55 protein-coding genes (1 of these 55 cut by a window edge) are annotated in these 57,671 nt (G+C 73.0%); 14 read left to right on the top strand and 41 right to left on the bottom strand.

The features are described 5' to 3' along the window. Positions 1-156: 156 nt before the first annotated feature. Entirely contained in the window at positions 157-426 is a 270-nt protein-coding gene (locus LX83_RS02600; RefSeq protein WP_253766524.1) for a hypothetical protein, read from the bottom strand. Between LX83_RS02600 and LX83_RS02605 the strand changes: the two genes are divergently transcribed. Then, positions 425-826 carry a hypothetical protein gene (locus LX83_RS02605; RefSeq protein ID WP_253766526.1) on the top strand — a complete coding sequence of 134 codons (402 nt, stop codon included), beginning with the start codon at positions 425-427 and terminating at the stop codon, positions 824-826. The two genes, LX83_RS02600 and LX83_RS02605, sit on opposite strands and share 2 nt — an antisense overlap. Before the next feature lies 1 nt (position 827). Then, complete coding sequence (locus tag LX83_RS38625; RefSeq protein WP_407649456.1) at positions 828-1,421, top strand: peptidase inhibitor family I36 protein; 594 nt, start codon at positions 828-830, stop codon at positions 1,419-1,421. A gap of 278 nt (positions 1,422-1,699) precedes the next feature. Here the strand turns inward: LX83_RS38625 and LX83_RS02610 are convergent, their stop codons facing one another. The 8 genes from LX83_RS02610 to LX83_RS02645 form a co-directional block, all read right to left on the bottom strand. After that, positions 1,700-2,272 carry a hypothetical protein gene (locus tag LX83_RS02610; RefSeq protein WP_253766528.1) on the bottom strand — a complete coding sequence of 191 codons (573 nt, stop codon included), beginning with the start codon at positions 2,270-2,272 and terminating at the stop codon, positions 1,700-1,702. A 47-nt stretch (positions 2,273-2,319) separates the two neighbouring features. Further along, the gene (locus LX83_RS02615) at positions 2,320-2,811 is read right to left on the bottom strand and encodes a hypothetical protein (protein ID WP_253766531.1); all 492 of its coding nucleotides are present in this window, start codon (positions 2,809-2,811) and stop codon (positions 2,320-2,322) included. A 647-nt stretch (positions 2,812-3,458) separates the two neighbouring features. Then, positions 3,459-4,082 carry a response regulator transcription factor gene (locus LX83_RS02620; protein WP_308203896.1) on the bottom strand — a complete coding sequence of 208 codons (624 nt, stop codon included), beginning with the start codon at positions 4,080-4,082 and terminating at the stop codon, positions 3,459-3,461. Between the two features lie 14 nt (positions 4,083-4,096). Next, positions 4,097-5,236: a hypothetical protein gene (locus tag LX83_RS02625; protein ID WP_253766535.1), complete on the bottom strand. Its 1,140-nt coding sequence runs from the start codon at positions 5,234-5,236 to the stop codon at positions 4,097-4,099. Continuing rightward, positions 5,223-6,440 carry a sensor histidine kinase gene (locus LX83_RS38290; protein WP_253766537.1) on the bottom strand — a complete coding sequence of 406 codons (1,218 nt, stop codon included), beginning with the start codon at positions 6,438-6,440 and terminating at the stop codon, positions 5,223-5,225. The genes LX83_RS02625 and LX83_RS38290 overlap by 14 nt, the downstream gene beginning before the upstream one ends. Before the next feature lie 117 nt (positions 6,441-6,557). Beyond that, a complete protein-coding gene (locus LX83_RS02635; protein ID WP_253766539.1) occupies positions 6,558-7,076 on the bottom strand; it encodes a methylated-DNA--[protein]-cysteine S-methyltransferase in 519 nt (172 codons plus the stop codon). A gap of 113 nt (positions 7,077-7,189) precedes the next feature. After that, entirely contained in the window at positions 7,190-7,846 is a 657-nt protein-coding gene (locus tag LX83_RS02640; RefSeq protein ID WP_253766541.1) for a hypothetical protein, read from the bottom strand. Continuing rightward, positions 7,843-8,727, bottom strand: coding sequence for an ATP-binding cassette domain-containing protein (locus LX83_RS02645; RefSeq protein ID WP_253766542.1), 885 nt, complete (start codon positions 8,725-8,727; stop codon positions 7,843-7,845). Before LX83_RS02645 ends, LX83_RS02640 begins: the two co-directional genes overlap by 4 nt. 265 nt (positions 8,728-8,992) lie before the next feature. Between LX83_RS02645 and LX83_RS02650 the strand changes: the two genes are divergently transcribed. After that, a complete protein-coding gene (locus LX83_RS02650) occupies positions 8,993-9,745 on the top strand; it encodes a MerR family transcriptional regulator (protein ID WP_253766544.1) in 753 nt (250 codons plus the stop codon). 76 nt (positions 9,746-9,821) lie between these two features. Here the strand turns inward: LX83_RS02650 and LX83_RS02655 are convergent, their stop codons facing one another. From LX83_RS02655 to pafA, 9 genes are all read right to left on the bottom strand, one after another. After that, positions 9,822-11,021, bottom strand: a complete 1,200-nt coding sequence (locus tag LX83_RS02655) for a GNAT family N-acetyltransferase (protein WP_253766546.1) — start codon at positions 11,019-11,021, stop codon at positions 9,822-9,824. Positions 11,022-11,073: 52 nt separating this feature from the next. Then, positions 11,074-11,784, bottom strand: a complete 711-nt coding sequence (locus LX83_RS02660; protein WP_253766548.1) for a DUF4333 domain-containing protein — start codon at positions 11,782-11,784, stop codon at positions 11,074-11,076. A 150-nt stretch (positions 11,785-11,934) separates the two neighbouring features. After that, positions 11,935-14,757 carry a DEAD/DEAH box helicase gene (locus LX83_RS02665; protein ID WP_253766550.1) on the bottom strand — a complete coding sequence of 941 codons (2,823 nt, stop codon included), beginning with the start codon at positions 14,755-14,757 and terminating at the stop codon, positions 11,935-11,937. A gap of 170 nt (positions 14,758-14,927) precedes the next feature. Beyond that, complete coding sequence (tatC, locus tag LX83_RS02670; protein ID WP_253766551.1) at positions 14,928-15,815, bottom strand: twin-arginine translocase subunit TatC; 888 nt, start codon at positions 15,813-15,815, stop codon at positions 14,928-14,930. Positions 15,816-15,928: 113 nt separating this feature from the next. After that, entirely contained in the window at positions 15,929-16,225 is a 297-nt protein-coding gene (gene tatA / locus LX83_RS02675; RefSeq protein WP_253766553.1) for a Sec-independent protein translocase subunit TatA, read from the bottom strand. A gap of 52 nt (positions 16,226-16,277) precedes the next feature. Then, positions 16,278-16,502: a bacteriophage holin gene (locus LX83_RS02680; RefSeq protein WP_253766555.1), complete on the bottom strand. Its 225-nt coding sequence runs from the start codon at positions 16,500-16,502 to the stop codon at positions 16,278-16,280. A 19-nt stretch (positions 16,503-16,521) separates the two neighbouring features. After that, entirely contained in the window at positions 16,522-17,493 is a 972-nt protein-coding gene (locus LX83_RS02685; protein WP_253766557.1) for a helix-turn-helix transcriptional regulator, read from the bottom strand. Next, on the bottom strand, positions 17,490-18,527 hold the full coding sequence (locus LX83_RS02690) for a helix-turn-helix transcriptional regulator (protein ID WP_253766559.1): 1,038 nt from the start codon (positions 18,525-18,527) through the stop codon (positions 17,490-17,492). Before LX83_RS02690 ends, LX83_RS02685 begins: the two co-directional genes overlap by 4 nt. Before the next feature lie 101 nt (positions 18,528-18,628). Further along, complete coding sequence (gene pafA / locus LX83_RS02695) at positions 18,629-19,987, bottom strand: Pup--protein ligase (RefSeq protein WP_253766561.1); 1,359 nt, start codon at positions 19,985-19,987, stop codon at positions 18,629-18,631. Positions 19,988-20,064: 77 nt separating this feature from the next. Between pafA and LX83_RS02700 the strand changes: the two genes are divergently transcribed. Continuing rightward, complete coding sequence (locus tag LX83_RS02700; protein WP_253766563.1) at positions 20,065-21,582, top strand: bifunctional phosphatase PAP2/diacylglycerol kinase family protein; 1,518 nt, start codon at positions 20,065-20,067, stop codon at positions 21,580-21,582. A gap of 71 nt (positions 21,583-21,653) precedes the next feature. On the opposite strand, the gene prcB (LX83_RS02705) is transcribed toward LX83_RS02700, so the two are convergent. The 11 genes from prcB (LX83_RS02705) to arc form a co-directional block, all read right to left on the bottom strand. Next, positions 21,654-22,499: a proteasome subunit beta gene (prcB, locus tag LX83_RS02705; protein ID WP_253766565.1), complete on the bottom strand. Its 846-nt coding sequence runs from the start codon at positions 22,497-22,499 to the stop codon at positions 21,654-21,656. A 238-nt stretch (positions 22,500-22,737) separates the two neighbouring features. Further along, positions 22,738-23,625, bottom strand: a complete 888-nt coding sequence (gene prcA, locus LX83_RS02710; protein ID WP_253766567.1) for a proteasome subunit alpha — start codon at positions 23,623-23,625, stop codon at positions 22,738-22,740. 56 nt (positions 23,626-23,681) lie between these two features. Further along, a complete protein-coding gene (prcB, locus tag LX83_RS02715) occupies positions 23,682-24,542 on the bottom strand; it encodes a proteasome subunit beta (protein WP_253766569.1) in 861 nt (286 codons plus the stop codon). A 246-nt stretch (positions 24,543-24,788) separates the two neighbouring features. After that, positions 24,789-24,983: a ubiquitin-like protein Pup gene (locus LX83_RS02720; RefSeq protein ID WP_253766571.1), complete on the bottom strand. Its 195-nt coding sequence runs from the start codon at positions 24,981-24,983 to the stop codon at positions 24,789-24,791. Positions 24,984-25,150: 167 nt separating this feature from the next. Further along, entirely contained in the window at positions 25,151-26,650 is a 1,500-nt protein-coding gene (dop, locus tag LX83_RS02725; RefSeq protein WP_253766573.1) for a depupylase/deamidase Dop, read from the bottom strand. A gap of 83 nt (positions 26,651-26,733) precedes the next feature. Then, entirely contained in the window at positions 26,734-29,271 is a 2,538-nt protein-coding gene (locus tag LX83_RS02730; protein ID WP_407649458.1) for an FtsX-like permease family protein, read from the bottom strand. Positions 29,272-29,444: 173 nt separating this feature from the next. After that, entirely contained in the window at positions 29,445-30,134 is a 690-nt protein-coding gene (locus tag LX83_RS02735; protein ID WP_253766577.1) for a hypothetical protein, read from the bottom strand. 86 nt (positions 30,135-30,220) lie between these two features. Continuing rightward, complete coding sequence (locus LX83_RS02740) at positions 30,221-30,802, bottom strand: HXXEE domain-containing protein (RefSeq protein WP_253766579.1); 582 nt, start codon at positions 30,800-30,802, stop codon at positions 30,221-30,223. A 142-nt stretch (positions 30,803-30,944) separates the two neighbouring features. After that, a complete protein-coding gene (locus LX83_RS02745; RefSeq protein ID WP_253766580.1) occupies positions 30,945-31,901 on the bottom strand; it encodes an aldo/keto reductase in 957 nt (318 codons plus the stop codon). A 108-nt stretch (positions 31,902-32,009) separates the two neighbouring features. Further along, positions 32,010-33,116 carry a glycoside hydrolase family 5 protein gene (locus LX83_RS02750; protein WP_253766582.1) on the bottom strand — a complete coding sequence of 369 codons (1,107 nt, stop codon included), beginning with the start codon at positions 33,114-33,116 and terminating at the stop codon, positions 32,010-32,012. Positions 33,117-33,401: 285 nt separating this feature from the next. Beyond that, positions 33,402-35,210, bottom strand: coding sequence for a proteasome ATPase (gene arc / locus LX83_RS02755; RefSeq protein ID WP_253766584.1), 1,809 nt, complete (start codon positions 35,208-35,210; stop codon positions 33,402-33,404). Positions 35,211-35,449: 239 nt separating this feature from the next. On the opposite strand from arc, the gene LX83_RS02760 reads away from it, so the two are divergent. The 3 genes from LX83_RS02760 to LX83_RS02770 all read left to right on the top strand — a co-directional run bounded on the left by LX83_RS02760 (position 35,450) and on the right by LX83_RS02770 (position 37,981). Next, complete coding sequence (locus LX83_RS02760) at positions 35,450-36,421, top strand: Rv0361 family membrane protein (protein ID WP_253766586.1); 972 nt, start codon at positions 35,450-35,452, stop codon at positions 36,419-36,421. Between the two features lie 181 nt (positions 36,422-36,602). Further along, entirely contained in the window at positions 36,603-37,157 is a 555-nt protein-coding gene (locus tag LX83_RS02765) for an Rv0361 family membrane protein (RefSeq protein WP_253766588.1), read from the top strand. Between the two features lie 77 nt (positions 37,158-37,234). Then, the gene (locus tag LX83_RS02770) at positions 37,235-37,981 is read left to right on the top strand and encodes an Rv0361 family membrane protein (protein WP_253766590.1); all 747 of its coding nucleotides are present in this window, start codon (positions 37,235-37,237) and stop codon (positions 37,979-37,981) included. Between the two features lie 21 nt (positions 37,982-38,002). On the opposite strand, the gene LX83_RS02775 is transcribed toward LX83_RS02770, so the two are convergent. Then, on the bottom strand, positions 38,003-38,830 hold the full coding sequence (locus LX83_RS02775) for a tRNA (adenine-N1)-methyltransferase (RefSeq protein WP_253766592.1): 828 nt from the start codon (positions 38,828-38,830) through the stop codon (positions 38,003-38,005). A 182-nt stretch (positions 38,831-39,012) separates the two neighbouring features. After that, positions 39,013-40,149, bottom strand: coding sequence for a site-2 protease family protein (locus LX83_RS02780; protein ID WP_253766594.1), 1,137 nt, complete (start codon positions 40,147-40,149; stop codon positions 39,013-39,015). A gap of 168 nt (positions 40,150-40,317) precedes the next feature. Here LX83_RS02780 and LX83_RS02785 point away from each other — a divergent pair, with 168 nt between their 5' ends. Then, positions 40,318-41,274 (top strand): RecB family exonuclease, encoded by a 957-nt coding sequence (locus LX83_RS02785; RefSeq protein WP_253766596.1) that lies wholly within the window; start codon positions 40,318-40,320, stop codon positions 41,272-41,274. A gap of 95 nt (positions 41,275-41,369) precedes the next feature. Further along, positions 41,370-42,182: a thioesterase family protein gene (locus tag LX83_RS02790; RefSeq protein WP_253766598.1), complete on the top strand. Its 813-nt coding sequence runs from the start codon at positions 41,370-41,372 to the stop codon at positions 42,180-42,182. Between the two features lie 98 nt (positions 42,183-42,280). On the opposite strand, the gene hisG is transcribed toward LX83_RS02790, so the two are convergent. From hisG to LX83_RS02805, 3 genes are read right to left on the bottom strand one after another with little or no spacing between them, the layout of a single operon-like run. Further along, positions 42,281-43,126: an ATP phosphoribosyltransferase gene (gene hisG, locus LX83_RS02795; protein WP_253766600.1), complete on the bottom strand. Its 846-nt coding sequence runs from the start codon at positions 43,124-43,126 to the stop codon at positions 42,281-42,283. Between the two features lie 20 nt (positions 43,127-43,146). Next, a complete protein-coding gene (locus LX83_RS02800; RefSeq protein WP_253766603.1) occupies positions 43,147-43,410 on the bottom strand; it encodes a phosphoribosyl-ATP diphosphatase in 264 nt (87 codons plus the stop codon). Positions 43,411-43,469: 59 nt separating this feature from the next. Then, on the bottom strand, positions 43,470-44,174 hold the full coding sequence (locus tag LX83_RS02805; RefSeq protein ID WP_308203897.1) for an HAD family hydrolase: 705 nt from the start codon (positions 44,172-44,174) through the stop codon (positions 43,470-43,472). 546 nt (positions 44,175-44,720) lie between these two features. Here LX83_RS02805 and LX83_RS02810 point away from each other — a divergent pair. Together LX83_RS02810 and LX83_RS02815 are read left to right on the top strand one after the other, a co-directional pair. Next, positions 44,721-45,620: a PAC2 family protein gene (locus LX83_RS02810; RefSeq protein WP_407649459.1), complete on the top strand. Its 900-nt coding sequence runs from the start codon at positions 44,721-44,723 to the stop codon at positions 45,618-45,620. 238 nt (positions 45,621-45,858) lie between these two features. Further along, positions 45,859-46,713, top strand: a complete 855-nt coding sequence (locus LX83_RS02815; protein WP_253766605.1) for an SDR family oxidoreductase — start codon at positions 45,859-45,861, stop codon at positions 46,711-46,713. 13 nt (positions 46,714-46,726) lie between these two features. On the opposite strand, the gene LX83_RS02820 is transcribed toward LX83_RS02815, so the two are convergent. The 3 genes from LX83_RS02820 to LX83_RS02830 form a co-directional block, all read right to left on the bottom strand. Then, positions 46,727-49,144, bottom strand: a complete 2,418-nt coding sequence (locus LX83_RS02820; protein ID WP_253766607.1) for a glycoside hydrolase family 95 protein — start codon at positions 49,142-49,144, stop codon at positions 46,727-46,729. A 233-nt stretch (positions 49,145-49,377) separates the two neighbouring features. Then, a complete protein-coding gene (locus LX83_RS02825) occupies positions 49,378-50,745 on the bottom strand; it encodes an MFS transporter (RefSeq protein ID WP_253766609.1) in 1,368 nt (455 codons plus the stop codon). Between the two features lie 197 nt (positions 50,746-50,942). Then, positions 50,943-52,112, bottom strand: coding sequence for a fumarylacetoacetate hydrolase family protein (locus LX83_RS02830; RefSeq protein ID WP_253766611.1), 1,170 nt, complete (start codon positions 52,110-52,112; stop codon positions 50,943-50,945). A 149-nt stretch (positions 52,113-52,261) separates the two neighbouring features. Here LX83_RS02830 and LX83_RS02835 point away from each other — a divergent pair, with 149 nt between their 5' ends. The 3 genes from LX83_RS02835 (at position 52,262) to LX83_RS37635 (ending at position 54,927) form a co-directional block, all read left to right on the top strand. Then, complete coding sequence (locus LX83_RS02835) at positions 52,262-52,516, top strand: hypothetical protein (protein WP_253766613.1); 255 nt, start codon at positions 52,262-52,264, stop codon at positions 52,514-52,516. A 234-nt stretch (positions 52,517-52,750) separates the two neighbouring features. After that, complete coding sequence (locus LX83_RS02840) at positions 52,751-53,959, top strand: FUSC family protein (RefSeq protein ID WP_253766615.1); 1,209 nt, start codon at positions 52,751-52,753, stop codon at positions 53,957-53,959. A gap of 386 nt (positions 53,960-54,345) precedes the next feature. Continuing rightward, positions 54,346-54,927: an ANTAR domain-containing protein gene (locus LX83_RS37635; RefSeq protein ID WP_301327413.1), complete on the top strand. Its 582-nt coding sequence runs from the start codon at positions 54,346-54,348 to the stop codon at positions 54,925-54,927. A 40-nt stretch (positions 54,928-54,967) separates the two neighbouring features. On the opposite strand, the gene LX83_RS02850 is transcribed toward LX83_RS37635, so the two are convergent. From LX83_RS02850 to LX83_RS02865, 4 genes are all read right to left on the bottom strand, one after another. Next, the gene (locus LX83_RS02850) at positions 54,968-55,666 is read right to left on the bottom strand and encodes a UdgX family uracil-DNA binding protein (protein ID WP_253766617.1); all 699 of its coding nucleotides are present in this window, start codon (positions 55,664-55,666) and stop codon (positions 54,968-54,970) included. A 39-nt stretch (positions 55,667-55,705) separates the two neighbouring features. After that, the gene (locus LX83_RS02855) at positions 55,706-56,176 is read right to left on the bottom strand and encodes a hypothetical protein (protein ID WP_253766619.1); all 471 of its coding nucleotides are present in this window, start codon (positions 56,174-56,176) and stop codon (positions 55,706-55,708) included. A 344-nt stretch (positions 56,177-56,520) separates the two neighbouring features. Beyond that, entirely contained in the window at positions 56,521-57,006 is a 486-nt protein-coding gene (locus tag LX83_RS02860; protein WP_253766621.1) for a hypothetical protein, read from the bottom strand. Beyond that, positions 57,003-57,671 carry the 3' portion of an LLM class F420-dependent oxidoreductase gene (locus LX83_RS02865; protein ID WP_253766623.1) on the bottom strand. Its footprint extends 321 nt past the window's final position, so the window shows 669 of its 990 coding nt (coding positions 322-990); the start codon falls outside the window, past its right edge; the stop codon is at positions 57,003-57,005. The genes LX83_RS02860 and LX83_RS02865 overlap by 4 nt, the downstream gene beginning before the upstream one ends.

Here is a 57,671-nt window from a genome sequence, read left to right on the forward strand (position 1 = left end):
AGGGGCGGCACCGCCTGCGTGGGGCGCGGCCAGGGCGTCGGGCGAACACCAGGGTGGGATGCCCTGGCACGGCCGCGCCCCTGTCCACATCGGACGGTCATCGGCGGTGCTCGTCCACGGCCGGACACAGCCGGGCCGGACGAGCGCATCGGTTGGTCAGGGCGTGGGAACCTGCACCCAGTAGACGCATTCCTTGTGCACGAAGCCGATCGGCACCCTGACCCAAAGGTTGTGCGCCGCCGAGCCGCACACCGCGATGTTCTCCCCGGGAACCAGGTCGCAGTACGCCGCCCACACATCCCCGTACCGCATCACGCTCACCACCTGCGACTTGGTGGTCGGCTCCTTGCGGACGTTGATGTTCGGCGACTTGGCCACAATGGAGCACGGATACGTCGACGAGGCAACGCCGGGGGCCTCCGACATGGACGTGGACGTGGATGCCGATGCCGACGGCGACACGGAGAACGCCAGGGAGAGCACCGCCGTTCCGATGGCGGCGAGAACGCTGCGCTTCTTCACTCTACTCACCCGATTCTCTTGCGGAGCGGTTCTGGTGAAGCAGGTCCAGACGCTAGTGCCGCCGTTCGGGACCGGTCCTGAACCCGTGCCGGTAAACGCCGCGCGGAGCGGCGTGCGGTCGACAGACGGGGTCCTCGCCGACGCGGGCGTGCCCACCAGCGCGTGCTCACCAGCGCGTGCTCACCAGCGCGTGCCCAGCCGCGCCAGCGAAAAGAATATCGACATTGCCGTTATTTGCGGGATTCTGATTCACCAAGAACAGGAATATGCGCGCGCGACGGGAATGATTCGTCCGCACGGGTAGCATGCCGCACAGCGCAACAACGGCGTCTTGCGGGCGGTTTGCCGACTGGTTAACCTTCGACGTGGTGGGACTCCGAGGGGATGTCAACACTCTTCCGCACGCACTGGACCGAACCGCGCGGGGGTGTGCGGAAAGCGCGGAAAGTTCCACCCATTTCGCAGCTGAGCGAATTCAGCCAGAGGGGGCTGTGGTGTCGAGAGTTCGAATTCTGCTTCTGCGCGCGTTGGCGGTGGCACTGCTCGTCATCGGGGTGGGGGTGCCGAGTTCGGCGCTGGCAGCGCCGGTACCGGGGTGGAGTGACTGCCCCTCGCAGCACGTGTGCTTCTGGACGGGCGACAACGGGTCCGGGGAGATGTGCCACTGGCCGGGTGACGATCCCGACTGGCGGAGTGGCGACCTCAAGTGTTCCTGGTCGGCCAGCAAGAGGGCGCAGTCGGTCTACAACAACGGGACCTCCGGGGCCTCGGTGTCCTACTACACGGGGGCCAACTACGGCGGTTCGCGCGCGGGGTGCACCGCGAAGGGCGGCAAGGGGAACTTCGTCGGGAACAACGGAACCGGTTATTTCCTCCGATCACATCGGTGGTCCTGCTGACCGTTGTCCGCGGCTGATGTCGGACAGCGGGTGACCGCACGCGCCAGCGGCCGAGGCGGGTCACCGTGATCCGGTGGCCCGCCGCCGGGCACGTGCTCCAGGTAGAGCCGGTCGCCCATCAGGTGCACACTCCCACCGGCACCGGCCCAGCCGGTGCCGTGCCCGTCGCCGGTCCGGGCGTCGCCGGTCCACACTGGCCGGCCGGTGCCGCGAACGCCAGCGGCCGCACCGCCGTTGCTGGGCGGTGCGGCCGCGAGAGCCCCGGGGGCGGGTGCCGGCTACTGGCAGTGGTCGAACATCCGGTCCAGTGCCGCCTGGTACTCGGGCGTGCCCTGGGTGCCGTTCAGCCATTCCTTGGCCGCGTCAACGCACATGGTCAGCTTGCTGTTCTGGCTCTCCAGGTCGCTCTTGCTCTGCTCGGCCGACTGCAGTGACGACTTCACCGAGTCCAGCTCGCCGCTGGACTCGCCGGCCTGCTTCTCCTTGACCGCGATCTGCTCGACCACGTCGCGGTGGTGGCCGTTCTCCACCACGAACAGCGTGGTGAACAGGCCCGTGGCGATCAGCAGCACGCCAGCGACCACCGCCAGCGCGACCATCGTGGACCGCTTGGCCAGCCGGGGTCCTGGCTGGCCCCCGGGCATCGCGGGAGGTACGGGCAGTCCGCCGCCGGGCGTGGCGGTCGGGTTCGGCGGGTAGCCGGGTGCCGGCGGCTGCCCGCCGGCCTGACCGGGGTAGGCCGCCTGCGGATAGGCGTTGGCCTGGTTGGGGTACGGGTCGGTGGGGTGCGGCTGGTTGGCCGCGGGGTACGCGGACGGCTGGGGCAGCCCGTCCGGCCTTGGCTCGGTCACGATGTCCTCCGGGGCGCGCGTACGGCGTGGCTGATGGGCGTGGTCGGCTATCCGCAGTTGTCGTACATGCGCCCGACCTGGGTTTGCACCGCCGCCTGGTCCGCGCCCTGGGCCGCCAGGATGGCCGCCTTGGCCGAGTCCGCGCACCGGTGCAGCGTGCTGTTCTGGCTCTCCAGGTCGTCGTGCGCCCGCTCGACGTCGTCCAGACTGGACTTCGCGCTCTGGATCTGCCCGTTGGTGTCCTCGATGCTCTTCTCCACCGCGGCGAGCCGCTCGCTCGCCTCGTTGTGGTTGCCCCTGGCCACCAGGAACAGCGTGGTGAACAGCCCGGTGGTCAGCACGAGCACGCCGACCAGCACCGCGAGCACCACCACCGGGGTCCGCTTCACCATCCTGGGCGCCGGCGCGCCGCCCGGCTGGCCGACCGGCGTGCCGCCGGCCGGTGTGGTGGGCTGGAAGTAGCCGCTGGGAAACTGCGCTTCACCGGTGTTGGCCGGCTGAGCGGACGGCTGCTGCCAGTCCGGTCCGGACTGGGTCATGACTCCTCCAAGTTCGTGAACACCGCTCGCCTGATCCTCGGAGGAACCGCGGCGCACCCCCTGCGGTCCCCGCTGACGCGGTTCTCGGCGGTGCTCGACCGAGAACGCGCGATGGCGTGGCCGAGGCCGGTGACGCCGGCAGGCCGGCCCTCGCCTGACCCGGCCTGGGCGGCGACCGCACCCGGCACCCCCCGGTGTCCGCGTCGCACCGGCTGCCCGGTGCTGGCCGCGACCACGCTCATCGCGCTCGACAGGAACCCCGGCCGGGCCCGGTGCCTGGCGGTCAGCGTCTCCAGGACCGCCACCTCCAGCAGCACCCCGACCCGGTCAACGTCCTGCCAGCCACTGGGCGACTCCCCCGAACCGAACCCGCCTCGGGTGCCGGTTCCCGCGCACGGAAACCGGGTAGCACCCGCCACTCCCCTGGCGTGCATCAGACGCGTCATCCCCTTCGCCGGCCGCCGGCACACCACGTGCTCGGTGTGGTGGGCGGCGGTGCGCCCCTCCTGACTGTCTTGTCCTGTGCGCAGGATAGGAACGGGTTCGTCCGGAACATGTCGGTCATTCACCCCTCATTTGCCGGCCGCCGGAACACCTACGCTGCCGGTGTGCCCCACCGTCGCGCAGCGGCCCCGGTCAGGTCCGGCTCACAGCTCGTCCACCCCGATGAGCCCGTCCTGGATGGCCCTGGCGACCAGGGAGGCCTTGGTCGGCGCCTCCCGGCCGATGCTGGCGTACTTGACGCGCACCCGGTCCAGGTAGGTGTTCACCGTGCGCACCGACAGCTTCAGCTTCTTCGCGACCATCTCCTTGGACTCGCAGTGGAACCACTCCAGCAGCACGTCGATCTCGCGGGGCGCCAGGCGCGGCCGGTTCGACCGGGTGTCGGTGCCGATCGCCCCGGACAGCGCGGGCGGCGTGTAGGGGGTGTTGTTGGCGGCGGCCCGGATCGCGGCGACCAGGTGCGCCTCCCCCTCGGCCTTGGTCAGGTAGGTGAACGCGCCGATGTCCAAACAGGTCAGTGCGGTGTCCCGGTCGTCGCGCATGGTGTAGACCACGACCTGGCGGCCGGCGTCCACCAGCCGCTTGAGGTCACCGTAGGCCGGCCCGGTGATGTCGAGTTGCAGGTCGAGCACGACCACGTCGGCGCGGTCGCCGGGATCCAGCCACGCCACCGCCACGCTCGGCCCGGCGTCGACCACCTCGATCGGCGGGCTCGCCGCCGCGCACCACGCCTTCACCCCGGCCACGACCACGGGGTGGTCGTCCACCAGGACCACCGTAGTCACGTCCGCGCCCGCCATGTCACCTTGACCCAAATCCGCTCCTCCGAGACCACTGTGGACGTGGTCAGCTCCGTGGTTTCGACCGCTGGCACGGCCTCGGGCGGCGCGTCCGCCACGACGCTGACGGTCACCGTCCCGCCGGTGCCCACGACGGTGACCCGGGCCGTGCTCCTGGCCGTGGCCAGTGCCGCCACCGCCGGCTCGGTCAGCAGCCGGCGGACCGCGCCGGGCACGGGCGGGCGCTCCCCGCGCTGGGCGAACTGCACCGACACACCGTTGCGCTCGGCCAGGTCGATGCAGGCGCGCAGTTCGTGCAGCAGCGGGTCGGGCGCCTCGGCGCCCTCCGCGAACAGGCGGCGCATCCGGGCCGCCTCCACCGCGCACGCGCGGCGCACCTCCTCGTGCGCCGGGTCGAGCGCGCCCGAGGCCAGCCCGGCCAGCAGCGGCGCCGTGGTGCTGGCCAGCTCCGCGTACCTGGCCCTGCGGTCGGCGTGCAGCTGCGCGGCGACCGCCTCGGCGGTGTGCACCCGTTCCTCCTCCCTGGCGGCCCGCACCGCGGCCGAGGCGATGCGCCGCTGCACCGTGGCGAACACCCCGATGGCCACCTGGAAACTGGCGGTGACCACGGTCTCGCCGACCACCCCGGCCAGGGTGGCCGTGCTCTGCCCGGCCACCGCCGCCTGGATCGCGGTGGCCGCGTAGTGGGTGCCGAGCAGCCCGGCCAGCGGGCCGATGCCGCGCTCCAGCGTCAGCAGCGCCAGGGGCCAGCCCACCGTCCCGTACGACCAGTGCGGCGGGCCGAAGTGGTGCCCGGGCAGCACGGTCGCGGTGGCCAGCACCGAGACCAGCAGCACCAGCGCCAGCATCGGCCAGCGCCACCACCCCACCGGGCGGCCCCTGCGGACCGCGACCACCACCACGAGCGTGACCGCGGTGAACACGCCGATGGCCAGGAACTGGGCCGCGACCGAGGAGTAGCCGTCCCGGTGGCCGAGCACCACGGGCACCTGGAGTCCGAAGAGGACACCCAGGGTGGTGGCCGCGGTGGCCCAGTGCAGCCCCTGCAGGAACTTCGCCACGATGAGATCGGCGTCGACACCGGCCGAGGCGTCCGGATCGGCCGGGTCAGTCAGGCTCATCCGGCCACTCCATCCGCACCACCGTGCCCTGCCCCGGCCGGCTGGTCACCACCGCGCGCCCGCCGGCCCTGGCCAGCCGGTCGACCAGGGACCGCCGCACCCCGTAGCGGTGCTCGGGCACCCGCTCCGGGTCGAACCCCCGACCCTGGTCGGCGACCTCCACCAGCACCTGGCCGCCCGCCCGGCGCACGGACACCGAGGCGTGGTCGGTGCGGGCGTGGCGCACCACGTTGGTGAGCGCCTCCCTGGTGCCGTACGACAGGGCGACGGCCACCACCGCGGGCACCCGCGGCGCGCTGTCCGCGTGCCAGCTGACCCGCAGCGGGACGTGCTCGACCACGCCCCGCACCAGCTCCACCAGGTCGACCTCGCCGTCGGGCACCCGGCCCTGGCCGCGGATCACCGCCAGGTCGCGCGCGGCCTGCTCGGCCAGCCACGGTGCCCGGCCGCGGACCACCCCGGTGCCGACCATCAGCAGCGTGGCCGAGGCGGTGTCGTGCAGCGCGGCCAGGTACTCGCGCTCGTCGTCGCGCCGGGCCGCGGCCACCGCCGCGTCCCTGCGGGCCCGCTCGCCCCGGGCGACCAGCTCGTCAGCGCTGCGCGCGCCGGCGCGCACCAGGACGAGGACAGCGCGCGACAGCACGGCCTCGGCGCCCAGCCACAGCCCCAGTGGGGCCGCGGCGCCCCAGTCGCCCGGTTCGGTGAGCGCGGCCCCGACCAGGTAGGCGGCCACCACCGCGGAGCAGGCGCCGGCCGCGACCGGGGCTCGGGTGTGCCACGGGTAGGCGACCACCGCGATCGAGGCCGAGGCCAGCACCCAGGTCGTCCTGGCGAACGGCGCCTGCGGGGACGCCGTCCAGACCTGGGCCAGGCACACCGCGCAGACCACCGCCACGTCCACGGGCACCAGCCAGCGCCCGCCCCTGGCCCGGTCGCGGGCCACGGCGTAGCCCAGGTTCCACAGGTTGAAGCCGATCACCACGAGCGCGGCCGGCACCGGCTGCCTGGCCGGCTCGACGGCCAGGGACACCAGGCTGGTGATGGCCGCGACCAGGACGCGCACGATCAACGAGAAACGCCGCACCAGGCGGGTGAGTTCACGTTCGGCCGAGCCCATCGCACCGCCCGCGCCGCGCCGGGGGCCCCGCCCCGGCCTCGCTGCTCGCACGAGAACCCCCAGCAGCGCCTGCGTGCATTCAGTCACCGGGATTGTACCCAGCGGAGTGATCCGACGTGTGCACCGTCGGCCACAACTAGGGTTTTCCCGCGACTGTCTGTCGGCGTGCTGGCATCGCGCCCCGCTGGCCGGGGCGCTCGCCGGTCAGTCCAGCCAGAGCGGGTGGCTGCCGCGTTCGAAGTCCAGCAGCTGCCGCTTGCGGTCCAGGCCGCCGCCGTAGCCGGTGAGATCACCGTTGGCGCCCACCACGCGGTGGCAGGGCACGATGATGCCGACCGGGTTGCGCCCGTTGGCCAGGCCGACCGCGCGGGCCGCGGTGGGCTGGCCGAGCTGCTCGGCGAGTTCGCCGTAGGACACCGTGGTCCCGTAGGGGATCTCCCGCAACAGCGCCCAGACCCGCTGCTGGAACGGGGTGCCTGCCAGGGTCAGCGGCAGCTCGAACTGGGTCAGCTCGCCGGCGAAGTAGGCGGTGAGCTGCTCGACGACCGCGCCGAACGGTGTCGGATCGGGCTCCCCGAACGTCTCCTGGGCCGGCCGGTACCGCTGCTGGTGCATGTACAGCCCGGTCAGCACCCCGTCGGCCGCCACCAGGGTGAGCGGCCCCACCGGGCTGTCGACGGTGGTGTGCGTGCGGTGGCCCGCCGCCAGGGCACTCGCCCTCATCCGGATTTCCTTCCCGCCAGTCGGTTTCACTGTGCTCGCCTGCCAGCATCGCCGGTGGTGCCGGCCGGGGCTGGCGGAAAACCGACATCATCCCCGCCCCGGCCCAGCGCCGGTCAGTCCCGGCGGGCGGCCACGAACCGGGTGAGCGCCGTGCTGGCCAGCAGCAGCACCACCGCCGCGGCCGCGTACCCGGTGACCGGCCCGACCACGTCCTCGGCCGCGCGCTCCTCGGTGAGCAGCCTGACCAGCGGGTTGACCGGCGGCACGCCCCGCGCCAGCAGCAGGAACAGCACCAGCGCCAGCGCCGCCACCAGGGAGTAGCCGGGCCGGCCGATCACCAGGCGGGAGCACACCAGCCCCACGGCGACGCCCGTGCAGGCGGCGGTGAGCTGGGCCTCGGCCCCGAGCAGCAGGGCCACCGGCGTGACCGGGTGGCGGCCGGTCACCAGCGGGTAGCCCAGGCCGACCACGGCCAGCACCAGGCAGCAGGCCAGTGCGGCGAGCACCGTGGCCGCCAGCACCCGGCCGGACCGGCCGGCGTTGACCACGGTGATCGCCCGCAGCACCGGGTCCTCGACGTTGACCAGGGCCACGGTCACCCAGGTGGCGCACACGAACAGCGCGCCGGCGCAGATCGCGTACACCGGCGCCAGCGGCCCGTTGTCGCTGCCGGCGAACACGGCCAGCCCGGCGACGAACAGCAGCGTGGGCGGCAGGTAGCGCTGCGAGTGCAGCAGGGTGGCCAGCGCGTACCGGACCAGCGCGATCACCGGGCGCTCCCCTCGACGGCCGGGCCGGCCGCCCGGTCGGCGACGTGCGGGCGCGACACGCCGACCACCGACCAGCCCCGGGTCAGGGCGGTCAGCAGCAGCGCGTCGCAGTGCGCTTCGGCGACCCGCAGGCTGACCCGCCCGTCGCCGTCGGCCACCTGGCGCACACCGGGCAGTGCGGGCCAGTCCGGCGCGTCGGGCCGACCCCGCTCGGCCGGCCAGGCCAGCACCACCCTGGCCGCGGCGGCGTGGCCGGCGCCGGCCGGCCGGTCCGCGCTGGACAGCCGGCCGCCACTGATCCGGTGCGTGCGGGTGGCGTTGGCGCTGGTCACCGCCTCGCGGTGGTCGGTGAACACCACGCACCCGCCCGCGGCGGCCACCTCGGTGATGATCTCACTGAGCACCCCGTGCGCGGACACGTCCAACCCGGACCAGGGCTCGTCCAGCACCAGCAGCTCCGGCCGCACCAGCAGGGCCTGGGCCAGCGCCACCTTCTGGGCGTTGCCCTTGGAGAGCTGGCGGATCGGGGTGTCCGCCCCGCCCACCAGCGCGAGCCGGTCGAGCAACCCGGTCGCGGCGGCCGTGGCCGCCCGCGTGGTCAGCCCGCGCACCCGGCCCATGTGGGTCAGGTAGGCCGTGGCGGACATCCGCTCGCCAGCGGGAAACCGCTCCGGCACGTAGCCGACCGCCCTCGGCCGGCCGGACACCGAGCCGGTGCTGGGCCGGGTCAGCCCGACCAGCATGCGCAGCAGCGTGGACTTGCCCGAGCCGTTGCCCCCGGTGACCGCGACCACCTCACCGGCGGCGAACCCGGTGGTGACGTCGGTGAGCACCCACCGCCCCCGGCCGTAGCGCTTGCCGACCGCTTCCAACCTCAGCACAGCAGCCCTTCCCGGACGCGCTCCCTCGGCCGTGTCGCCGCCCCGTCCACACCGCAGGATACGGGTGGGCCGGCCGGCCGGGCCGACCATCCACTTCGGACCAGACCCGAACCGTCTGTCCCAAAAGGACAGTCATCGGGCCGTTCCGGTGCCCCGCAGGCGGTTTCCGCCGGCTCGACGAGGGCCGCGACCGCGCGTTTGCTCCTGACGTAACGTCAGGTCATAGCGTCGTGGCCGCCGGCGCGACCGCGCTGGTGGAAGACAGGTGAACGGCAGGATGGAACGGCTCTACAAGGTGGGACAGCTCGCCGAGGCCGCCGGGCTCACGGTGCGCACCCTGCACCACTACGACCGGGTGGGCCTGGTGTGCCCGTCCGCCCGGACGCACTCCGGGCACCGGCTGTACGGCGAGGCCGACGTGCGCCGCCTCTACCAGGTGCTGGCCCTGCGCCAGTTGGGACTGCCCCTGGAGGCGATCGCCGAGGTGCTCAACGGCGAGGTGCCCCTGGAACCGCTGCTCACCCGGCACCGCGACCACGTCGACGAGCAGGTGGCGGCGATGCGCGTGCTGCGGGCCCAGTTGAGCACGGTGCTGGCGAGCCTGCGCACCACCAACCACGCCGACATCACCGACTTCCTGGCACTCATCCAGAAGGTGACCACGGTGGACGAGACAGTGCGGAAGTACTTCAGCCAGGCTCAGCTGGCCGAGTTGGCGGAGCGGCGTGAACAACAGGGCGAGGACTCCGCCACCCGGGTCCAGCAGCAGTGGCAGGAGCTGATCCCCCGGGTGCAGGCGGCGGTCGAGGCCGGCGCGGACCCGACCACGCCCGAGGCACAGGAGCTGGCCCGCGAGTGGATGTCGCTGCTGGAGCGGTTCCACGGCGGTGACAGCGGGCTGCGCGACTCGCTGTACCGGATGCAGGCCGACAACGCGGCCCGGATCCAGGCGGAGTACGGCGGCCCGTCACCGGAGCAACTGGAGTTCATCAGGCGCGCCAACGCCGCCCGCCGCTGACCGACCCGCTGGCGGGCCGCACCACCACCCGGTGCGGCCCGCCGCGTCGCGCCCACCTCAGCAGGTTTCGCTCACCTCAGAAGTACGTGCCCGACCACGGCACCTGGCCGGTGGCGAACAGCCGGTCGGCGTTGGGCAGCGCGGCCGGGTCGGCGACCTGCACCAGGCCGGCCGCGGCCAGGGTGGACGGCGCGACATCACCCAGGTAGGCCGCGGCCAGCGCGGTCACGTCCAGGGCCAGCTGCGCCGGCTCGTCGGTGGGTTCGGCACCGTCCGGGCCGATCCGGTAGTGGCCGTGGTTGGCGGGCAACAGGGCGTCGGCGACCTCGACCACCACCGGGTTGGCCTCGCCGTAGGTGCGGGCGGCCAGCGCGTCGGGCACGTGCAGCAGCCGCAGCCAGGTCTCGTCGTGGACCGCGCGCACCTCGCCGGCCCGGCGGTCGGCCAGCATCAGGTCCACCGGCTCGTCCAGCGGACGCAGCTCGGCCACCACCTCGTCGACCAGGTCCACCCGCAGCAGGAACCGCCACAGCCCGGCCAGCGCCTGGGGCGAGCCGGCCACCAGGTCGCGCACGGTCAGCACACTCTTCTCACCGTGGCCGCCCCGCCGCACGCCGTAGACCACGAAGCCGTCGTCCCCGTGCGGCCCGGTGTGCACGGCCGCGACCTTGGTCTCGCCGGGTTCGGGGCGGCCCAGCCGGTACCACCAGCCCGACCAGCGCTGGATCCACCCCGGGCGCTGCGGCCCCACCGCCTCGAACACCGTGGGCAGCACCGAGGTGAACGCGTCGGTGTCCACCAGCCGCACCTCGCCGCCGGCGGGTGCGTGCCCGTGCATGGCGGAGCGCCGCCGATCCACCACCAGGGTGCGGCCGCGGCTGGCCACGCCGAAGCCGAACCGGCCGTAGATGACCGCCTCGGTGGCCCGCAGGGTGGCCGCGACGGAGCCCTGCTCACGCAGCTGGGTCAACTGGCTGCGCAGCAGCGCGCTCAGCACGCCGCGCCGGGTGCGGTCGGCCCGCACGCCCACCCGGCTGATCGCGGCGTGGGGCACGGTGGCCCCGCCGGGAACCGCGAGCCGGGACGCCCACGAGGTGGCGGTGCCGATCAGCCGGTCGCCCTCGAACGCGCCCAGCGTCCGGGAGTTGTCGTAGTACGTGGTGGCCGCGGTCCAGTCCGCGTCCGAGATGGGTGGCCGGTGCAGGGCCGCGAGGAACAGGTCCTGCGCCGCGCGCAGCTCGGACTGGTCCAGAAGACGTAAACGGTGGGCAGTCACAGGCTGATACTGCCTGGACTGCCCACCGCTCGCGAAATGACTTATCCGCTGCTCAGTCGGGTTGGCCGACCTCGTACTGGCCGTCCTCGGTCTTGACCGTGATCTTGATCTTCTTGCTGTCCCCGTCGATCTTGGCGGTGCACTCGAAGGTGCTGCCGACCTCGACCTTCTTGTTGCTCGGGCAGCTCACGTCGCTGACGTTGTCCAGCTTGTAGTCGTCCTTGAGGATCTTCTCGACGCCCTGCTGCACGGCCTTGTTGTCGAACACCGTGCTGTTCAGGAAGCCGGGTGCGACCAGGCCGGTCACCAGGAACGCGGCAATGGCCACCACGACCACGCCGAGCACGATCCACAGCGTGGGCGACTTCTTCTGCGGCGCCTCCGGCCCGGGGTAGCCGCCCGGCTGCTGGCCGTAACCGCCGAACTGCTGTTGCTGCCCGTAGCCGGGGTAGGGCTGGCCGGGCGGCTGGCCGTAGCCGGGGTAGCCCTGGGCCTGCTGCTGGCCGGTGTTCGGGTCGGCCTGCTGGGCGTAGCCGGGGTAGGGCTGGGTCTGCTGCTGACCCGCGTTCGGGTCGGCCTGCGGGCTGTACCCCGGATACGGCTGCTGCCCATAACCCTGTCCGGGCGCAGCCGGCTGGCCGTAACCGCCCTGCGCGGGGAACCCACCGGACGGAGTACCGGAGTTGTACCCGGTGCCGTAGGGCTGCTGCTGGCCCCACTGCTGCGGGTCGTTGCCTCCCGACGGTCCGTACGGGCTGGTCATGATGGCCTCCGGGATCCGGGTCGTGGTTGGCTGAGTCAGCCGTGGTGATCTGGGTTGACGGCGGTCGGCGCACGGCCGTGACGCAACAACTGCCGGCCGCGATCAAACCACAGGTCAGCCCGGCCGCCTCAGTCGGCCCGAAAACCTTTGTCAGACCGTGCCCATCGCCACAACGCCCCGGCGCAGCGCGGCCACCGCCTTGGCCGCGGTCGCACCCACCGGATCGCCGCCGCCCACCACGTTGCGGATCTGGTCCAGCAGGTCGACCACCTGCCGGCACCAGCGCACGAAGTCGCCGGCCGAGAGTTCCTGCCCGGCCGACTCCGCCGCGGTGAGCACCCGCTCCAGCGACTCACCCCGCGCCCACCGGTACACCGGCCAGGCGAAGCCCGGGTCGGGTTCGCGGGTCCGCTCCAACCGGTGCCGGCGCTCGTCGTCCTCCAGCTCGGCCCACAGCCGGGCGGTGTCGGCCAACGCGTCGCTGACCGGCCCGGCCGGCAGCCGCGCCTCCAGCGCGCTGTCCCGCCTGGCCTCGTAGACCAGTGCGGACACCACCGCGGCCAGCTCCGCCGGCCCCAGCCCCTGCCACACCCGGTGCCGCAGGCACTCGGCGGCCAGCAGGTCGGACTCGCTGTAGAGCCGGGTCAGCCGGCGGCCGTGCTCGGTGAGCACCTCCTCCGGCGCCTGCTCACCCGCGCCGCCCGCCCCGGCCGTCTCGGCGCCGGCAGTCTCGTCCGGTTCGGCCACGGCCAGGTAGCCGCGTTCCCGCAGCAGCGCCCTGATCCGGTCGAAGGCCCTGGCCAGCGAGTGGGTGGTGGCGGCGACACGGCGTTCCAGCTGCTCGGTCTCGGCGCGCAACCGGTGGTAGCGCTCGGCCCACCGGGCGTGGCTCTCCCGGTCGTCGCAGCCGTGGCACGGGTGGGCGCGCAGCGCGCGGCGCAGCGTGGCCAGCTCCGGGTCCTCGTCCACCCCGGAGCGCCGCCGGTTGCGCGGCGGCACGCTGATGCCGGTGTTGCGCAGCGAGGACGCCAGGTCCCGGCGCGACTTGGGCGAGCGCACGTCGACCCGCTTGGGCAGCTTCATCCGACCCAGCGGCTCCACCGGGGTGGGGAAGTCGGTGACCGAGAGCTGGCCGGCCCAGCGGTCCTCGGTGAGCACGAACGGCCTCGGCTCGCCGAGCGGGTCCAGGCCGGGGTCGATGACCACGGCCAGCCCGGCCCGGCGGCCCGAGGGCACCGCGATGACATCGCCCTTGCGCAGCCGTTCCAGCGAGGCCGCGGCCTCGGCCCGGCGCACCGAGCTGTTCTGCCTGGCCAGTGCCTTCTCCCGGTCGGAGACCTTGCGGCGCAGCTCGGCGTACTCGGTGAAGTCGCCGAGGTGGCAGGTCATCGCCTCGGCGTAGCCGGCCAGCGCCTCCCGGTTGCGCTCCACCCGCCGGGCCAGCCCCACCACCGAGCGGTCGGCCTGGAACTGGGCGAAGGACTGCTCCAGCAGCTCCCTGGCCGCGGCCGCGCCGACCTGCTGCACGAGGTTGACCGCCATGTTGTAGCCGGGCCGGAACGACGAGCGCAGCGGGTAGGTGCGGGTCGAGGCCAGCCCGGCGACCTGCTTGGGGTCGATGCCCGGCTGCCACACCACCACGGCGTGGCCCTCCACGTCGATGCCCCGCCGCCCGGCCCGACCGGTGAGCTGGGTGTACTCCCCCGGGGTCAGCTCGACGTGCGCCTCGCCGTTGTACTTGACCAGCTTCTCCAGCACCACGGTCCGGGCCGGCATGTTGATGCCCAGCGCCAGGGTCTCGGTGGCGAACACGACCTTGACCAGGCCGCGGACGAACAGCTCCTCCACGGTCTCCTTGAACGCGGGCAGCAGGCCGGCGTGGTGGCTGGCGATGCCCCGCTCCAGCGCCTCGCGCCACTCCCAGTAGCCGAGCACCAGCAGGTCGCCGGCGGGCAGGTCGCTGGTGCGCTCGTCGATGATCCGGCGGACCTGCTCGGCCTCGTCGGGGGTGTTGAGCCGGAGCCCGCCGCGCACGCACTGGTTGACCGCGGCGTCGCAGCCGGCACGGCTGAACACGAACACGATCGCCGGCAGCAGCGCGGCCAGGTCCAGCCGCTGCACCACGTCCACCCGGGACGGCGGGCGGAACCGGGGGCCGCGCGGCCCTGGCCCGCCGTTCTGGCCACCGGTGCGGCCCCGGCGCCCCCACGGCACGTGGAACCGGCCCAGCTCCTCGGTGACCCGCAGCAGCTGCGGGTTGACCCTGGCCCGCCCGTCCGGCGCCTCGCCGACGAACAGGTCCAGCAGCCGGCCGCCGGCCAGCATGTGCTGCCACAGCGGCACCGGCCGGTGCTCGTCCACCACCACGGTGGTGTCCCCGCGCACCTCCACCAGCCACTCGCCGAACTCCTCGGCGTTGCTGACCGTGGCCGACAGGCTGACCACCTTCACCGACTCGGGCAGGTGCAGGATCACCTCCTCCCACACCGCGCCCCGGAACCGGTCGGCCAGGTAGTGGACCTCGTCCATCACCACGTAGCTCAGGCCGGCCAGGGCCGAGGAGCCGGCGTAGAGCATGTTGCGCAGCACCTCGGTGGTCATCACCACCACCGGGGCGTCCCCGTTGATCGAGGTGTCCCCGGTGAGCAGGCCCACCATTGCGGAGCCGTAGCGGGCGGTGAGATCAGCGAACTTCTGGTTGGACAGCGCCTTGATGGGCGTGGTGTAGAAGCACTTCCCCCCTTCGCTGAGGGCGAGGTGCACGGCGAACTCGCCCACCACGGTCTTGCCCGCTCCGGTCGGCGCGCACACCAGCACGCCGTGTCCTCCTTCGAGGGCCTCGCACGCCTGGAGCTGGAACGGGTCCAGCTCGAAGGAGAGCAGGGAGAGAAAATCGGTCAGCTTCGGCCGGGAGGAGCGACGACGGGATTCGGCGTACCTCTCGGCGGGAGTCTTGGAAGGGCTGGCAGCCACGACACCAGGCTTCCACATGACACCGACAGACGCCGCGAAGTATTACTCCCCGAGAGGTGGAATCGGTCATATCGGGCACGCCACGGGGTGTCGGGCCCGAAAAAACCGCTCCCGGCGGGCGAAGGTCTCGCGCACCGGGAGCGGAGGGTGGTCGAACGGTGACCGGGTGGTCAGGTCGCGTCGTCGTACTTGACCCGCTGCTGGCCGTCCGCGGCGATCGGCTCCGCCGGCTCGACCGGTTCCGGGGTGTAGTCGAACGGCGCCGCCTCGTCGTCGCTGAGGTTGTCCCAGCCCTCGGCGGCCCGCCGCCTGGCCTTGCGCCGGTCGTTGATCCGGGCGATCTGGATGGCCAGTTCGAACAGGATGGTCAACGCGACGGCCATGGCGACCATCGAGATCGGGTCGGTGCCCGGGGTGGCCACCGCCGCGAAGATGAACAGCGCGAAGATGATGCCGCGCCGCCACTGCCGCAGCTTCTCGTAGGGCAGCACGCCCACCAGGTTGAGCATCACCACCAGCAGCGGCAGTTCGAAGCTCACCCCGAAGACCAGCAGCAGCCCGAGGATGAAGTTGACGTAGCTCGACCCGGCCAGCGCGGTGACGAACGCGTCACCACCGAAGCTGCTCAGCACCAGCAGGCCCTGCGGCGCGACGAAGTAGGCCAGCACCGCGCCCGCGACGAACAGCACCACCGCGCAGAGGACGAAGCTCGCCGCGAACTTGCGCTCCTTGGCGTACAGCCCCGGGGTGATGAACGCCCAGATCTGGTACAGCCAGATCGGGCTGGTCAGCACCGCGCCAACGCCGATGCCCACCTTCATCTGGATCAGGAACGCCTCGAACGGCGCCGTCTGCAACAGCCGGCACTCGCCGTCGAACTTGACCCGCATGTCCGACGGCAACGCGCAGTACGGCTCGGTGAGCAGGTCGCTGAGCGAGGGCAGCCCCCACACCCGGTACTGGAACCACAGGAACCCGAGCACGCCGCCGGCCAGCACGGCCAGCAATGCCACCCCCAGGCGGTTGCGCAGCTCGTAGATGTGCTCGATGAGCGTCATCGTGCCGTCAGGGTTGTGCCTCCGGCTCCGCTGACGGCGACGTTCTCGGCGTTGCTGACGTGCTGTTGCCTGGCGGCGGGTTGAGTCCTCACCCACCGTGGGGCCCGTCCTTCTCAGTTGTTGACGTTGCTCTTGGGCGTCGACGCCTGCGGCTGCGCGGGCTGGACCACCTGCGGCTGGGCCGCGGGCAGCTGCTGCGGCTGCGCCACCGGCTGCTGCGGCTGCGGCTGCGGCGCGGCGGCGCTGGGCTGCTCGGCCTCCTCCTCGGCGCGCAGGCCCTTGGTCTCGGCCTTGAAGATCTTCATCGACCGGCCGATCGAGCGAGCCATGTCCGGCATCTTCTTGGCGCCGAACAGCAACACGATCACCACGGCGATGATGATCAGCTCAGGTACTCCGAGGTTACCCACGGTGGTCCTCCTGTCCTTCCCCGGTGCAGTCGATGGTACGTGGTGCGAACCGTCACCGGTCTCGCGCCGTGCGCCGCCGTTGGTCCACGGCCACCCGCAGCGCGGCCGACCGCGCCTTGAGCAGCCCAACGTCGTCACCGACCTGGTCGTTGACCAGCCTGCTGGTCGAGGCGAACCTGCGCAAGGACCGAAACACGCGGATTCCCACCGCGGCCAGCACGGCCAGGCCCAGCGCCAGTCCCACTGCCACGATCAGCACGGTCGATAAGTACGGCACGGCGCACACGGTATCCGCACTAGGTTGCCAGCAGGTGATCCGCCCGCCGCAACGCCTCGGCCGCCCGTTCGACCACCTGGTCGGCCAGGTCAGCGGGTGCTTCCACGCGCACCGCACCGCCCAGTCCCAGCAGCAGCCGCACCATCCACGAGGTGTCCGCGTAGCGCATCAGCACCCGCAGCCGGCCGTCGGCCAGCTCGGTGACCTCCTCCATCGGGTAGTACTCGGCGACCCAGCGGACGTCGGGTTCGAGCACCAGGCGGGCGACGCGCTGCGAGGGATCGGGCTGGAACAGCCCCTCGGAGGTGTCGGTGGGCTGGGCGTGCGGCGGCGGCACGGCCGGCTCGTCCAGCACCCGCACCTCGTCGATGCGGTCCAGCCGGAACAGGCTGACCCGCTCGGCCGAGCGGCACCACGCCTCCAGGTAGCTGCGGCCCTCCAGCAGCAGCAGGCGCATCGGGTCCACGGTCCGCTCGCTGATGGCGTCCCGGGAAGCCGTGTAGTAGCGGATGCGCACCGCCCTGCGGCCCTGCACGGCCGCGCGGACCGCGTCCCTGGTCCGGGCGGTCTCCTGACCCTCCCGGGCGGACAGGCCGACCACCACGCCGGCCGGGTGGGCCTGGCCGGCCGCGGCCTCGATCTTGGCCAGGGTCCGCTGCACCGCGTCGACGTCCACCACGCCCGGGGTGTCGGCCAGCGCGCGCAGCGCGACCACCAGCGAGGTGGCCTCGGCCGCGGTCAGCCGCAGCGGCCGGCGCATGCCCGCGTCGAAGGTGACCGTGACGGTCTCGCCCTCGAAGGACAGGTCGATCAGGTCGCCCGGCCCGTACCCGGGCAGGCCGCACATCCACAGCAGCTCCAGGTCCCGGCGTAACTGCTTGGGCGTGACGCCGAAGTCCTGGGCCGCCTCCTCGATGAGGATGCCCGGCCGGGCGATCAGGTACGGCACCAGGGCCAGCAGTCGGGGCAGCCGCTCGGTGGCCGGTCTCACGCTCGTTCCTCCGCCGTCAGGTGGCCCGTGGCCACCGGGTGTGCTGATCCGTCGTGGTCCAGCCGGGCCGCCAGCGCGCCGAGCAGCCGCTCGCGCACGGCCCTGGCCAGCGTGTCGGGCTGCAGCACCAGCACGTCGGGGCCGAAGCCGGCGATCCAGCTCGCGGCCGTGTCCGGCAGGTCCAGGTCGATCTCGACGAGGTCGCCGGGCACGCCGGCCACGGTGCGGCTGCCCACGGTGCGGGCCCGGCGGCGCAGCCCGTGCGCCCGGTCCTCGGCCACCCACAGCGTCGCGGTGGTCGTGCCCGGCTCGGCGTCGGCACCGGTGCGGGCCACGAACTGGAGCAGGTCCACGTCGACCGGTGGCTGCACCGCGCCCGGCCGGCCCACCAGGCGCACCTCGCCGAGCACCCGGGACAGCCGGAAGCAGCGCGGGGCCGCCCGGTCGCGGTCGTGGCCGACCAGGTACCACCGGCCGCGCCAGGACACCACGCCCCACGGCTCGACCGTGCGCTCGCGCACCTGCACCGAACTCTGCCCCCGGTACCCGAACCGCACCACCTGGCCGGCCTGGACGGCGGCCAGCAGCGGCGCGAACGCCGGCTCGCTGGTGCGCACCCTCGGCTCGACCACGGCGGGCGTGGCCTGGTCCACGTCGACCCCGGCGGCGCGCAGCTTGAGCAGTGCGCCGTGCGCGGCCCCGGTCAGCTCGGGCGAGTCCCACAGCCTGGTGGCCAGGCCGACGGCGGCGGCCTCGTCCGGTTCCAGGTCGATGTCGCCCAGCTCGTAGTCGCGCCGGGCGATCCGGTAGCCCTCCACCGGATCAGCCAGCGCGTTCCTCCCCGTCTCCAGGGGAATGCCCAGGTCGCGCAGTTCGGCTTTGTCCCGTTCGAACATGCGGAAGAACGCCTCGTCACTCGGGGCGTCGGCATAGCCCGGGACGATGGCGCGGATACGGTCGGCTGTCAGGTACTGACGGGTCGACAACAGGCACAGCACCAGGTTGACAAGCCGCTCGGCACGTGCGGTGGCCACCAGCAGACCCTAACGCTGCCCGGTGAGCGCGTGACGATCGCCTCATGTCCCGCGCCCCGGGAGAGCCCGGTGCGCCCGCGCACGTGCCGGCGGCCGGTCCGCTACAGCGACGCGATCAGCCGGTCCACCCGCTCGTCCACCGCGCGGAACGGGTCCTTGCACAGCACCGTCCGCTGCGCCTGGTCGTTCAGCTTGAGGTGCACCCAGTCCACGGTGAAGTCCCGGCCGGCGGCCTGGGCCGCGGCGATGAAGTCGCCCCGCAGCTTGGCCCTGGTGGTCTGCGGCGGGGTGTCCTTGGCCGCCTCGATCTCACCGTCGTCGGTGACCCGCTCCACCTGCCCCTTGCGCTGCAGCAGGTCGAAGATGCCCCGACCGCGGCGGATGTCGTGGTAGGCCAGGTCCAGCTGGGCGATGCGCGGGCTGGACAGCTCCAGACCGTGCTTGCTCTGGTAGCGCTCGACCAGCCGGTGCTTGATGGCCCAGTCGATCTCCCGGTCGATCTTGCCCAGGTCCTGGTTCTCCACCGCGTCCAGGGTGCGGCCCCACAGCTCCACCACCCGGCGCGCGGTCGCGTCCGGGGTGCGGCGCTCCACGTGCTCGACCGCGCGCTCGTAGTACTCCCGCTGGATGTCCAGCGCGGACGCCTCCTTGCCGCCGGCCAGCCGGACCGTGCGGCGCCCGGTCAGGTCGTGGCTGATCTCCCGGATCGCCCTTATCGGGTTGTCCAGGCTGAAGTCGCGGAACTGCACGCCCTGCTCGATCATCTCCAGCACCAGGTTCGCGCTGCCCACCTTGAGCAGCGTGGTCACCTCGGACATGTTCGAGTCGCCGACGATCACGTGCAGCCGGCGGTAGCGCTCGGCGTCGGCGTGCGGCTCGTCGCGGGTGTTGATGATCGGCCGGGACCGGGTGGTCGCGCTGGACACGCCCTCCCAGATGTGCTCGGCGCGCTGCGACAGGCAGTAGACCGCGCCGCGCGGCGTCTGCAGCACCTTGCCTGCGCCGCAGATGAGCTGCCTGGTCACCAGGAAGGGCAGCAGCACGTCGGCGATCCGGGAGAACTCACCCGCCCGGGCGACCAGGTAGTTCTCGTGACAGCCGTAGGAGTTGCCCGCCGAGTCGGTGTTGTTCTTGAACAGGAAGATGTCCCCGCCGATGCCCTCGTCGGCCAGCCGCCGCTCGGCGTCGACCAGCAGGTCCTCCAGAATGCGCTCGCCAGCCTTGTCGTGGGTGACCAGCTGGGTCAGGTCGTCGCACTCGGCTGTGGCGTACTCCGGGTGCGATCCGACGTCCAGGTACAGGCGGGAACCGTTGCGGAGGAAAACGTTGGACGACCGGCCCCACGACACCACCCGCCGGAACAGGTATCGCGCGACTTCGTCGGGCGACAGCCGGCGCTGCCCATGGAAGGTGCAGGTCACCCCGAACTCAGTCTCAATACCGAAGATGCGCCGCTCCATCCCTTCACCCTAAGCGCAATTCGCGCGGCGATCAGTGAGCCGTTCGGGGCGACATCCGTTCGACTACCGTGCCAGGCGTGTGGAAACGACTGCGTGACTCCCTGGCACGGGTGGGTCGGATCGACCAGGAACTGGTGCGGCGCAGCGCAGCCGTGCGCCGCACACCCGCCGACCAGGGGCTCAAGCAGCTCACCAGGTCGGCCAACCACAGCCTGCTGTGGTTCGCCTGCGCCGCGGTGCTGGCCACCCGCAAGGGGGCACCCCGCCGTGCGGCGCTGCGCGGCGTGGTGGCCATCGCCGGGGCCAGCGCCACGGTCAACCTGGTGGGCAAGAGCCTGTTCCCCCGGCGCCGGCCGGCCGCCGACCTGATGCCGGTGCGCCGGCGGCTGACCAGGCGGCCGACCTCCTCGTCCTTCCCGTCCGGCCACGCCGCCTCGGCTGCGGCGTTCACCACGGCCGTGACCATGGAACACCCCGCGGCCGGGCTGGCACTGGCCCCGGTCGCCGCGGCCGTGGCCTACTCCCGGGTGCACACCGGCGTGCACTGGCCCTCGGACGTGGCGGTCGGCGCGCTGATCGGGATCGGCACCGGCCTGGCCACCCGGCGCTGGTGGCCGCTGGGCCAGGGCGAGCCGGCCAGGGCCAGGCAGCCGGCGCTGGTGCCGGCCATCACCGACGGCGCCGGCCTGACCGTGCTGGTCAACCCGGGCGCCGGCGTGGACACCGAGGACCCGGAGGAGCAGATCAGGCGGCGCTGGCCCAGGGCGGCCGTGGTCTACCCCGACCCGGACACCGACCTGGTCGACCAGTTGCGCGGTCTGGTGGACCGCGGTGCGCAGGCGCCGCGCGCGCTGGGCGTGGCCGGCGGGGACGGCACGGCCGCGGCGGTGTCCAGCGTGGCCGCCGAGTACGACCTGCCCATGGTGCTGATCCCGGCCGGCACCCTGAACCACTTCGCCCGCGACGTGGGCGTGCGCGGGCTCGACGACGTGGCCGAGGCCGTGGCGACCGGCGACGGCGTGCTGGTCGACCTGGGCGCGGTCCGGGTCGACGGGAACCCGCTGCGCTGGTTCGTCAACACCGCCAGCCTGGGCGGCTACCCGGACATGGTGCGGCTGCGCGAGCGGCTGCAGGACCGGTGGGGCAAGTGGCCGGCCGCGGGCATGGCGCTGGCCAAGGTGCTGGCCCGGTCCCGCCCGCTGCGGATGGAACTCAACGGCGCGCCGCACCTGGTGTGGGTGCTGTTCGTGGGCAACGGCCCGTACCGGCCCAAGGGGTTCGCCCCGACCAGCCGGCCCAAGCTGGACACCGGCCAGCTGGACGTGCGCTACGTCCGGGCCGACGTCCGCTTCTCCCGGCTGCGCTTCGTGCTGGCGGCGCTGCTGGGCGCGCTCAACCACAGCCCCACCTACCAGCACCTGGAAACCAGCAAGCTCGACGTGCGGGTGCTGGGCAGCCCGGTGGCGATCGCCACCGACGGTGAGGTGGGGCCGGAGGGCCGACACTTCGTGTTCCAGTCCCAGCCGGCCGCGCTGGGCATCTACCGGGCCAACCCGGAGGCGGACAGCGCCGGGAGCGACGCCGGCAGCCCCTGAGAACAACGGGCGGAGAACAGCGGGGCCAGGCGTGCTCGCGGAGCGCGCCCGGCCCTGGAACGCCGAGGGGGTCAGCGCGCGGCGGCGCGCGGTCCGTCCGGCCGAACCCGCCGGGACGCCACCACCTGCTGGGCCAGCTCGCCGACCTCGGCGTCGGTGAGCCGGCGGTTGCCGGCCGCGCTCATCACGTGCACCCGGGGGTAGATCTCCCGGACCAGGTCGGGCCCCATGGTGGCGGTGTCCTCCTCGCCGGCGTCGTAGATCGCCTGGAGGGCCACCAGCAGGGCGTCCTGCTCGGGCAGGTCGTCCTGGTAGAGCTTCTTGAGGGCGCCACGGGCGAAGATCGAGCCCGAGCCGATCGCGTGGTAGTCGCGGATCTCGCTGCGGCCACCGGCCGCGTCGTAGTTGAAGATCTTGCTGATGCCGCTGTCCGGGTCGTACCCGGCGAACAGCGGGATGGCCGCCATGCCCTGCATGGCCAGCGGGAGGTTGTCCCGCACCATGCCGGACAGCCGGTTGGCCTTGCCGTCCAGGGACAGCAGGGTGCCCTCGATCTTCTCGTAGTGCTCCAGCTCGACCTGGAACAGCCGGGCGATCTCCACGGCGATCCCGGCCGTGCCCGCGGTGCCCACGCTGGAGTACTCGTCGGCCCGGTAGATCTTCTCGCCGTGCCGGCTGCCGATCATGGAGCCGGCGGTGACCTGCCGGTCGGCGGCCATGATCACGCCGTCGGCGAAGGTCAGGGCGACGATGGTGGTGCCGTGCGGCAGGTCGGCCACGCCCCGGCCGGACGCGGCGGCGAACCGCGCGGGCAGCAGATCAGGCGAGTGGACCGCCACGAACTCGGTGAACGACGAACTTCCCGGCAACAGCGAGACGTGCGGAAGACGCCCCAGATCATCTGAGTCCGCTGGCACCCGGTTCTCCTCTCCGCATGACACCTGGCCGCCCCGCTCCGCCGCACCCCCCGTGCGCACGGTGTCCAGGGCACGTCACCAGCCTTGATCGAGCTTACTGGATGGACCCCGCGGGACAGCCCGCGCCGCGGGCGCGCCGGACGCGTCCTCGGCTGGGCGGCACCGGCCGCCCAGGCGGGCCACAGGCCACCGCGGTTGCGGATCGACCCGCCCGCGACCGGGCTTCCCGACGGTCGGATCAGCCGCTGGCCGAGTCGTCCTCGCCCTTGCCGTCCTTGGCGGTGCCGCCCTTGCCCCTGCCGCCCTTGGCCGTGCTGCTCCTGCCCGACTCGCCCTTGGCCGTCTCGCCCTTGGCAGCCTCGGTCTTGGCCGCCGCCCCCTCGGGCTCCTCGGCCGCGGCCGGACCCGCCTCCCCTGGCTCGTCCCGCGCGTCCGGTGCGGTCAGCAGCTCCTCCAGCGCGGCGCCGGCGATCCGCCGGAACGCGCGCCGCGGCCGGGCCCGCTCCAGCACCGCGACCTCCAGCTGCTTGGCGCCCAGCGGCTGCGCGTTCGCGGCGCTCACGCTGCTCAGCGCGGCGACTGTGGTGCGGATCGCCTCGCCCAGCTCCATGCCCCGGCGGTAGGACTCCTTGAGCGCGGTGGAGATGGCGTCCGCCTGGCCGCCCATCACCACCAGGTCGGGCTCGTCCTGGATGGACCCGTCGTAGGTGAGCCGGTACAGCTCGTCCTGGTCGGCGCTCTCGCCGACCTCGGCCACGCACACCTCGACCTCGTAGGGCTTCTGCTGCTCGGTGAAGATCGAGCCCAGTGTCTGCGCGTAGGCGTTGGCCAGCCAGCGTCCGGTCACGTCCCGCCGGTCGTAGGAGTAGCCGCGCAGGTCGGCCAGGCGCACCCCGGCTGTGCGCAGGTTCTCGAACTCGCTGTACCGGCCGACCGCGGCGAAGCCGATCCGGTCGTAGATCTCGGAGACCTTGTGCAGCGTGGTGGACAGGTTCTCGGCGACGAACAGAACCCCGCCGGAGTAGGTCAGCACCACCACGCTGCGGCCGCGGGCAATTCCCTTGCGGGCGAACTCCGACCGGTCACGCATCACCTGTTCAGCCGACGCGTAGAACGGGATGGTCACGTTGTGCGCTCCTAGCGAGAGAGGGGTCGGGACAGCGAGATCCTACGAAGGCGCGCTCAGCCGCCGGGGCGCTCGTGCCGCGCGGCGACCACCGCCTCCACCACCGAGGCGACGTCCTCGTCGGGGATGGGTTCGGCGCCCTCGGCGGTGATGGTGACCACCATCGGGTAGATCTTGCGGAACAGGTCGGGGCCACCAGTGCCGGTGTCCTCGTCGGCCGCGTCGAACAGCGACTCGACCGCCGCCCGCACCGCGGCGTCCCGGTCCGCGTCCCGGTCGTACAGCTTCTTCAGCGCCGTCTTGGCGAACACCGACCCCGACCCGACCGCCTCGTAGCCGGTCGGGGTCTCGTCGTAGAACCCGCCGACCGGGTCGTAGGAGATGATCCGCCCGCCCCGGTCCGCCTCGGCGGCGTCCAGGTCGTAGCCGACGAACAGCGGCAGGGCGATCAACCCGTTCATCGCGTTGTCCAGGTTGGACTTGACCATGGTGGCCAGCCGCTTGGCCTTGCCGTCCAGGGTCAGCGGAACGCCCTCGATCTTCTCGTAGTGCTGCAGCTCCACGGCGAACAACCGGGCCAGCTCCACGGCGATCCCGACGGTGCCGGAGATGCCGATGGCGGAGTAGTCGTCGGTGATGTACACCTTCTTGACATCGCGCTGGCTGATCATCGAGCCGGAGGTGGCCCTGCGGTCGCCCGCGATGACCACCCCACCGCGGAAGGTCAGCGCCACGATCGTGGTGCCGTGCGGCAGGCCGGCCTGCTCAGCCGCGACGCCGTGCGGGGTCGGCCGGCCGTTCGGCAGCAGCCGAGGTGCGGCGACCCGCAGGAAGTCGGTGAACGAGGACGACCCCGACGGCACGTCGGCCATGGGGAAAGCCGCGCCGAAGGGGCGCCGAGCCGAGTGGCGTTCCATGTGGAGCTTGGCCTCCCAGAGTTACCTGGAGTTGGTGGTGGTTCACCCCGCGCCGCCGTGTCCTGGCCGCGGCTGGTGCGGCCGGAGCGGGGCCTGCGGGACTGGTTTCTGCGGGACTGGGTGCGTGCGGGACCGGTGCTGCCCGAACTGGCGGCTGGGCTGGCCGTGCCTGGGCCGGCCCGCCACCGGCCCTGGACACGCCCCAGCGGCTGGCGGGCACGCGGCCCGCCGGCCCACCGTGGGCTGTTACTCGCCGCCCTTCTGCACGTAGGCGCGGACGAAGTCCTCGGCGTTCTCCTCCAGCACGTCGTCGATCTCGTCCAGGATCGCGTCAACGTCCTCGCCGAGCTTCTCCCGACGTTCCTGTCCTGCCGGACCGCCGCCCTCGATCTCGTCGTCGTTGTCGCCGCCGCCCTGGCGCTGCACCTTTTCCTGGGACATCTCGCCTCCCGTCTGGATGGCCTACCAAAACACTACCGACCGGCACCGACATCCGTCTGCACTCGCCGACCGCGCCGGCCCCGTCGACCGCGGGACCGCCCGGCGGCCCGGGCCAGAACCCGGGCGACGCGGCGGGGCCGGCCGCCGCCGGGTCCGGTTCCAGCTGCTCAGCCCCTGGTCAGGGCGTCGACGAGTTCCTCGGCGGTGTCCGCGGCCTCCAACAGCGCCCCGACGTGCGCCTTGGTGCCGCGCAGCGGCTCCAGGGTGGGGATGCGCACCAGCGACTCCCGGCCCAGGTCGAAGATGACCGAGTCCCAGGAGGCCGCCGCCACCGCCGTCGGGTAGCGCTCAAGGCACCGCCCGCGGAAGTAGGCCCTGGTGTCCTCGGGCGGGGTGGTGATGGCCGCCCTGACCTCCTCCTCGCTGACCAGCCGGCGCATCGAGCCCCTGGCGACCAGCCGGTTGTACAGGCCCTTGTCCAGCCGCACGTCCGAGTACTGCAGGTCGACCAGGTGCAGCCGGGGCGAGGCCCAGCCCAGCCCGTCGCGCGCCCGGTAGCCCTCCAGCAGCCGCAGCTTGGCCGGCCAGTCCAGCCGGTCGGCGCACTCCTGCGGGTCGCGGGACAGCGCGTCCAGCACCTCGCCCCAGGTGCGCAGCACGTCCACGGACTCCCGGTCCCCGCCCTCGTGGTCCAGGTGCCGCGCGGCCCGCTCGTGGTAGGCGAACTGCAGGTCCAGGCCGGTGAACTTGCGCCCGTTGGCCAGCTCCACCGTCGTCTTCAGGGTCGGGTCGTGGCTGATCGCGTGGACCGCCCGCACCGGGTCGGCCAGCCGCAGGTCGTCGAACCGCTGGCCGGACTCGATCATGTCCAGCACCAGCGCGGTGCTGCCCAGCTTCAGGTAGGTCGAGGTCTCGGCCAGGTTGGCGTCCCCGATGATGACGTGCAGCCGCCGGTACTTGTCGGCGTCGGCGTGCGGCTCGTCGCGGGTGTTGATGATGCCCCGCTTGAGCGTGGTCTCCAGACCGACCTCGACCTCGATGTAGTCGGCGCGCTGGGACAGCTGGAACCCGGGTTCCTCACCGGCGGCGCCCAGGCCCACCCGGCCCGCCCCCACCACCACCTGGCGGGAGACGAAGAACGGGGTCAGCCCGCCGATCACGGCCGTGAACGGGGTGCTGCGGGCCATCAGGTAGTTCTCGTGGGTGCCGTAGCTGGCGCCCTTGCCGTCCACGTTGTTCTTGTACAGCTGCAACCGGGGCTGGCCGGGCACGGTGGCGGCGCGGATGGCGGCCTCCTCCATCACCCGCTCGCCGGCCTTGTCCCAGATCACCGCGTCCCTGGCGTTGGTGACCTCGGGCGCCGAGTACTCCGGGTGGGCGTGGTCGACGTAGAGCCGGGCACCGTTGGTGAGGATCACGTTGGCCGCGCCGAGGTCCTCCACGTCCGGGTCGGTCGGGTGGGCGCCGGGGGTGCCCAGGTCGAACCCGCGGGCGTCACGCAGCGGCGACTCCACCTCGTAGTCCCACCGGGCGCGCCTGGCCCTGGGTATGTCCGCCGCCGCGGCGTAGGCGAGCACGACCTGCGTCGAGGTGAGCACTGGATTGGCCGTGGCATCACCCGGCACCGCGATGCCGTACTCCACTTCGGTCCCCATGATCCGCCGCATGTCTGGCAGCCTACGACCTCCACGGCGACCTTGGCTCAGACCCATGCCACGAGTGTGCCGCATCGCCGCCCCGGTTGCGCCGATCAGCCGCTGGCCAGGCCGGCGGCGGGGCGAATCCGGCCGGCGGCCCGCGCCGGGCCGAGCGCGGTCAGCACCGCGAGCACCACCACGACCAGGCCACCGCACAGCAGTGGCGTCAGCACGCCCGGTGACATCGCGAACAGCCCCGCCGACCCGGTCAGCGCCGCGGCGTAGCCGAAGCCAAGCGCGCCGCCGCCGACCACCCCCACCAGGGCCAGCAGCACCGCCTCGGCCAGCACCCCGCCGAGCAGCCCGGCCCTGGTCACGCCCAGCGCCCGGCGCAGCGCCAGTTCCTTGCGCCGCTCCCGCACGGAGATGGCCAGTGCCGTGCCGATCCCGGTGACCGCCACCGCCACGGACAGCCCGAGCAGCACCATCATCACCGCGGTGAGCACGTCCAGCTGCCGCTCGATCTCGGCGCCGCGCTCGGCGACGGTGTCCACCAGCACGGTGGGCGCGTCGGCCAGGCCCAGGCGCACGCGGGCCGCGTAGTCCGCGCCGTTCGCCCCGGCCCGCCAGCTGACCAGCACCGAACTGGCCGGAGCCAGGCCGGGGTCGGCGAGCAGCACGTCCGCGTCGCCGAACACGCCGTCGGGCAGCACGCCGGCCACGGTCACCGTGCGGTCCCCGCCGGGCAGCCCCGGCAGCACCACCCGCGCGCCCACCTGGCCGTCCAGCCGGTTCAGCGCCCACTCGGAGAGCAGGGCCTCCTGCGCGCCCAGCGGTGCGGCCCCGCTCGCCGGGCCGGGCTCGGCGTCGGTGCCCAGGGCGGCCAGCAGCTCCCGCAGCCCCGCCGGGTCGGTGCCGGCGACCACCGGCGCCCACGCGGACCTCCCGGTGCCCACCGGGCCACCGGTCACCGCGTGCAGCACCGCGGCGGCGCCCACCTCGGGCTGGTCGACCACGGTGCGCACGGCCGCGTCGGACAGCGGCCGCTCCCCGCTGTCGGTGACCACCGCGTCGGCCTGCGGGCGGCTGCCGTCCAGCCGCGCGCTGGCGCCCAGCGCGTCCATGGTGGTCACCCCGAAGGTGATCAGCGCGCTGGCCAGCACCAGGGGCATGGCCACCGCGGCGGCCCGGTGCGGCATCCGGCGCAGCTCGACCCCGGCCAGCCGCCACTGGGTGCCGCCGACGCGGCCGGCCACCGCGCCGAACAGCCGGCCGATCGCCGGCACCACCACCGGTCCGAGCGCGCCGAACAGCCCGCCCACCGCGCTGATCGCCGACAGCAGCAGCAGCCAGACACCGGCCATGGAGCCGCCCGCGGTGATCCCGGTCGCCGCCGTCAGCCCGGCCGCCGCCACCAGGACCACCCCGGCCACCCGCCGGCCGCGCGGCAGCGCCTGGCCCGCGGACTGGCTGTCCGCGTCCCGCAACGCGACCAGCGGGGCCACCCGGGTGGCGGCCAGCGACGGGCGGATCGCGGCGAGCACGCTCAGGCCGCCGGCCACCACCGCGCCCAGCAGCAGGTGGCCCGGGGTGGGCAGCAGCGCCGGCCGCAGCTGCACCGCGCTCAGCATCGCCGACACCCCGGTGACGTCGAAGACCCTGGCCAGCAGCAGCGCGGCCACCCCGCCCAGCGCCGCCCCCGCCAGCCCGGCCAGCGCGCCCACCAGCAGCGCCTCCGCCAGGTTGCCGATCACCAGGGGCTTGCGGTTCGCACCGAGGCAGCGCAGCAGCGCGGTCCGCTGCTGGCGTTGCAGGTAGACGGCGCGGAACGTGGCCGAGGCCACGAACACGGCGGTGGCCAGGGCGAGCACGCTGAACGGCAGCAGCGCCGCGCCCAGCCCGCCGTCGTCGCCCTGCTCCCGGCGCACGGCCTCGGCGGTGCTCACCCGCAGACCGGAGCCCGCCGCGGTGGCGACCGCCGCGCGGACCGCGTCCTCGGGCGCGCCCTCGGCCAGCAGCACGTCCAGTGCCCGCGGCTGGGGCTGCCCCAGCCGGGCCGCCAGCGCGGGGGTGGCGACCAGTTCGACCCGCTCGGGTGAGCCGCCGCGCAGGGTGATGCCGCTGATCCGGACGTCGACGCGGGCACCGGCGGCGTCGGCCATCGGCAGGACGTCCCCGGGCCGCAGGCCGTGCTGGTAGGCGGTCACCCGGTCCACGGCCACCTCCCCGGCACCCGAGGGTGGCCGGCCGTCGGCCATCGCGTACCGCCGCAGCCCGGCCTCGTCGGGCTCGACGTCCACCTGGGCGCGCTCGGTGCCGGCCCGGCCGGCGGAGAGCAGCACGTCCGCGCGGACCCGGTCCACCGACACCACCCGGGCCACCCCGGCGACGGCGGCCACCCGCTCGCGCGTGGCCGCGTCGAGTTCCACCGGCTCGCCGCCGGCCTTCCGGTCCGGCGCCACCACCAGCGCGACCGGATCCGGGGTGCGTTCACCGCCCTCCTGACTGGCCTGGGCCATGGCGGTGTTGAGCACCAGGGAGGCGACCAGGCAGGCCACGCCGACCAGCAGGGCCACTCCGGGCAGGACGGCGCGACCCGGCCGGGCACGCAGCTCGGCAAAGGCGATACGGACGGCGGTCACCGGCTTCATCGATGGGTTCTCCAGAGCGTGCGGTGAGGCGAGCGCCTCAGCGGAAACGCCGGTGACAGTAGGAAACCCGGGCCCGCGCGAGCATCGCTCCGCGGTCGCTGGCCTGATCGCCCCTGGGGCGGAGATCGCCTACGCCTCTGGGCTGACCCACCCGGGGCCGGACCCGGGGTGGGTCAGCCGGTGGTGAGCGCCTCGGCGGCCTTGGGCGCGATCCTGGGCAGCACGGTGCGGGCCCGCGCCTCGGAGATGGTGTCCAGCCGCACCACGGTGACCAGGTCGTCGGCCGCCAACACCAGGGTGCACGACCCGGTGTTGTCGGTCGCCCGCTCGCACCAGGCGAACTGGTCGTCCACTCCGGACAGATCGGCCAGGTCCAGTTTCCCGGTGACCTGGACGGCCTTGCCCTGCCGGGAGTAGTTCGCGCAGGTCAGCTTCGCGCGCACGGCCTCGACCACGGCCCGGCCGCCGCCCTCGGCGCCGGTCGCCACGAACTGGACGAGGGTGCTCTGGCCGCTCTGGCTCACCCAGCTGGCCTGCATGCCTCCGGAGAGCTGGCCCACGTTCTGCGGGGAGATCCCGCAGGCCAGCTCGGGTGGCCGGCTGGCGGCCTTGGGCGGCGCGGACGGCCCCAGGTCCTCGGCGGCCAGCACCTGCTCGGTCAGCAGCGCCGAGGTGAGCTTGCGGCGCAGCGCGTCGGCGTCCACCGTGGACGGTGCGGTGCTGGTCGTGGGCGGCGCGGTCGAGCTGGCCGTCACCTGCTCCGCCGACTGGGTGGCCGTGGCGTTGGCGCCATACCCCTGCCGGAGGTCGTTGGGCTTTCCCGAACAGCCCGCCAACGCGAGGACCGTGCCTACCGCTGCCACCACGCACACGCGACGCACCGCGCTGTCCCTTCGGATTCGGTGAGTTCTGGTGCCACCCGGTCGATCACCGGGGCACAGCCCGCAACCTAGTGCACGGGCCCGGCGCCGGTTCGCACGGTCCACCCGGACCGATCTCCGCTCCCGGTGGCGCGGTCACGCCGACCACCCCGCGGCCGCGTCACCCACCCGGCCAGTGCGTGCACCCCGAACAGCGCGGCCGGCAGCAGCGCCGCCGCGTACCCCAGCGACGCGCCGCCCGACCGGCGCACCCCGGCCCGGCCGAGTTCCCGCCACGCCCACGCCGAGAAGGGCAGCACGACCGTGGGCGCGGTGACCACACCCGGCGTGTACCCGCGGTGCGCCGCGCTCAGCGCCAGGTGTCCCACGCCGTGCAGGCCGAAGCCGACCAGCGCCGCCTGGTAGAAGCGGGACCGGCCGCCGGTGCGGGCGCCGTCGGCCGACGCGGCGGCCATCAGCACGCCCATCAGCGAGATGGCCACCCGGGCGTGGGCGGGTGAGATCTCCCGCCGCAGCCAGACCGGCCCGAGCGCGCGCCGGCCGCTCCGCCCGGCGTTGGCCCGCGACCAGGCCGCCATGGTGGCCCACTCCTCGGCGTCATTGGCCAGCCAGGCCAGGAACAGCCCCCAGGTGGCCGTCTTGCGCACCATCGTTCCTCCTCATCGGCCGGTCGGCGACAGGCACCCGGGCACCCGGGGCGATCACCAGGTCCGCGCGCGAACACTACCCGCGGCCCCGCCGCCCTGGCTGTCGCATGTGGACAGCCCAACACCGTCCTCGGCCACGACCGCCCTAGTCCCAGGGCAGGGCGGCGCGGTCGGCCCAGTAGGCCTCGGCGTCCTGGGCCAGCTCGGCAAGCTCGGCGAGATCGTCCGGGGTCAGGCTGGTCCGCGTGGCGACCAGGTTGGCGCGCAGCTGCGCGGGGCTGGCCGCGCCGGAGAGCACCGTGTCGGCCCACGGCTGGGCCAGCACGGCGGCCAGGGCCACGGCATCCGGCCCGACCCCGTGCCGGGCGGCCACCTCGGTGACCGGACGGGGTGGCCGCACCGCCAGCCTGCCGTTGGCCAGCGCCTCCTTGACCAGCACCCGCACCCCGTCCTGGTGCGCCTCGCGCAGGGCCGGCCCCACCGAGGGCTCCAGCACGTTCCAGGTGGACTGCACCGCGCTGAACAGCCGGCGCCCGCCCACCTCCACCGCCAGTGCCCGGCGCACCGCGTCGGCCTGCCGGGGCCCGGACGTGGAGAACCCGACCAGCACGCCCTGTTCGGTTAGCTGGCCCAGTTCCGCCAGCAGCGGCTGATCGGTGAACAGTGGACTGTCCACGGTGAGCGAGTGCACCTGGTACAGCGCGACCCGGTCGCCGAGCAGCCGCCGGGTCCGCGTCCACTGCTCGACGAACCGGTCCAGGGAGTGCTGCTTGACCTCGTGCACCTCGGCGTCCATCCGCCAGTCGCCCACGTAGGCGTAGCCCCACTTGCTGGACACCGTCACGTCGCGGTGACCCCGGTCGGCCAGCCAGTCGGCGAGGAACTCCTCGGCGCGGCCGTAGGAGCGGGCCGCGTCCACCCAGCGGATGCCGGCGGCGTACGCCTCGTCGAGCACGTCCCAGCTGGCCGCGCGCATGGCCGCCACGGTCCGGTCGGCCGGGAGCGTGTCCTGGCGGCCGAGGTTGATGTAGGCGGGCCGGCCGAGCGCGGCCAGGCCCAGGCCGAAGCGGTCGAGCCGGTGTGCTGGTGTCCCCGTGGTCATGGCTGGCAACGGTAATCGGGTGCGCCGCACGGCGCCGGACGCACCGCACCGGGAGCCGGCGAGCGCCGGGCCACCCGGTGCGGCGTCGGCGTGGGTCCGCCCGGTGGTTCAGCCGCCGAAGCCGTCGGCGCTGGCGGCGCCGCGGATGCGCTCCCTGATCCACACGCCGGCCGGCTTGAGCGAGGACGTGCCGGTGTAGGGGCCGGCACCACAGGTCCCCTCCTTGAACACCGCGCCGGAGCGCTCGTCGTCGGAGTAGTTCCAGTTGGTCCAGCTGATCTTCTTGCGCGCCATCAGGTCGAGGTAGCGCTGGGACGTGGTGAAGTCGTTGGGACCGTCCCCTGTGTACTCCTGGGTGCCGAACTCGGTCACGAACACCGGCAGCTTGTCCGCGGCGCGGGACAGGGTGTTCAGGTACTCGTCGCCGTGCGAGGCCGCGTAGAAGTGGAAGGTGTACATGATGTTGCTGGCGTTCACCGGGTTGGCGACGACCTCCGCCTCGCTGCCGCCCTCCGACACGCCCAGCGACGACCACCCCCGGGTGCCCACCAGCACCACCGCGTTGGCGTCCTGGGCGCGGATCACCGGGATGACCTGTTCGGCGTAGCTCCTGATCCGCGACCAGCTGACGCCGCTGGGCTCGTTGGCGATCTCGTACAGCACGTTGTCCTTGCCCTTGTGCCGCTGGGCGATCGTGCTGAAGAAGGTCTTGGCGCGGCTGAGGTTGTAGTGCGGGTCGCCGGGGTCGAGCATGTGCCAGTCGACGATCACGTACAGGCCGCGCGCGGTGGCGTCCTCGACGTACCGGTCGACCAGGTCGGTGAAGTACTCGGGGTCGGTCTCGTAGCCGTCCTCCTGGACGTAGGTGGACAGCCGCACGATGTCCGCGCCCCAGTCACCGGCCAGGGCGTCCAGCGACGCGTTGTTGACGCACTGGCTGTACCACTGCAGTCCGTGCGTGCTCATGCCGCGCAACTGGATGGCCGTGCCCCGCTGGTCGCACAGGTTCCGGCCGCACACCCGCACCGCGCCGTTGACCGCCACGGGTGAGCCGGCGGGCGGCGCGGCCTGCTGCTGGGACGCGCTGGCCTGGGCCTGGCCCGCTGGGGTCCGCTCCGGCGCGGCCGGCCCGGCGTGGGCCGCGGTGACCGGCAGCAGCAGTGCCGCCGCGAGCACGGGCAGCGCCCTGGTCGCGGACCGTAGTTGCCATCCCATCAGTTTCTCCTTGTCAGGCAGGGGAACCACGCGGTCTGCGGGTCTCCGGAAACTGGCGGCGGCGGTATTCGTTAGTAAAGTTTCCTTACCAAAGGGCAGCACTGGACTTTACTGAGCACGCCGTTGCGGGGTCAAGATCCCCTGCGTGGCCGGGTCCGGCCGCCGGATCCGGTGCGCCCCACCCAGAACAGAGTTCGGGGCCGTGCCACCCGCTGGTGACACGGCCCCGAATCACGGTGTCGCGCTCGCCATCCCCCAGTACCGGATGGCGGGTAGGTCGTCCCGTTACAGGTACTGACCGGTGTTGGTGGCGGTGTCGATCGCCCGCCCCGCCTCCTGGTTCTTGCCGGTGACCAGGGTGCGGATGTAGACGATCCGTTCGCCCTTCTTGCCCGAGATCCGTGCCCAGTCATCCGGGTTGGTGGTGTTGGGCAGGTCCTCGTTCTCGGCGAACTCGTCGACGATGGCGTCCAACAGGTGCTGCACCCGCAGGCCGGGCTGCCGGGTGTCCAACACGGACTTGATGGCCGCCTTCTTGGCCCGGTCGACGATGTTCTGGATCATCGCGCCGGAGTTGAAGTCCTTGAAGTACAGGACTTCCTTGTCCCCGTTGGCGTAGGTCACCTCCAGGAAGCGGTTCTCCTCCGTCTCCGAGTACATCCGCTCGACGGTGTGCTGGATCATCGCGTCGATGCAGGCGGCCGGGTCGCCACCGAACTCGGCCAGGTCGTCGGCGTGGATGGGCAGGTCGGGTGTCAGGTACTTGGAGAAGATGTCCTTGGCCGCCTCGGCGTCCGGCCGCTCGATCTTGATCTTCACGTCGAGCCGGCCCGGGCGCAGGATGGCCGGGTCGATCATGTCCTCCCGGTTGGAGGCGCCGATCACGATGACGTTCTCCAGCCCCTCGACACCGTCGATCTCGCTGAGCAGCTGCGGCACGATCGTGGTCTCGACGTCGGAGGAGACGCCACTGCCCCGGGTGCGGAAGATCGAGTCCATCTCGTCGAAGAAGACGATGACCGGGGTGCCCTCGGACGCCTTCTCCCTGGCGCGCTGGAAGATCAGCCGGATGTGCCGCTCGGTCTCACCGACGAACTTGTTCAGCAGCTCCGGGCCCTTGATGTTCAGGAAGTACGACTTGGCCTGGCCGTCGTCGTCGCCCCGGGCGGCCGCCACCTGCTTGGCCAGCGAGTTGGCCACCGCCTTGGCGATCAGGGTCTTTCCGCAGCCGGGCGGCCCGTACAGCAGGACACCCTTGGGCGGGCGGAGCTTGTACTCGTTGAACAGCTCGGCGTGCAGGAACGGCAGCTCGACCGCGTCCCTGATCTGTTCGATCTGCCGGAACAGGCCGCCGATGTCGACGTAGTCGACGTCGGGCACCTCCTCCAGCACCAGGTCCTCGACCTCGGCCTTGGGCACCCGCTCGTAGGCGTACCCGGCCTTGACGTCGACCAGCAGTGAGTCACCCGGCTTCAGCGGAGCGTCGACCAGTGGTTCGGCCAGCCACACCACGCGTTCCTCGTCGGCGTGCCCGACCACCAGCGCCCGCAGCGGGCCGTCGCTGTCCGGTTCCGCGGCGAGCAGTTCACGCAGCGTGCACACCTCACCGGTGCGCTCGAAGGCACCGGCCTCCACCACGGTCAGCGCCTCGTTGAGGCGGACCGACTGCCCCAGGCGGAGCGCTTCCCCTTCCACCGCCGGTGAGACGGCCACCCGCATGCGCCGGCCGGCGGTGAACACGTCCACCGTGCCGTCCTCGTGTCGGCCGAGGAACACGCCGTAGCCACTGGGTGGCTGTGCGAGTCGGTCGACTTCCTCGCGCAACGCGAGCAGTTGGCTGCGTGCCTCGCGGAGGGTGTCGATGAGCTTGGTGTTACGCTCGGTCAGCTGACTGACACGCTCAGACGCCTCAGCCAGCCGCTGCTCCAACAACCGGACGTGTCGTGGTGACTCCGTCAACTTGCGGCGCAGCAAAGCGATCTCGTCTTCCAGGTACCGGATTTGTGCTGACAGCTCGGCAGAGCCCTGATCAGTGTTCCGCTCACCACCTGCTGAGAACTCAGCAGATTGGCTGCCGGGACGGTCGTGCTGCATGTCGGCACCCTCCTCCCGTGCTCGTACCCACCACGGTACCGGTGATCACCGACAAAAGAGGTCATCTCTTGGCCGGACAGGCCATGCGAGCGGACACAAACCGCCCGCTCGGCGGGATGAACTGCTCCATTCCAGTGTCAGCCGGAACCACCTACCCGCTACCGTGCGTCCATCTTTAGTCCACCGGCGCGTGTCCGCGCAGTGTCCACGCCATTCATGGCAAATGCTAGGAGAACGTGATGTCCGTCCCGCCGCAACAGCCAGGGCCCCACGGCCAGCAGTCCGGGGGCTGGCCGCAGCAGCCCGGGCAGCCGGGACAACCAGGGGTTCCCGGCCAGTTCGGGCAGCAGCCCGGGTTCGGCCAGCAGCAGGGCGGTTTCCCACAAAGTGGACCCTTCCCCCAGCAGCAGCCCGGTGTCCACGCCCAGCAGCCGGGTGGCTTCGGCGGGCAGCCGGACCAGTCAGGCGCGTTTGGACAGCCCGGGCAGCCCGGTGGTTTCGGGCAGCCCGGTGGTTTCGGGCAGCCCGGTGGTTTCGGGCAGCCCGGTGGTTTCGGGCAGCCCGGTGGTTTCGGACAGCCGGGCGGTTTCGGCCAGCCCGGTGACCCCGGCCAGCCCGGCGGTTTCGGACAGCCAGGCGGTTTCGGCCAGCCCGGCCCGTACGGCCAGCCCGGTGCGTACGGCCAGCCGGGCGGCTTCGGCGTGCCGGGCATGCCCGGCGAGCAGTACGGGCCGCCGCGCCGGAAGAGCCCGCTGCCGTGGATCCTCACCGGTGCCGGCGTGGTGGTCGTGGCCGTGGCGGCCGTCCTCGTCGTGGCGCTCAGCGGCCCCAGCACCGCCACCCCCCAGGGGACGGCCGAGTCCTTCGTGGCCCTGCTCAACGACCAGGACTACGCGGGCATGAAGGAACTCACCTGCGCCCAGCGGCAGGACGACATCGACAAGATGAAGAAGACGCTGGACATCTCCGACAAGCTGGACGACCTGCCCGAGGAACTCCAGCAGTACCGCGACGACCTGAAGAAGGTCACGATGAAGGCCACCCTCGGCGAGGTCAAGCAGACCGACGACACCCACGCCACCGCCGAGATCACCGTCAAGTACAACGGGGTGCCCCCGGCCTTCCTGGAGGAGACCGGCGGCAGCGACCAGCTCTCGGACGAGATGCCCCTGCGCAAGCAGGGCGACGAGTGGAAGTTCTGCGACAGCTGACGGTTCCCGCCAGCACCGCGCCGGACGGGCCCGGGTCTTCCCCGGGCCCGTCCGCACGTTCCGGGCCAGTTGCTCACCCTGCCGGGCGTGGACCCGCCGCAACCGGCGGAAACAGCCCTGGTCGCCACTAGGCTGCGGCACCTGTTGATCAACACCGACAGCGATCGCAGGGAGACCCGCAGTGACCGAGCCGCGCACCGAGCCCGCACCGTCCCACCCAGACTGTCCACCTCGGTCGGGCTACCCCGACTGGCCGACCCGCCGGCCCTCGCCCCGGCCCGGCCGGCGCGTCGGCGCCGTCGTCATCGCGGCCGCCCTGTTCGGCGGCGGTACCGGCCTGTACCTGCTGCTGCACGACGACACACCGGTGGGGACCGGCACAGGCGGGGCCGCCCAGGCCGCGCACGCCTACGTCAAGGCCTACAACGCCAAGGACGAGGCGGGGCTGGCCGAGCTGACCTGCGCCGAGGTCAAGGACGCCAACAAGCGGGCCGAGGAGGGCCTCGGCCCCGAACTGCGGGCGCTGGCCGAGAAGATGAAGGAGGTGCAGAAGAACGCCAGGGCCGAGGCCACGGTCACCAGCGTCATCGAGTCCGACACCGAGGCCGAGGTTGGCCTGCACATCGAACTGGAACTGGCCGGGCAGCGCAACGAGCAGGACACCACCCTGCGGTTCACCAACACCGGCGGCACCTGGACCATGTGCGATCCCGCGATGGCGGCGGACGACGAGTGAGACCCGGCCGAGCGGGCTCCGGGCGGGGAGCGAGGCCAACTAAGGTGGCGGGCACAGCCGAGACGTCGAGGTGCGCCGTGACCTACCCACCACAGCAGCCGGGACCGTACGGACAGCCAGGGCCGCAGGGCCAGCCGGGTTATGGCCAGCAGGGCGGGGGTTACGGTGCCCAGCCGGCCGGCTACCCACCGGTGGGGCCACCACCCGGTGGCTACCCGCCGGGCCCCCAGCCGGCACCGCCACTCGGCTTTCCCACCGGCGGCTTCCCGTCCCAGCCCGGCTACCCGCCGCCCCAGGGACAGCCACCCGGGCGGAGGACCGGGCTGGTCGTCGGCATCGTCGTCGCCGTGGTCGTGCTGCTCGCCGGCGGCGGCACCGGCCTGTACCTGTTGTCGAACCGGAGCGACGAGCAGCCGGGCGGCGGCACGGCCGGCGGCGGCACCGACGCCGCGGCGCTCGCCGTGGTCGACAAGTTCACCAAGCTCAACCAGGACCAGCTGACGCAGGGCCGGACCAACTTCGCCGAGTTCGAGGGCGTGGTCTGCGCGCAGGACCTGGCCACCGGGCAGGAACGGGCCGGGTCGGCCACGGTCCGGACCACCCCGCAGCCCAACCTCACCATCACCACCGACCACGTTCAGGTCGACGGCGACCACGGGACGTTCACCATGCACGTGTCCGGCACCGACTCGACCAACCGGCAGCACAACCAGGACGTCCCCCTGCGGCTGGTGAAGGACTCGGGCAGCTGGCGGGTGTGCGGGCTGTACGACTCCGCACCGGCCTCCGGCACCCCGTCCAGCCAGCCCCGGCCCTCCCGGTAGACCCGGTGGGCCCGCCCGGGTTCACCCCTTGCTGGGCCGCCGCTGCGGGGTTGGCGGCACCACGCCCTCGGCCAGCCGCCTGGTGGTGAGCAGGAACGCGGTGTGCCCCACCATGCGGTGCTCCGGCCGGACCGCCAGGCCGACCACGTGCCACGGCCGGACCAGCGTCTCCCACGCCTGCGGCTCGGTCCAGCAGCGCTGCTCGCGCAGTGCCTCGGTGACCCGGGACAGCTGGGTGGTGGTGGCCACGTAGACCACCAGCACCCCGCCGGCGACCAGGTTGGCGGAGACGGTGGGCAGCACCTCCCACGGCGAGAGCATGTCCAGCACCACCCGGTCGACCTCACCGGAGTGCTCGGTGAGGTTGTCCACCCGCAGCGTCCAGTTGTCCGGCCGCGTGCCGAAGAACTGCTCCACGTTGCGCACGGCGTGGTCGGCGTGGTCCTGCCGCACCTCGTAGGAGAGCACGCTGCCCGACTCGCCGACCGCGCGCAGCAGCGAGCAGGTCAGCGCCCCGGAGCCGGCGCCGGCCTCCAGGACCCGGGCGCCGGGGAAGATGTCGCCGTACATCAGGATCTGCGCGGCGTCCTTGGGGTAGATCACCTGTGCCCCGCGCGGCATGGACAGCACGTAGTCGGCCAGCAGCGGGCGCAGCGCCAGGTACGGGGTGCCGCCGGCCGAGGTGACCACCGACCCCTCGGGCTTGCCGATCAGCTGGTCGTGGTCCAGGCCGCCGCGGTGGGTGTGGTACTGCCGGCCCGGTTCCAGGACCAGCGTGTACCGCCGGCCCTTCGGATCGGTCAACTGCACCCGGTCACCGGGTTGGAACGGACCGCTTGCGGTGCTCACCGCGACGAACCTCCTGCGCGTGGTTGGTAGCTCGGCCGGGCGCGACCGGCCGGCGCACGATAGTCGCAAAGCCCCGCCGACCCGCCACGCGCGGGGAGGTCCTGGGGTGCCGGGAGCCACGATCCGGCCGCGTGTCGAACGCGGTCAGCCGCGTGTCCGCCGCGGCCTGGCGTCGGTCGCGGTCAGGCGCGTCGGGCGGCCAGTGCGGCGCGCACGTCCTCCCGGCGCAGCACGCCGCAGGGCCGGCCGTCCGGGTCGACCACCAGGAACTGCCTGGCGGTGGTGGCCCGCACCCGTTCGACGACCTCCTCCCCCGGCTCGCTGTCCAGCAGCACCGCCTCGGGCAGGATCGGCTCGGCGGCCTGCTCGGCGGGTGAGCGGGGCGCGGCCTCGGCCAGCCGCTGCGCGGCGGGCTGGTCGAGCAGCCCGGCGGCCACGCCGTCGGCGCGCACCAGCACCACGCCGCGCCCGGCCGAGGCGAACAGCGCGTCGGCCACCGGGCTCTCCGCCGGCAGCTGCAGCACCGGGCGGACCAGCTCGGTCAGGTTCAGCTCGACCGGCCAGCTGCGCCGCTGCTCGGCCGCGAGTTCGCCGCGGGCCCCGGCCACCACGAACCACGCGGTGAGCGCGCACACGCCCAGCCGCAGCCAGCGGTCCTCACTGCCGGCCAGCACCCCGGCCAGTGCCCAGACCATGAGCACCACGGCCACCGCGCCGCCGCCGACCACCGCGGCCCGGGTGCCGGCGGAGCGCCGGCCGGACAGCGCCCACACGCCGGCGCGCAGGATGCGCCCGCCGTCCAGCGGCAGGCCGGGCAGCAGGTTGAACACGGCCACCGCCGCGTTGGCCACCGCGGTCTGGGCCACCAGCAGCCAGACCGCGGTGTAGGGCAGCGGCGCGAACGCGGCCAGGCCGAAGATCGCGGCCAGCCCCACGGACACGGCCGGCCCGGCCGCCGCGACCAGCCCCTCGTGGCCCGGCCTGCCCGGCGTCCTCGCCACCTCGGAGATGCCGCCGAGCAGGAACAGCCGCAGCCGCCGGACGGGCAGGCCCAGCCGCAGCGCGACCAGGCAGTGGCCGAGTTCGTGGGCCAGCACCGACAGCCCGAGCAGCACGGCGAACGTGCCGGCCAGCACCATGGCCGCGCCCGGCTCGATGTCCGGGATCAGCCGGCTGACCAGGGGTGTGTAGAACACGGTGACCACGATCGAGCCGAGCCACCAGGACGGCGCGAGCACCACCGGCACCCCGGCGGCGCGGAACAGCAGCAGGCCACCGTCCCGGTCGGCCTGCTGCCTCCAAGCGGTCGTGGCAGCCACACCCAGAGCCTAGGCCGAGACGTGTGGGGCGTGGGTGATGCGCCGGCCGCCGAGGCTCCCCTGATCCGGCGATGACCGGCCCTGACCGGCCGCCCGACCAGCGACGGGACACGCGCGGCAGCACGGCCGTCCCGGGACTGTCGGGGGGCTGGCCTATCGTGTCGAGCCATGTCGGAAACGGTCAAGGCGGCTGCGCCCACTCCCGCTCCCGGCGCCGGGGACGGTGCCACGGCCGGTGGCGCTGGCTCGGTGGCGGCGCCCAGGGCATCGGGTGGCGGCCGGTCCGGGTGGCGGCCGGCGCTGTCGCCGTCCAGGGCGGGTGACTTCAAGCAGTGTCCGCTGCTCTACCGCTTCCGCGCGGTGGACCGCCTGCCGGAGAAGCCGACCAAGGCCCAGGTGCGGGGCATCGTGCTGCACGCGGTGCTGGAGGAGCTGTTCGACCTGCCCGCCCAGGAGCGGGTGCCGGAGCGGGCCCGCGCCCTGGTGGAGCCGGCCTGGCAGCGGGTCAGGGCGGAGCGGCCGGAGCTGGCCGGCCTGTTCGACGGCGCCCCCGACGAGGAGGTCGCCGAGTGGCTGCTCTCGTCGAACAAGCTGATCGACGGGTACTTCGCGCTGGAGGACCCGCGCCGGCTGGAGCCGGAGGCGCGGGAGCTGCTGGTCGAGTCCGAACTGGCCTCCGGGGTGCTGCTGCGCGGCTACGTCGACCGGCTGGACGTGGCCCCCACCGGGGAGATCCGGGTGGTCGACTACAAGACCGGAGCGGCGCCAAGGCAGATCGGCGAGGGCAAGGCGCTGTTCCAGATGAAGTTCTACGCGCTGGTGCTGTGGCGGCTGCGCGGTGTGGTGCCGCGTCAGCTGCGGCTGATGTACCTGGCCGACGGCCAGGACCTGGCCTACACACCGGACGAGGCCGAGCTGCGGCGGTTCGAGCGCACCCTGGAGGCCATCTGGGACGCCATCCTGCGGGCCGGCCGCACCGGCGACTTCCGCCCCAACCCCAGCCGGTTGTGCGACTACTGCGACCACCGGGCGCTGTGCCCGGCCTTCGGCGGCACGCCGCCGCCCTACCCGGGCTGGCCGGAGCCGGACGCGGGCCAGGAGACCGCGTTGGACCGGGCCGACTGAGCGCGTCGGCCAGCCGGGCGGACCGGCTGCTACCCCCTCTGGTTACCGGCGAGTAATATCCGGTCGAGCATCCGCATCCGCGCAGGAGGTCGACCATGGGTGGCGCGTTCTACCAGCCACTGGGTGAGGGCAGGTACCGGTCCACCCGGCACACGGCCGGACCGTGGTCGGCGCACAGCCAGCACCTGGGGCCGCCCTCCGCCCTGCTGGTGCGCGAGCTGCTGCGCTGCTCGCCCCGGCCGGACACCGCGCTGGCCCGGGTGGCCTTCGACATCCTGGGGCCGGTGCCCGTGGCCGAGGTGCGGGTGCGGGCGTGGCTGGAGCGGCCCGGCCGCTCGGTGGAGCTGCTGTGCGCCGAGCTGTCCTCGGCCGACCGGGTGGCGGTGCGGGCGCGGGCGTGGCGGATGACCGGCACCGACACCACGGCCGTGGCGGGTGGCCAGCCACCGGCGCTGGCCCCGCTGGACACCGCCACCGCCGTGCCGTCCCCCGGCGAGGGCTGGGGTGACGGCTACCTGCAGGCGGTGGAGTGGCGTGGCCTGGCCGGCCGGCTGCAGGGCGGCCAGGCCACGGTCTGGGGCCGGCCGCTGGTCGCCCTGGTGGACGGCGAGCAGCCGAGCCCGCTGGAGTCGCTGTTCAGCCTGGCCGACTCGGCCAGCGGGGTGTCCAGCCGACTGGACATCCGCCACTGGCTGTTCATCAACACCGAGCTGACCGTGCACCTGTACCGCCAGCCGGTGGGCGAGTGGATCGGCCTGGACGCGCGCACCGAGATCGGCCCCGGGGGTGTCGGCCTGGCGACGAGCGTGCTGCACGACAGCGCGGGGCCGGTCGGCCGCAGTGCCCAGGCGCTGCTCGTCCGACCCCGCGACCAGCGCCAGCCAGCCGCCGACCCGGCGGCCGGCTGAGCAGGCCGCCGGCTGGGCGGGTGACTGGCCGGGCGGGTGACTGGCCGGGCGGGTGACTGGCCGGGCGGAGGCCGACTGGGGACGGGTCCCCCGTGCGATCAGAGCCGGCAGAAGCGGATGTCGGAGGCGAGCACGGCCTTGGCGCCCAGCGCGGCGAGCTGGTCCATGATCTGGTTGGCGTCGGCGCGGGGCACCATCGCCCGCACCGCCACCCACTCGGGGTCGGCCAGCGGCGCCACCGTGGGTGACTCCACGCCCGGGGTGATGGCGATGGCCTGCTCCAGCAGGACCCGCGGGCAGTCGTAGTCCAGCATCAGGTAGTTCTGCGCGTACACCACGCCCTGCAGCCGGGCGGCCAGCTGCGCCTTGGCCGGTGAGTCCGCCGAGTCCCGCTGCTCGATCAGCACCGCCTCGGACGTGCAGATCGGGTCGCCGAACGCGGCCAGGCTGTGCTGGCGCAGCGTGCGGCCGGACCCCACCACGTCCGCGATGGCGTCGGCAACGCCGAGCTGGATGGAGATCTCCACCGCGCCGTCCAGCCGGATCACCGTGGCCTCGATGCCCCGCCGTTCGAGGTCGGCCCGCACCAGCTTGGGGTAGCTGGTGGCCAGCCGCTTGCCGTGCAGGTCGGCCACGGTCCAGTCCTGGCCGACCGGGGCCGCGTAGCGGAACGTGGAGCCGCCGAAGCCGAGGGACAGCCGCTCCGCCACCGGAGCGCCCGAGTCCAGCGCCAGGTCCCGGCCGGTGATGCCGAGGTCCAGCTCGCCCGAGCCCACGTAGATCGCGATGTCCTTGGGCCGCAGGAAGAAGAACTCGACGTTGTTGGCCGAGTCGTAGACGGTGAGGTCGCGCTGCTCGTTCCGCTGCCGGTACCCGGCCTCGGACAGCATCAGGGACGCCGGCTGGGCCAGGGCACCCTTGTTCGGCACGGCCACGCGCAACATGGTTGGTCTCCCCTGGTCGGTCACAGGTAGCGGTAGATGTCGTCGAGGCTCAGCCCGCGGCCGAGCATGAGTACCTGGACCCGGTAGAGGAGCTGGGAGACCTCTTCGGCCAGCCGTTCGTCGGACTCATGCTCCGCGGCGATCCACACCTCGCCGGCTTCCTCAAGCACCTTCTTGCCCTGCGCGTGCACGCCGGCGTCCAGCGCGGCAACGGTGCCCGAACCCGCCGGTCGGGTTCGGGCCCGTTCGCTCAGTTCAGCGAACAGCTCGTCGAACGTCTTCACGGATCGATCCTCGCATTCGGTTCGCTCGTCACACGATCCGGGCGGCGACCCGGCCCGGCTCACGCGGCCTCGGCGGTCAGCAGTCGACCCAGTTCAGCCACGTCCAGACCGACCAGTGACTCCCGGATCACCCGGCGCTCCCCCGGGGGCACGTCCACCTCGCACGGCACCACCAGCACGGTCGCCCCGGCCGCGACCGCGGCCTGGGTCCCGGTGGGCGAGTCCTCCACCGCCACGCAGTCGTCCGGACGCACCCCCAGCAGCCGCGCCGCCCTGAGGTAGGGCTCGGGGTGCGGCTTGTTCCGGCCGTCCACCTCGTCACCGCACACGGTCACGTCGAAGAACTCCCGGCCGATGCGGTCCAGGGCGATCTCGGTGAGCGCCCGCTCGGTGGAGGTCACCAGGGCGGTGGGCAGCCCGGCCGCCCGCACCGCGCGCAGCGCCCGCTCCGCGCCCGGCCGCCACGGCAGCTGGCCCCGGAACAGCTCGGCGGTGCGCTGCCGCAGCCAGTCACCGGCCCTGGCCAGCGCGTCCGGCTCGGCGGGCAGCCCCAGGTCGGCGAACAGCAGGACCAGGGTGGCCGACATGTTCGCGCCGATCATGGCCTTCCTGGCCGCACTGGACAGCGTGCCCCCCAGGTGGGCGGCCAGATCGTGCAGTGCGATGTCCCACAGCTTCTCCGAGTCGACCAGCGTGCCGTCCATGTCCCACAGCACAGCGGCCGGCAGTCGGGTGTGGCCGTCCAGCGCGGACGGTCGCTCCACGGGAACTCCTCTCGGTCACGGCACCGCGCACGGCACCGGGTTGGTCGGGGCAGCCGGGCACTCCGGCACCGGCATTGTCCGTGCCGCCGCGGCCCGGCCACCGCCCGGCGGCGCGCGCGGGCGGCGTCAGGTGCGGGCGCGCCCACCCCCGCGGTGGTGCCCACCCCCGGGATGGTGGCGGGCGGGCGCGTCGCCGGCCCCGGCCGCCGACGGTTCCCGGCCACGGTCGGCGACGCCGTGTTCACCCAGGTTGGCCAGGTCCGCGCCGAAGGTGTTAGTTTCCCCGGCGTCGGCGCCGACCAGGGCACGACCGTGGGGACGGGCGCGCGGCACACCGGGCCGGGCGCCGGCGCCGGCCCTGGCACACCCCACCGGACCGGCGGAATCGTCGGGTGACCTGGCAGCCGACCTCGGCGTCGGCCGCACCGCGCCGGCCGGGCCGGGGACCCGGGTGCGCGGGGCTGCCGGGGGTGGCGGTCCGGCACGATCCGACATGCCCCAAAGCCTACGGTCATGAGGCTGACCGATTGGTCGTAGGCTGATCCAGTGACCGATCCGGACCTGGGCCGCAAGGGCCCGCCCACCACCGAGAAGCCCCTCACCAACGCGATCATGGTGGCGGCGTTCGAGGGCTGGAACGACGCTGGCGACGCGGCCAGCACCGCGATCGAGCACCTGCAGCTCACATGGGACGCGACGCCACTGGCGGAACTGGACCCGGACGACTACTACGACTTCCAGGTGACCAGGCCCACAGTCCGCATGGTGGACGGGGTGACGCGTCGGGTTGTCTGGCCCACCACCCGGTTGTCGGTGTGCCGGCCGCCCGGCTCGTCCACGGATGTGGTGCTGGTGCACGGCATCGAGCCGAACATGCGGTGGCGGAAGTTCAGCGACGAACTCGTCGACTACGTCCAGCAGCTGGGCATCACCACCGTGGTGACGCTGGGGGCGCTGCTGATGGACACCCCGCACACCCGCCCGGTGCCGGTCAGCGGCACCGCCTACGACACCAACTCGGCCGCCAAGTACGGGCTGGAGCGGTCCCGCTACGAGGGGCCGACCGGCATTGTCGGGGTGTTCCAGGACGCCTGCGTGCAGGCCGGGGTGCCGGCCATCTCGTTCTGGGCGGCGGTGCCGCACTACGTGTCCCAGCCGCCGTCGCCCAAGGCGACGCTGGCCCTGCTCCACCGGGTTGAAGAGGTGCTCGACATCGAGGTTCCCCTCGGCGCGCTGCCCGAGCAGGCCGAGGACTGGGAGCGCACCGTCAGCGAGATGGCCGAGGAGGACGAGGACGTCCGCAACTACGTCCGGGCGCTGGAGGAACGCGGCGACGCGGAGATCCAGATCACCGAGGCCAGCGGGGACGCCATCGCCGCCGAGTTCGAGCGGTACCTGCGGCGGCGGGGCCGGGGCCCCGGCGGCCGGGGGTCCAACAGCCTGTGACGCCCCGTGCCGTGACGAGTCGTCGCCAGCCCCGTCCGTGACGAGTCGTCGCCACCGGTGACGGACGCTGGCGTCCACCGGCCAGGGGCGCCAGCCCGCCCGTGGCCGGTCCGCCGACGCCGCGTCCGGCTCCGGTGATCACCGGCCCGGTTTCACCCCACCCACTCGCGGATACCCGGGGATCCAGCGGGGCACGGCCCCGCACGTCAACCGGATCTCGTCGCCAGGGAGTGGGTAGATGACCGACTCGCAGTTGCCGCCGCAGGAACAGCAGCCGCCGGGCACGACCGGGCAGATGCGCCCCGAGCCCCGCGACTCCATGGCCGACTACGTCGGGCGCGACCTGCTGCGCGGCCGGCGTGCCCTGGTCACCGGCGGCGACTCGGGCATCGGCCGTGCGGTGGCCGTGGCCTTCGCCAAGGAGGGCGCCGACGTGGCCATCGCCTACCTGGAGGAGCACGAGGACGCCAGGCACACCGCCGAACTCGTCGAGGCGACCGGCCAGCGCTGCCTGACCCTGCCCGGGGACCTGGCCGAGGCCGGCCACTGCCGTGAGGTGGTCGAGCGGACCACGCGCGACCTGGGCGGGCTGGACCTGCTGGTGAACAACGTGGCCACGCAGAACCCGGTGAACTCGCCGGACGAGCTGACCGAGGAGCAGTGGCTGCGCACCTTCGACGTGAACATCCACAGCTTCTTCCGGGTCACCTCGGCCGCCCTGCCCTACCTGCCCGGTGGCAGCGCCATCATCAACACCGCCTCGGTCAACGGGTTGCGCGGCAACAAGACGCTGATCGACTACTCCGCCACCAAGGGCGCGGTGATCGCCTGGACCTACTCCATGGCCCAGGCACTGGTGGACCGGGGCATCCGGGTCAACTGCGTGGCACCTGGTCCGGTGTGGACACCGCTGATCCCGGCCACCTTCCCGGCCGAGCGGGTGGAGAAGTTCGGCCAGAACGTGCCCATGGGCCGGGCGGCCCACCCCGACGAGCTGGCGCCGACCTACGTGTTCCTGGCCGCCGACCAGCTGTCGTCGTACTACACCGGTGAGGTCATCGCCGCACTCGGCGGCGAGACCACGCCCGGCTGACCGGGTTGCTTACTCACCGCGCGACGGCCAGGTAGTGGTGGCCGGCGCGGGCGGTGAAGGTGACGCGGTCGGCGTCCCGGCTGACCGGCACCCGGGCCCCGGTGGTCACGTCCACCAGGGCGAAGTCCCCCTGGAACAGGGTGCCGCGCACGGTGAGCGGTCCGTCGTGGCCGGTGGTGAGGGTGTACTGGGTGGCCCGGCCGGCCGCCCAGCTGGCGCCGACCGTGACATCGCCCCGGGCGCGCAGCCCGGCGACCGAGCCCCTCGGCCAGCTGGCCGGCAGCGCCGGCAGCAGGTGCACCTCGGTGTGCTGGCTCTGCACCAGCAGCTCGGCCACGCCCGCGGTGGCCCCGAAGTTGCCGTCGATCTGGAACGGCGGGTGGGTGTCCCACAGGTTGGCCAGGGTGCTGGTCCTCAGCTGCTCGGCCAGCATCCGGTGGGCGTGGTCGCCGTCCAGCAGCCGCGCCCAGAAGTTGATCTTCCACGCCTTGCTCCACCCGGTGCCGCCGTCACCGCGCGCGGTGAGCGACACCTCGGCCGCCCTGGCCAGTTCCGGGGTGCTGCCCGGGGCGATCTGCCGCCCCGGGTGCAGGCCGAACAGGTGCGAGACGTGCCGGTGGTCGTCGGCCGGGTCGTCCCAGTCCTGCTTCCACTCCTGCAACTGCCCCCAGGAGCCGATCCGGGTGCCCGGGTCCAGCCGGCTCAGGGTGTCGCGCACCCGGTCGAGGAACGCGGCGTCCTCGCCGACCGCCTCCGCCGCCTCGACGGTGTTGGTGAGCAGGTCCCAGACGATCTGCTGGGACATGGCCGCGCCCGAGGAGAAGTCGCCGTGCTCCGGGGAGAAGCTCGGCGTCACCACCAGCGATCCGTCCCGAGGATCCACCCGCAACTGGTCCAGCCAGAACTCGGTCAGTTCCCTGAGCACCGGGTAGGCCCGCTCGCGCAGGAACCGCTCGTCCCTGGTGAACCGGTAGTGGTCGTAGTACTGCTGGGCCAGCCACGCCCCGGCCTCCGGGAACCAGAACGCCGTCGGCCAGTCGTGCACCCCGGTGAACCCGAACGGGTTGGTCTCGTTGTTGACCACCCAGCCCGGGCTGTCGAACAGCTGCCGCGCGGTGACCCGGCCCGGCTCGCGCAGCGCGTCGACGAAGTCGAACAGCGGTCCGGTGGTCTCGGTCAGGTTGGTGACCTCGGCCGGCCAGTAGTTCATCTGCAGGTTGATGTTGGTGTGGTAGTCCCCGCTCCACGGCGGCGTGGTCGAGTTGTTCCACACTCCCTGCAGGTTGGCCGGCAGCGAACCGGCCCGCGACGAGCTGATCAGCAGGTAGCGGCCGTACTGGAAGTACAGCGCCTCCAGCGCCCGGTCGGCCGCGCTGGTGCCGTCGGTGTAGGCGGCCAGCAGCGCGTCGGTGGGCTGGTCGGGCATGCGCTGCCCCACGTCCAGCCGCACCCGGTCGAACAGCGCCCGGTAGTCGCGCTGGTGCGCCGCCAGCAGCGCCGGGTAGGGCGTGCCGGCCGCCCGGTCGACCACGCGGGTCACCCGCTGGTGCGGGTCGGCGCCCCGGTAGTCCGGGTAGGTGTCGGCGTAGTCGGTGCCGGCGCCGAGCACCAGCACGGCCGCGTCGGCACCGGTCACGGTGACCGAGCCGTCCGGGTTGTCCACCCGGCTGCCGCCCTCGGCGCGCACCTGCACCTGCGCCTCGTAGCGCAGGCCGTTGTCGCTGAGCGCGCCGCGGATGGTGATCCGCCCGTTGGCCGCGGTGCTGGTCACCGAGCGGTTGTCCGGCACGCTGACCCGGGCGGTGAAGCCGATCCGGCCCCGCTCGCGCGCGGACAGCCTGGCCACGACCACCCCGTGCGCCGCCGAGGCGAAGTACTCGCGCAGGTAGTGGGTGCCGTCCGCGACGTAGGACACCGAGCCGACCGCGCGGCCGATGTCCAGGGCGCGCTCGTAGCCGGTCACCTCCCCCGGCGCGGTGAGCGGGTCCAGCGCCAGCTCGCCGAAGTCCTGGTAGGCGCCGTAGCCCTGCTTGGGCTGGCCCAGCTGGTCGGCCACGGCCCGCGGGTCCAGCCGGGTGACCGCGGCCAACTGCTGGCGCACCGAGTCGAGCGCGCCGGGCCGGGGCCGCGTCCAGTTGCCGTGGGTGTAACCCTCGCGCGAGCCCGGCCCACCGGTCCACAGGGTCTTCTCGTTGAACTGCAGCCGCTCACCGCCGGGGGCGCCCAGGAAGGTCGCGCCCAGGGCGCCGTTGCCCAGCGGCAGCGCCTGGGACTCCCAGTCCGTGGCCGGTTCGTCGTACCAGAGGGTCAGCGGACCGTGCCGGCCGCGCTCCTCGGCCTGGTCGTCGGCCAGTGCGCCGGGCGGTGCCACCGCCGTGCCCAGTGCCACGGCCACGCCCAGCACCACCGCCAGTCCACGCGAGCCCGCCATCTGTCCTCCCGCCCCGACGCAGCACGTCACCGCATCACGTCACCGCGCGCAGTGACCCGATGTCTTCTCGTGATCGGGAGGTTAGGCAGGTTGCGCCGGTGCCACAAGACCAGGGCTGACCTCGGCACTGTCGAGTGGGCCATTCGCCCGAGCTGGTGCGACCACCCGCACCACAGCACAGACATCCGACGAATAGCGATGCGGTCCGGTGTGGCCGGACGGGCGGCCACGGGTCAGCGGGCCGTCACCGGCACCCGCCGGTTGGTGCCGGGCACGACCGTCGGGTGCGTGTGGATGGGCACCTGGGCGGTCTCCGGCATGACCAGGATCGGGATGATCGCCACCACCGCCGCGCCCATCAGGTAGTAGGCCGGGACGGTGGTGGAGCCGGTGCTCGCGATCAACGCGGTGATCACGAACGGGGCGGTGCCACCGAACAGCGCGGTCGACACGCTGTAGCCGATCGAGAAGGCGCCGTAGCGGTTGCGGGTGGCGAACATCGCCGGGAACGTGGAGCCGATGGTGGCCAGGATGCACAACAGCAGCAGGCCCAGGACGAGCAGCCCGCCGGCCACCCCGAGCACGCCGCCCGTGCCGATCACGGTGATCGCCGGGTAGCTCAGCACCAGGAACCCCACGGCCGCGGTGATCAGCAGCGGCTTGCGGCCGATCCGGTCGGACAGCGCGCCCACCGGAGCCATGCACAGCATCAGCACCACCATCACCCCGATGATCAGCAACAGCGCCTCGGTGGCGTCGATGTCCAGCACCTGGGTCAGGTACGTGGGCATGTAGGTGAGCAGCGTGTAGTCGGCCACGTTGAGCAGCACCACGATGCCCATCAGGTTGAGGATCTGCCGCCAGTTGTTGGCGATGACCTCCTTGAACGGCGCCGAGGTGACCGCGCCGGCCTGCTCGCACTGCTGGAACGCCGGGGTGTCGTCCAGCCGGTTGCGCAGGTAGAACCCGATCAGGCCGAGCGGCGCGGCCAGCAGGAACGGGATCCGCCAGCCCCAGGAGACCATGTCCTGCTCGGACAGGGTGAGCTGGAAGACCGTGGCCAGCCCGGCGCCGAGCACGTACCCGCCCAGCGTGCCGAACTCCAGGAAGCTGCCGAAGAAGCCCCGCCGCCTGGTCGGGGAGTACTCGGCCATGAACGTGGCGGCGCCGCCGTACTCGCCGCCCGTGGAGAAGCCCTGCACCAGGCGGGCCAGCACCAGCAGGATCGGCGCGGCCACCCCGATCGTGGCGTAGCTGGGGATCAGCCCGATGGCCACGGTGGAGCCCGACATCAGCAGGATCGTGGTGGCCAGCACCCGCTTGCGGCCGAACCGGTCACCCAGCGGACCGAGCACGATGCCACCGAAGGGACGCACCACGAACGGCACCGCGAGCACCGCGAACCCGGACAGCAGCCGCACGGTGGGATCGAACTCCGGGAAGATCGCCGCGGTGATGCTGGTGATCAGGTAGCTGTAGACCGCGAAGTCGAACCACTCCATGGCGTTGCCCAGGGCCGCGCCGGTCACCGCCCGGCGCACCGTCGCCTCGTCCGCCTCGGCGACCGCGCCGCCCTGTTCTCGCTGGTGGTGCCCGTCCATGAACATCCCTTCTCGCTGTGCGCGTCGGGGGTCCTACCCCGTTTGGAGCACAGCCAAACCGGACGTGTGGCGGGCGCCACCCGGCACGCGCCGGCGGCGGGGTTTCAAGCCGCGCCGCCGGGCAACGCGCGGGCGGGTGCGGGTGGCGGCGGTGGTGGGTGGCGGGCGGTGGCGGTAGCGGGTGATGGCGGTGGCGGTCAGCGTTCGCGCAGCAGGCCCCGCGCGGCGAGGTTGCGCATGAACGCCCGCAGGCCCGTCGTCCACGGCGGGGCCTGGTCGCAGAAGGTGACCTCGTTCTGCAGCGTGCCCAGCCGGGGCGAGGAGATGCGCACCACGTCGCCCTCGTGGTGGGTGAAGCCCTCACCCGCGCCGTCGCGGTCCTGGGTCGGCGCGAACAGGGTCCCGGTGAACAGGAAGATCCCGTCCGGGTACTGGTGGTCGGCGCCCACGGTGTGCGCGACCAGGTCCAGCGGGTCCCGGCTGATCTCCCGCATCGAACTCGACCCGGTGAGCACGAACCCGTCCCGCCCGGTCACGGTGAGCGAGACGGTCAGCTGCCGGATGTCGGCCAGGCCGAAGGTGTCGTCGCGCAGCCGCAGCAGCGGCCCGATGGCGCAGGAGGCGTTGTTGTCCTTGGCCATCGGCAGCAGCAGCGCGCTCCGCCCCTCGACGTCGCGCAGGTTGACGTCGTTGCCCAGGGTGGCGCCGCGCACCGCACCGGCGGCGTTGACCGCCAACACCACCTCCGGCTCGGGGTTGTTCCAGGTGGAGCCGCGCCGCACGCCGATGGGCGCGCCGAGGCCGACCGAGGCCAGCACCGGCGCCTTGGTGAACACCTCCGGGTCCGGGCCCAGGCCGACCTCCAGGTACTGCGACCACAACCCCTCGGCCACCAGCAGTTCCTTCACCCTGGCCGCCTCGGGCGAGCCGGGCCGGACGCCGCGCAGGCTCTCCCCCACCACGTCCACCAGCCGCTGCCGGATGCCGGCGGCCAGCGCGGGGTTGCCTCGGGCCTGTTCCTCGATGACCCGCTCCAGCAGGCTGCTGCTGAACGTCACACCGCACGCCCTGATCACCTGGAGGTCGCACGGGGCGAGCAGGTGGGGCCGGTCGGTGCGGCCGGCCAGGGTGTGCTCGACCAGCTCGGCCAGCGGCCAGCGCTGACCACCCGGCGCGTGTCGGACGATGGCCACCGGATCTGTCTCGTCGAGCAGGTCCGCCACGGTGGGCACCCGCTCGGTCAGATCGACCACGTCCGACCCCCGCACCGCGGCCACGCACGGGCCACCCACCTCCGGGTCGAACACCCTGGCCACCAGCGTGGCCCGGTCCGCGTCCTCGGGCAGCACGTCGGTGCTCCCATCCATCAGCAGCTCCTCCTCGCGGTCCAGCCGGTACCCCCACCTGCCCGCATCCTGTCATCCGCGCCACCACCCACTTCCGCACTCGCTCGACGGCCGATCGGTACCGCGCTCGATCGGCGACCGATCAGCGGAGGCCACGTACGGTGGGGGTCATGGGATCGTTTGGCGCGTTGTTCCCCGGCAACAAGCTGCGCAAGGAGAACCAGGAGACCAAGGGCACCGGCCAGGGCTTCCAGCCGGGCCCGCTCGACCTGGACTCCGGCGTGGTCTACCTGGCTCCGCGGCCCACCGGCGCCGAGCAGCCCACTGACGCCGAGGAGCCCATTGACGCCGAGGATCCGGCCGAGGCGGCACCGACAGCTGAGGCGGCACCGGCGGCGGAGCTGCGGCCCGAGTCGGTGGACTGAGCCACCCCGTGCGGTGCGGCCAGCCGCACACCCCAGAAACTTCGATTGACACTGAAATTATTAGATCAACTAACGGTTTCTGCGCCGCCCGCCCTGGGTAGCAGCACCGGTGACGCGGTCGGCGAGTGCGGCCCAGCCTCCCGAGGCACCCAGCCTCCCGAAGCACTCCGCCCCGGTCCGATGGCCCCGGCCAGGCACCCCGACCCCGTCCAGACCCGCCCACCGACCCAGGGGGTGCCCATTTCCGACCAGGCACACAGATCCGCGCCGCACCGGCAGCGGATCCGCGATCACCTCAGCACCGCGGTTACCGCGGCACCGCGCTGGTTGGCCACGGCCGTGCGCCGGCCCGGCCCCGAGCGGCGGTACCTGGTGCAGGCGGTCAAGTCGGCGGTGGCCGCACTGGTCGCGTGGCTGATCGCGGACCGCTGGCTGCACCTGCCCCAACCGTTCCTCGCCCCGTACTCGGCGGTGTTCCTGGTCCACTGGACCGTCTACCGCTCGGTGACCAACTCCGTGCAGCAGATCGCCGCGGTCGCGGCGGGCGTGGTGCTGGCCGCCGCGGCCCAGCACCTGCTGCCCGACCAACTGCTCGCACTCGTGGTGGCCGTGCTGGTGGGCACCCTGCTCGGCCGGTGGCGCCGGTTCGGTGACAACGGCTCCTGGGTGGCGCTCACCGCGGTCCTGCTGCTGACCTGGGGCACCGCCACCCAGGAGGTGCTGCTGCTGGACCGCCTGCAGGAGACGGCGCTGGGCGCGGCCGTGGGCGTCGCGGTCAACGCGCTGGTGCTGCCGCCGGTCTACCTCGACCACGTGCGGCAGTCCCTGCAGGAGTTGGCCGACCAGGTGGCGGACCTGCTGCGCCAGGCCGCCGACGCGGTCGGCGGGCACATCAGCGAGGAGCGGGTGGCCGCACTGGTGCACGGCAGTCGGCGGGTGGACGGCCTGGTGCGCGCGGCCGACCAGGCGCTGGGCTGGGGCTGGGAGGGCAACCGGTGGAACTTCCGCCAGGGCCGGCCGCACCAGCGCAGCATGACCCGCTACGACCACGCCCTGGCCACGCTGCGGGCCGCCGGCCCGCACCTGCACGAGGCGAGCATCGCACTGGGCAGCCTGGCCCGGGGTGAGCTGCCCACCGTCCGGCCGGACCCGGCCTGGACGGCCGCGTACGCGCGGCTGCTCACCGGTCTGGCCGACGCGGTCGAACAACTGCCCAGCGCTGCCCGGGGCGACGAGCACGACCTGCACGACCTGCTGGCCACCAGCCAGGAGCGGTTGACCCGGCTGAGTCGGCTGCGGTCCCAGCGGCCCGAGTCGGCCACGGCGCGCAGCACCCTGCTGCTGCCGGCCCGGCGGCTGCTGGACGAGCTGCGCCACTCCGGGGTGGGCGCCGCCACCGCACCGGACGACGACGTGGGCGGGGATTCGCGCCAGGCCTGCTGAGGCGGTCCGACAGGACGGTGGTGGGGCCGCTGCCAGGCGAGATCACCCCGAGTTGTACCCGCTCCGTGCGGATCTTTACAGTTGCGCGTTAGCGGTTGAGCAAGCAGCCGCAACACGCTGGGTCGGTCGGTCGTGTTCCGCTCCGACCACACACTCCCGGATGTGGGAAGCACGGCCGCGTGTTGCCTGGCCAGCAGCCCTCCAGCTGCGGTGCCCGCTCCCGCTGCCCTGGCTCGCTCCTCACATCCATCTTCACGTGAGAGGAGCCGCAGTGCATCAGGTTGCCCTGAATCGGACGACGCACCGCCGGTGCCCGGATGAGCTGACGATCGTCGCCACACCGTGCTGACTCGGCACAGACCCAGGCACGGCAGTTCGAGAATCGGATGGATGACAAGGTGCTGACAACGGGCAGTGGGGACGGCTCACCGCCGGAGGAGTTGCGCGGTCGGGTCGCTCGTCTGGAAGCCGAACTGGCCGGGCTGCGCCGCGCCATGCGCACCAGGGCCAGGATCGAACAGGCCATGGGTGTGCTGACGGTCCTGCACCAGTGCTCGCCAGACACCGCGTTTCGGCTCCTGGTCCGGCTTTCCCAGCAACACAACACCAAGCTGCACCACGTCGCGCAGCTGATCGTCCAACTGGCCGGGGAGCACTCCACCGCCGGGCACACCGACCGGCTGCTGGAGCGGCTGTCCAGCGCGGAACCGCCCAGGGCCGCGGCACGGGCCGGTGCCGCGGAGCCCCAGCCCCGGCTCACCGCCGATCCCGCGCTCATCGCGGCGGCACACCAGCTGGTGGACGCCTACGGCCCGGCCTCCACCCCCGGGGCGAGTTCGCCCACCGTGCGCCAGGCGCTGGTCGCGCTGTACCAGCTGCTGGTGGACCGGGGCTGGATTCCGCCCTACGAGGTGTTGCACGACATGGGCGAACCGGCCGCCGACGAACAGCGCGAAGCGTCCGGCTGACCACCGGCGCGGCCGGCCGGCCGACCCCGCGCCACTCGGGTCACGGTCGCCGTCGTGGCCGCAGTGCGGCGGCCACCGCGCGCAGGTCGGCGCGGAAGGCCTGGTACGCGTCGTCGCGGTCGGGGTCACGCAGCACCGACGACGGGTGCACCGTCGCCGTCACCCTCGGGGTGGGTGCCGTGTCGTCCGCGTCCGCCCAGCGCAGTCGCTGCGGCAGCGCGACGAGTTCACCCCGGTGCTGGGTCACCCGGAAGGAGGAACCTAGGACCGCCTGCGCCGCGGTGGCGCCCAGACAGACCACCAGTTCGGGGCGGATCTCGCGCAGTTCGGCCAGCAGCCAGGGTTGGCAGGCCAGCACCTCGCCCCGGCTGGGCCGCTTGTGGATGCGCCGCTTGCCCCGCTCGGCGCGCTCGAACTTGAAGTGCTTGACCGCGTTGGTCAGGTACACCTCGGCCCGGTCGATGCCGGCCTCGGCGAGCGCGCGGTCGAGCAGCCGCCCGGCCGGGCCGACGAACGGCTGGCCGCGCCGGTCCTCCTGGTCACCGGGTTGCTCGCCGACCAGCAGCACCCGGGCGTCCGCCGGCCCGGCCCCGAACACCGCCTGGGTGCTGCCCTGGTAGAGCGGGCAGCCGCGACAGGCCTGCACGGCCGCGCGCAGCTCGGCCAGATCGGCGTGCTCCGGCACGTACGGCTCGGCACCCGCCGCCGTCCGGGTGGCGGTGCCGGAGTGCGCGCTCACCGCGAGTCACCCCGGTCCGGCCGGGTGGTCCGGCGCGACTCACCTGGCCGAGGCATCGTGCAGCCACTCCGGGGTGGGGACGCCGGCCTGCTCGCAGGAGTCGTACAGGTCCGCGGTCCACAGCAGCGCGTGCACCAGTACCGTCATGGCGGCCACCGGGTCCTTCTCCCGGAAGGTCAGATCCAACTGGTACTCGGCGTCCTCGGGGCTTCCGTTGAGCTGGGCGAGCAGCGCCCGCACCGCCGCGCGCAGCGGCGGGTCCAGTTCGTCGATGGGCACGACGTTGTCCGCGTCGCCCCGGATCTCAACCCGGAACGCTGTCTCTTCGGGGTCACCGCCCGCGCCGGCGGAGAGCATCCGCGCGCTCGCGCTGGTCAGTTCGGCCAGCACGGTGCGCAGCACGAACTTCCCGGCCTCGGGGCCGTTCACCAGTTCGGCCAACGCCAGCGCCGCGCCGTCGGTGTCCCCGTGGCGGGCCAGGTCGATCAGGTGCCGTGTGGTACCCCGCACCCAGCGCTCGCATCCGTCAGCAGCCATACGTCAGTCATCCCTGCCTGTCGTCGGAACCAGCCAGCTCGTCCCCGTCGGCGCAAGTCGCTCTCGACGTTCCAGTCGCTCCAGGCGGCCAGCTCTGCTATGACTACGTGTTGCCCACTCGATGGGCACGGAAACCTTGCGCTCGGAATTGGCTTCCAGCCACTTCGCGCGGGAGCGTGCCGCTCCTCGGCGCCGTTGTTCCCGCTTCTCCGGTCCGATGCGGACACTGCAGGCCCCGCCGTCGGCACGGGTGTCCGGCGGCGGGGCCAGTGGGCCGGTGTCCGCTGTGGTCGGCTGCGCTGGGCGGGCTGGTCGCCTCACTCGGGTTCGTCCGGGGTGCGCGCGGCCTCGGCCACTGATCCCCCCTCGTCCGCGGCCTGACCGCGCCGGATCGCCTCGTCGTTCGCCCGCTCCGGTGGGACGTCCAGCAGGCTGGGGTCCACATCGGTCACGTCGGCGACGTCCTCAACGGACGCGGCGGAGTCCACCGGCTCGTCGAGTTCGTCCGCGCCGCTGGTCTCGTCCGGCGGTTCGGGCGGCGCCGTCACCTCGGGCTCCTCCTCGGCCAACCGCTGCTCCAGGCTCTCCCGGTGGCTCTGCTCGTAGTCGGTGGTGCCGTAGCGCTGCGCCTCCGACCACCGCTCCGGCGGGTCCAGCCCCTCCTCCAGCGGGTCCAGCCGCAGCCGGTCCTCGTCCAGGTCCTCGGCGCTGTTGAGCGCGGCCGGGTCGCGTTCGACCTGGTCGGGCAGGCCGGTGTCCTGGGGCGGCGTGATGGGGACGTCCGTGTCGTCGTTGCTGCTCATCGTCGTGCTCCCTGCGCTCCCGCCAGGACGGGTTCGGGCAGGTTCGGCCGCAGCCGCTCGGCCCAGAACCGGAAGAACTCGTCCTGGTGGGGACCGATCTGTTGGAGGTAGATCTCGTCGTAGCCGGCGTCCAGGTACTGCCGGATGGTCGTCACGTACTTGTCCGGGTCGGGGCCGCACGGCACGGCCGAGCCGATCATCTCGGGCGTGACCAGGCTGGACGCCTGCTCGAAGTGCTGCGGGGTGGGCAGGGTCTGCGCCAGCTCACCCGGCAGCTGCTCGTTGGGCCAGAGCTGGTGGGCCAGGCGCACCCCCTCCTCCTCGGTGGGCGCGTGGCAGACCTTGAAGCCGGCCTGGGCCGGCCGGTCCCCGCCGCCCGCCTCCCGGAAGGTGCGCACCAGGCTGCGGGAGGGCATCACCGAGATGTAGCCGTCGCCGATGCGCCCGGCCAGGGTGGCCGACTTCCGGCCGAAGCCGGAGACGTAGATGGGCACCGGTTCGGGGGGCAGGGTGTAGATCCGGGCGTTCTCCACGGTGTAGTGCTCGCCGCGGTAGTCGACCTCGTCGCCGCGGTGCAGCGCGCGGATGACCTCCACGGCCTCTTCGAGCATGGCCAGCCGCACCCGGATGGGTGGCCACCGGTCACCGAAGATGTGTTCGTTCAG

Origin of the sequence: Goodfellowiella coeruleoviolacea (assembly GCF_024171785.1) — a bacterium.
Taxonomy (GTDB): domain Bacteria; phylum Actinomycetota; class Actinomycetes; order Mycobacteriales; family Pseudonocardiaceae; genus Goodfellowiella; species Goodfellowiella coeruleoviolacea.

Coding starts and splice junctions, on each gene's coding strand:
- LX83_RS02790 (WP_253766598.1), top strand. CDS start 41,370: ATGGGTGGCGCGTTCTACCAGCCACTGGGTGAGGGCAGGTACCGGTCC.
- LX83_RS02860 (WP_253766621.1), bottom strand. CDS start 57,006: ATGAGCAGCAACGACGACACGGACGTCCCCATCACGCCGCCCCAGGAC.
- LX83_RS38625 (WP_407649456.1), top strand. CDS start 828: ATGCCGCACAGCGCAACAACGGCGTCTTGCGGGCGGTTTGCCGACTGG.
- prcB (WP_253766569.1), bottom strand. CDS start 24,542: ATGGAACGCCACTCGGCTCGGCGCCCCTTCGGCGCGGCTTTCCCCATG.
- LX83_RS02825 (WP_253766609.1), bottom strand. CDS start 50,745: ATGGACGGGCACCACCAGCGAGAACAGGGCGGCGCGGTCGCCGAGGCG.
- LX83_RS02750 (WP_253766582.1), bottom strand. CDS start 33,116: ATGGGATGGCAACTACGGTCCGCGACCAGGGCGCTGCCCGTGCTCGCG.
- hisG (WP_253766600.1), bottom strand. CDS start 43,126: ATGTTGCGCGTGGCCGTGCCGAACAAGGGTGCCCTGGCCCAGCCGGCG.
- LX83_RS02760 (WP_253766586.1), top strand. CDS start 35,450: ATGTCCGTCCCGCCGCAACAGCCAGGGCCCCACGGCCAGCAGTCCGGG.
- LX83_RS02820 (WP_253766607.1), bottom strand. CDS start 49,144: ATGGCGGGCTCGCGTGGACTGGCGGTGGTGCTGGGCGTGGCCGTGGCA.
- LX83_RS02835 (WP_253766613.1), top strand. CDS start 52,262: ATGGGATCGTTTGGCGCGTTGTTCCCCGGCAACAAGCTGCGCAAGGAG.
- LX83_RS02830 (WP_253766611.1), bottom strand. CDS start 52,112: ATGGATGGGAGCACCGACGTGCTGCCCGAGGACGCGGACCGGGCCACG.
- LX83_RS02600 (WP_253766524.1), bottom strand. CDS start 426: ATGTCGGAGGCCCCCGGCGTTGCCTCGTCGACGTATCCGTGCTCCATT.
- LX83_RS02605 (WP_253766526.1), top strand. CDS start 425: ATGGACGTGGACGTGGATGCCGATGCCGACGGCGACACGGAGAACGCC.
- LX83_RS37635 (WP_301327413.1), top strand. CDS start 54,346: ATGGATGACAAGGTGCTGACAACGGGCAGTGGGGACGGCTCACCGCCG.
- dop (WP_253766573.1), bottom strand. CDS start 26,650: ATGCGGCGGATCATGGGGACCGAAGTGGAGTACGGCATCGCGGTGCCG.
- LX83_RS02730 (WP_407649458.1), bottom strand. CDS start 29,271: ATGAAGCCGGTGACCGCCGTCCGTATCGCCTTTGCCGAGCTGCGTGCC.
- LX83_RS02815 (WP_253766605.1), top strand. CDS start 45,859: ATGACCGACTCGCAGTTGCCGCCGCAGGAACAGCAGCCGCCGGGCACG.
- pafA (WP_253766561.1), bottom strand. CDS start 19,987: ATGGAGCGGCGCATCTTCGGTATTGAGACTGAGTTCGGGGTGACCTGC.
- LX83_RS02625 (WP_253766535.1), bottom strand. CDS start 5,236: ATGAGCCTGACTGACCCGGCCGATCCGGACGCCTCGGCCGGTGTCGAC.
- arc (WP_253766584.1), bottom strand. CDS start 35,210: ATGCAGCACGACCGTCCCGGCAGCCAATCTGCTGAGTTCTCAGCAGGT.
- LX83_RS02720 (WP_253766571.1), bottom strand. CDS start 24,983: ATGTCCCAGGAAAAGGTGCAGCGCCAGGGCGGCGGCGACAACGACGAC.
- LX83_RS02660 (WP_253766548.1), bottom strand. CDS start 11,784: ATGACCAGCCCGTACGGACCGTCGGGAGGCAACGACCCGCAGCAGTGG.
- LX83_RS02615 (WP_253766531.1), bottom strand. CDS start 2,811: ATGACCCAGTCCGGACCGGACTGGCAGCAGCCGTCCGCTCAGCCGGCC.
- LX83_RS02785 (WP_253766596.1), top strand. CDS start 40,318: ATGTCGGAAACGGTCAAGGCGGCTGCGCCCACTCCCGCTCCCGGCGCC.
- LX83_RS02740 (WP_253766579.1), bottom strand. CDS start 30,802: ATGGTGCGCAAGACGGCCACCTGGGGGCTGTTCCTGGCCTGGCTGGCC.
- tatC (WP_253766551.1), bottom strand. CDS start 15,815: ATGACGCTCATCGAGCACATCTACGAGCTGCGCAACCGCCTGGGGGTG.
- LX83_RS02635 (WP_253766539.1), bottom strand. CDS start 7,076: ATGAGGGCGAGTGCCCTGGCGGCGGGCCACCGCACGCACACCACCGTC.
- LX83_RS02745 (WP_253766580.1), bottom strand. CDS start 31,901: ATGACCACGGGGACACCAGCACACCGGCTCGACCGCTTCGGCCTGGGC.